This window comes from Ensifer sp. ENS02, from assembly GCF_014851885.1.
GTDB lineage: Bacteria > Pseudomonadota > Alphaproteobacteria > Rhizobiales > Rhizobiaceae > Ensifer > Ensifer adhaerens.
In genome coordinates, this window is the sequence record NZ_JACVAO010000008.1 from 339,755 (window position 1) to 393,293 (window position 53,539).

Consider the following 53,539-nt stretch of genomic DNA (forward strand, 5'->3'; position numbering starts at 1 on the left):
CAAGGCGTGGAAGGGTGGGCAGTCACGCGAGAAGTGGCTGGCCGGCGGCAAGCCACAGGCCCCGGGTCGCCTCAACGACCTGCGACACATCGTCTACAAGTCTGCCGACGCTCCGTGGCGCCGGGCACGACGCAATCTCGGCCTGATGATGCGGGAAGGCCTGCTCAAGGAAAACATCGACGGCGAGGCGCTGATTTGGGCGCATGAGCGGCTGATGGCGCGACGCGAACAGCGGCGCATCCTGATGATGATTTCGGACGGCGCGCCGGTCGACGACTCGACGCTGTCGGTCAATCCCGGAAACTATCTGGAGCGTCACCTGCGCGCGGTCATCGAGCAGATCGAAACGCGCTCGCCGGTGGAACTGCTGGCAATCGGTATCGGCCACGACGTGACGCGCTACTATCGCCGTGCCGTCACGATCGTCGATGCCGATGAGCTTGCCGGCGCGATGACCGAACAGCTGGCCGCACTCTTCGAGGACGAAAGCCAGCGCCGCGGTTCTTCGCGTCTTCGCCGCGCCGGGTGATGCTTCCCCCTTGAGGGCGGTGGAACATCGCCTCCGAGCTGCCAATCGGCACCTGCACGCATCGCTGGCGGCCGAAGTCAATTTACGGACATAGTTTTACAGTCTACCAAGCTACCATGCGTGGCGGGCTCACTTTGAGCGCACGCCGCGTCATTCCCGATGCCCCCTGAAGGTACTTCTCTTGATGCTTGGCCGCGGTCTCCTAGCCCTTTTCCTCCTGGCTTCGGCCTGCCCGGCATGGTCCGCTTCCGATAGCGAAGACCTGCCGATCCGCAGCCGCCAGATCAGTAATTTCGCTGTCGGTTCCAGCGCCACCCGGTTTGGCGCCCTGGAGTTTCTCGGCGGTCTGGAGATGACCTCGTCAAATCCGCTGTTCGGCGCGGTTTCGGCAATCCGCTTTCGTCCTGACGGCAGCTCTTTCGTCGCCGTCATGGATACCGGCCACTGGCTGGAAGGTGCGGTAACCCGCGACGAGCAGGGTCGGCTTTCCGGTATCACCAACCTGACTGCCACGCCGATGGCGGATCGTAACGGTGATGTCGGCCTGGCGAAATGGAAGGTGGATTCCGAAGGGCTTGCCCTTCGAGAAGGCCAGGCGATCGTCAGTTACGAGCAGGCCCATCGCATCGACATCTATCCGGATCCGGGTTTTGCCGGCTCGAAGCCGATCGGAAGCCTGGCATTGCCGTTTCCGATCAGCGAGCTGCGCAGCAATGCCGGCATTGAGACGATCGCGGTCTCGCCGAAGGACAGCCCCCTCGCGGGCGCCATGGTCGCCATTGCCGAACGCAGCGTCGACAAGGCGGACAATCTTTTGGCCGGCATCCTCGACGGGCCACAACGCGGCGCATTCAGCGTCGTGCGCAAGGATCCCTATGCGGCAACCGATGGCGCCTTCCTGCCGAACGGCGACCTCTTGCTGCTGGAGCGACGTTTCTCCTTCGGCTCGGGTCTCGGCATGCAGATCCGTCGGATCCCGGGTGATAAGATCAAGCCCGGCGCGGTCGTCGACGGCGAAGTCCTCTTCGAAGCGGACATGGGCTACCAGATCGACAACATGGAAGGCCTCGACGTCGTCGTGCGTCCCGACGGCGACGTGCGGGTCATCGTCGTCTCCGACGACAACCATTCGATCCTCGAGCGCAACCTGATGCTGGAGTTCCGGCTCACCACCGCGCTGACACAATAAGCCAGCCAACTCCTGAATAGTGCGATCCGCCCGATCGTGTGGAGATCCGGCCAAGCGCCGGTGAAGGATCGAGCCGTCTCGCTGGGCGCGGCTGCGCAGAGGCCCGAACAAGCCCGTCCGATGCTTGACGGTGTCCCGGCAAAGGCCTATTGGCCGATTGTCCGTTGAAGGAGATTTATGCGCAGAGGCTGAAAATTTACCCGCATTCGCGGTTGTTCAAGGCGCCGAACAGGCGTCCCTCTTGACGCATATCTATTGAACGAAAAAACCATGAAAAAAATGGATGTGATGATCCGCGCCTATCGGGCTGCGGATTTGGAAGAACTGTCGGCCATCTGGTTCGAGGCCTCGATAACGGCGCACGCATTTGTCGGCGAGGCGCGGTTGCGTGAACAGCGCCTGTTGATCGAGACCGTCTATCTGCCGAACGCGGAGACTTGGGTCGCCATCCGGGGCGGCGAACCGGCCGGGTTCGTCAGCTTGCTCGACGATTTTATCGGCGGGCTCTTCGTCTCGCCGCGACACCAGGGTGCCGGCATCGGCCGCTTGCTGGTTTCGCATGCCCTGCAGCTGAAGAGGCAGCTCCGCTTGGAGGTCTACACCGCCAATTCGCAGGCCTATGCCTTCTACGAGAACCTCGGCTTTGAAGAACAGTCCCGACGGTCGGAAGACGACGAAGGGCTGCCATTCGAAAACGCTCAGATGCTTTTGAAGCAGCGCTAGAAGGTGAGGCGCGGGGAAGGGCGGCTGCCACCTCTTCCCCGCGCCTTGCAATCGACGCTCGGTCGCCCCTTCGGCGCGGGCCGAGGCGTGCCGGCAGGCGGGCCTTAGGCCGTCTGCTTTTCCGCAGCGGGCATGGGCTTCACGATGCTCATCAGCGCGCCATAGGGGAGCAGCATGACGAGGCCGCAGAGGATCTTCACGCTCAAGTCACCGACCGCCCAGGAGATCCAGCGCGGTGCTTCAGCCGCAAGTACGCCGAGGAGCGGTGCGGTTTCCAGCGCAAAGCTGTCGTTCGGGCCGAAGAACACGAAGAACGGTGCGAACGCAAAGGAGAAGAACATTGCGGTATCGAGCGCCGAGCCAATCAGCGAGCCTGCGAGCGGCGCATGCCACCAGCTCTGACGGCGGAGCCGGTTGAACACCGAGATGTCCAGGAGTTGACCGAACAGGAAGGCCGAGCCCGACGCGATAGCGATGCGCGGCGTGGCGGCGACGATGGAGAGCAGAATGGCGACGATGAAGCCTGCGACTACCACGCGGCGCGCGATGCGCGGCCCGAACTGGCGGTTGGTAAGGTCGGTCACCAGGAAGGCGAAGGGATAGCTGAAGGCGCCCCAGGTGAGGAGATCGCCGAGCTGCATACCGGCAATCGAGCCCGGTAGCGGAAACTGAACGAGGATGTTCGAGGCGACGACCACGAGGGTCATCAGCGCGACATAGATGAAGAATGTGCGGTTGATCAGCATTTTTTTATCCTGGGGTATGCCACCAGCTAGAGGGATGAAAGCAGGGTAGTGCACCCGGCCGATGAAGGTAAAAGCGCGTATCGGTTAAGAAACGTGCGCACGAGAAAAAGGCTTGCCGGATGAACCCGCAAGCCTTTTAAACGCGTGTCAAAGACGGTGCGCTGGCGCCGATTAGGCGGCTTCAGCAACCTTCTTGACGATCTGGCGACGCAGCAGGCGAGCGCGCATGCTCAGCTCGTTCTCGTCCGACTTCAGCAGGAAGGCGTCGAGGCCGCCACGGTGTTCAACCGAGCGGAGAGCAGCTGCGGAAACGCGCAGGCGGTAGCGCTGGCCGAGAGCATCGGAAATCAGCGTGACGTTGCACAGGTTCGGAAGGAACCGGCGCTTGGTCTTGTTGTTGGCGTGGCTTACATTGTTGCCCGACTGGACGCCCTTGCCGGTCAATTCGCAACTACGGGACATGGTACACCTATTCTCTTTATCGCCGCCGGACAATGCGGTAGCGGGCCCAGAGCCCAGGCCGCGTTCCTAGGCCATTATTGGAAAGTCGCGGTTCTATAGTCAGAGACGGCCCGCCCGTCAAGCCAAACCTCTTGCATTCTCGGAAAACCGCGGTTTTTCCCGGCCGATCTGCCCATGCGAAGCGCTGTCCGGGCAACAATAATGGTGCGCGAGACCCATTCCAAGCGGTTTTGCTATGCGCTATTTCTTGACCGAGGACACACGACGGTTTGGTTCCGTGATTGGACCGACCGCGTAGCCGGCGATAGCGAAATGGCGCAGAAAAGCCGTAAACACCCTGCATTTCAGGGTATTGCGGCGATGTTCAAGTGATGGATTCCTAAAGGCATGAAGTTGCGAAATGGCTTTCGCGGGGCAATGCTGCTTTCGGCGGTCTTGTTTTCCACAGCATCATCGGCCGCCGATGCCGAGCATCTGACGGATTACAGCATCTCGCTGTCCGGTCTGCCGGTGGCGCGCGCCTCATTCCACACCGAGGTTCAGAAGAATCGCTACACGATATCGGGGACGCTGAAATCGGCGGGCCTGCTCGATATCCTCAGCCGCACGTCGGGCCAGACACAGGTTTCCGGCGTTGTCGACAAGGATTACCTGCGCGCGTCGCAATATTCGATGTCCTATCGCAGTGGCTCGAAGAGCCGGGCGATCAGCGTTACCTACCGCAACGGCAATGTTGTGCATGCGAGCATGACGCCGAAGCGCACGCCTTTGCCGAAGAACTGGGTGCCGGTCACCTCGCGCGACATGCGCAACGTTCTCGACCCGCTTTCGGGGCTGATCATTCCGGCGCAAGCGCGCGTCTGCCCCAACACCCTGCCGATTTTCGACGGCGAGTCGCGGCTCGACATCAAGCTTTCGCCGAAGGGCACCAGGCCTTTCAAGACGAAAGGCTTCGAAGGCGAGGTGATCGTCTGCGGCATCCGCTTCGTGCCGAAGGCCGGCTACAAGAAGGGCCGCGAGGACGTCGAATATCTGCGGCGACTGCAGACGATGGAAATCTGGTTCGCCAAGGCTGAGACCATGAATGTCTATGCCCCCGTCTATGTCCGCATCCCCACCAAGCTCGGGCCGGTCACGGTCTCGGCGACGCGATTTGGTGGTTGACGCGCGATCGCGTGCAACTAAAAGGTTAAATACCAGCAAGCACCGTGATTTTGACGGCGCAGGTTTCCGTTGAGAGAAATCGCGCCCGGGGACGACTATGAAACTCAAGGCAACTCTGATCGGTTTTTCGGCCATCCTGATGTGGTCGCTGCTCGCGCTGTTCACGGCGGCATCGGGCAAGATGCCGCCGTTCCAGCTTTCGGCAATCTGTTTCCTGATCGGCAGCCTGCCCGGCCTTGCGGTGCTTGTGGCAAAACCGGAGCGCCTGGCGTTGCTCAAGCAGCCGGCGAAGGTCTGGATTACGGGCATTGCCGGCCTCTTCGGCTATCACTTCCTCTACTTCACGGCGCTGCGCAATGCGCCGGCGGTGGAGGCCGGGCTGATCGCCTATCTCTGGCCGCTCTTGATCGTTGTCGGTTCGGCACTGCTGCCGGGGGAGCGGCTGCGCTGGTATCACATCGCCGGCGCGCTTGCGGGCCTCGTCGGCACGATCCTGATCGTCGCGCGCAACGGCGTCGCCTTCGACGATGCCTATCTCATCGGCTATGGCGCGGCCTTCCTCTGCGCCTTTACCTGGTCGGGTTATTCGCTGATCACACGCCGCTTCGAGGCGGTTTCGACCGATGTGGTCACCGGCTTCTGCCTTGCCACCTCGATCCTGTCCTTCGTCTGCCATCTCGCGCTCGAAACGACGGTCTGGCCGGCGACGACCTTCGAGTGGCTGGCGGTCGCGGGCCTCGGCCTCTTGCCGGTGGGGGCGGCCTTCTATGCCTGGGACTTCGGGGTGAAGAACGGCGACATCCAGCTTCTCGGCGTTTCGAGCTATGCAGCACCGGTGCTCTCGACGCTGATCCTGATCCTCTTCGGCTTTGCAGAGCCATCCTGGCGCATAGCGCTTGCCTGCCTGTTCGTCACCGGCGGGGCGGTGCTCGCCGCCCAGGATCTGATTTTGCGCAAGGATGCCGCAGCCACCCAGCCGGCGGAGTAGTCCGAAAGATCGCTATCGGGTCGGCGGCTGCCAGTCGGGGGTTGCCATCTCGAAGGCGGCAAAATCGAAGGCCGGCGCGACCGTGCAGCCGACCAGCGTCCAATCGCCGAGCGAGGCAGCCGACTGCCACCAGTTGGCCGGTACCACGCCCTGCGGCCGCTCACCGTCCCGGATGTCGGGCCCAAGCCGCAACGTCTCGGCGGGCTTCCCGTCCTCGGCAATGCTGAGTTCGAGCGGCGCGCCGGCGTGGTAGTGCCAGATCTCGACGGCGTCGCGGACCCGGTGCCAGTGCGAACGGTCGCCACGCTCAAGCAGATAATAGATCGCCGTCGAATGGCCCCGCGGGCCGCCGGCCGTGTCACGGAAGGTCTCGATGTACCAGCCGCCCTCCGGATGGCGTGTGAGGGCGAGCGCCTCGATGACCTCTTCCGCCGTCTGTGCTTCAGCCATCAGAAGTTATCCTTCCGCTTGCGGATTTCCGCAAAGACCGCGGCATCGTCGGCATCTCGCAGGCCGAGATGGGCGCGAATGCCGGGATCGGCGGCGCGCAGGAACGGGTTCGTACGCTTCTCCAGGCCGATTGTCGTCGGCGCGGTGAAGCCGCCGTCGCAGCGGATTTCCTCGATCTCGGCAGCGCGTGCCTTGAGTTCGGCATTGTCGGGATCGACGGTGACCGCGAAGCGGGCATTGGAGAGCGTGTATTCGTGGCCGAAATAGACGGTCGTGTCGTCCGGCAAGGCCATCAGCCGGCTGAGAGACTGCCACATGGTCGCCGGCGTCCCCTCGAACAGACGGCCGCAGCCGAGCGCAAAAAGCGTGTCGGCGGCAAAGAGCAGCTTGTCCTGTGGAAAATGGAAGCAGATATGGCCGGCGGTATGGCCGGGTGTTTCGATCACCTCGACGTTGCGGCCCGCAAACTCGAAGCGTTCGCCATGACGCACCGTCTTGTCGAGGCCCGGAATTTTCGCGGCCTCGTTGAACGGACCGATGATGATGGCGCCGAAGCGGGCTTTCAACGCGTCATTGGCCGCGACGTGGTCGCCATGATGGTGCGTCGTGAGAATATGGCTGAGCGTCCAGCCGCGGCGTTCCAGCGCCTCTAGGATTGGCGCCTCCTCGGGCGCGTCGATCGAGGCGGTCAGGCCGCTTTCGGGGTCGTGGATCAGCACGCCGAAATTGTCGGTGCGGCAGAGGAAAAGATCGAGTTCGAGCGCGGCCATGGCAGGTCCTCCGGTCAGGAGAGGGGAGATGCTGCCGAATGTAGCGAGCCTTACCTTGAAGTCTACCGCTTCGAAGCTAACATGTTGCGAATGCATACCGATATTGTCGACCTTCGCGAATTCTATCACTCCGAGCTTGGCCGGATGGCGGAGCAATCCGTCACCATGGCGCTTTCGTCCGTCTGGGCGCGGCTGCCGGACGAGCGGCTGGTCGGCCTCGGCTATGCCGTTCCCTATCTCGAGCGGTTCCGCAAGGACACGGAGCGCACCTTCGCCTTCATGCCTGCGGGCCAGGGCGCGGTGAACTGGCCGGTTGCCGAGCTTTCCTCGACGGCGCTGGTGTTCGACGAGGAATTGCCGCTGCCGGACGCATCGATCGACCGGGTGCTGATGGTGCATTCGCTGGAATTTGCCGAAAGTCCGCGCGAGACGATGAAGGAGATCTGGCGGGTGCTGGCGCCGGGCGGCCGGCTCGTGATCGTCGTGCCCAATCGACGCGGCGTCTGGGCACGCATGGAGCATACGCCCTTCGGCTCCGGCCGACCCTATTCGCGCGGGCAGCTGACGGCGCTGTTGCGCGAGACCAACTTCACGCCGGGGGCTACGGCCGACGCGCTGTTCTTCCCGCCGTCGAAGCTCCGGGCGATCCTGCGGCTGCGCCGAGGCTTTGAGCGGCTCGGCCGCTGGCTCTGGCCAGTGTTCTCAGGCGTCATCGTCGTCGAGGCGCAGAAGCGGCTTTACCAGGGGCTACCGGTCGCAGCGCGTGCGTCCCGCCGTGTCTTCGTGCCGGTGTTGGCGCCGCAGGGCGTGCCGAGCACACGCGAACGGCCACGCCTCACCCGATAAGGCGCTGCGTACAGGCGGCGGACCCTCGACAAAAGCCGCTTGCGCCGGTAATGGCTTGACCTCTTTTCCTGCCTATAGCGCCCCGCGCCTCCCAAGGCGCGACAAAGGTCGCTGTGGCACCTTGATGGCCATAGAAAGCTGACCCGATGAGCCTTGCTTCGAAGAGCCCTGAGCCGCGTCCCGGCATCCTTGACATTGCCGCCTATGTGCCGGGCAAGGAGCATGCGCCGGGTGTCGCCAAGGTGCATAAGCTCTCGTCGAACGAAACGCCGCTCGGTGCCAGCCCGAAGGCGATAGAAGCCTTCCAGGCGATGGCCTTCAATCTGGAGCGCTATCCGGACGGCCAGGCGCGGGCGCTGCGGGAGGCAATCGGGGCCGTTCACGGGCTCAATCCGGCAAACATCATGTGCGGCAACGGCTCGGACGAACTGCTCGGGCTGCTGTGCCACACCTATCTCGGCCCCGGCGACGAAGGCATTATCACCGAGCACGGTTTCCTGGTCTACAAGATCCAGATCCTGGCGGCCGGTGCGACGCCCGTAACCGTCGAGGAAAAGGATGCGCGCGTCGATGTGGACGCCATCCTTTCCGCGGTCACCGAGCGGACCAAGATGGTCTTTCTCGCCAATCCCGCCAATCCGACCGGCACCTATATCCCGGTCGACGAAGTCCGCCGGCTGCATGCGGGCCTGCCCGAGGGCGTGCTCCTGGTGCTCGACGCCGCCTATGCCGAATATGTGCGCCGCAACGACTATGCCGCCGGTCTTGAGCTCGTCTCGGCCAGCCGCAACGTGGTAATGACCCGCACCTTCTCGAAGATCTATGGTCTTGCCGGCCTGCGCATCGGCTGGATGTATGCGCCGCCGGAAGTGATCGACGCGGTCGACCGTGTCCGCGGGCCGTTCAATCTCAGTGCGCCTTCCATTGCGGCGGGTGCGGCGGCGATCCGCGATCAGGCTTTCGTCGCAACGGCGGTCGATCACAATCTCACCTGGCTTGCCCGCGTTGCCGAAGCGCTCGAGGCGATCGGGCTCCGCATCACGCCGTCGGTCACGAATTTCGTGCTGATCCATTTCCCCGACGAGGCCGGCAAGCGGGCGGAGGAGGCCGATGAGTTCCTGACCCGCCGCGGCTATATCCTCAGGGCAGTCCGCAGCTACGGCTTCCGGAATGCCTTGCGCATGACCATCGGCTCCGCGGAAGCCAACGAGGGCGTCATCGCGGCGCTGACCGAATTCATGGGACGGAGATAATGGCTCAGCAGTTTGAAACGATCGCCCTCATCGGCATTGGTCTGATCGGCTCGTCGATCGCGCGCGAAATCCGCGAGAAGCAGCTTGCCGGCACGCTCGTCGTCTCCACGCGCAGCGAGGCGACGCTGAAGCGGACGCAGGAACTCGGGCTCGGCGATCGCTATACGCTGTCGGCCGCCGACGCCGTTCGCGACGCGGATCTCGTCATCGTCTCGGTGCCGGTCGGCGCGTCCGGCGCTGTTGCCGCCGAGATCTCAGCGCATCTGAAGCCAGGCGCCATCGTCACCGACGTTGGTTCGACCAAGGGTTCGGTGATCGCACAGATGGCGCCGCACTTGCCCGAGAACGTGCATTTCGTGCCGGGGCATCCGATCGCCGGTACCGAGCATTCCGGCCCGGATGCCGGCTTCGTCGGCCTCTTCCGCGGCCGCTGGTGCATCCTGACGCCGCCCCCTGGCGCGGATGAGGAAGCGGTGGCGCGGCTGCGGCTTTTCTGGGAAACGCTCGGCTCGATGGTCGAGGAGATGGACGCCGAACACCACGACAAGGTGCTGGCAATCGTTTCGCACCTGCCGCACATCATCGCCTACAACATCGTCGGCACGGCTGACGATCTCGAGACCGTTACCGAATCCGAAGTCATCAAATATTCGGCTTCGGGCTTCCGCGACTTCACGCGTCTGGCGGCATCCGACCCGACCATGTGGCGCGACGTCTGCCTGCATAACAAGGATGCGATCCTGGAGATGCTGGCGCGGTTTTCGGAAGATCTCGCCTACCTCCAGCGGGCGATCCGCTGGGGCGACGGCGACAAGCTGTTCGATCTCTTTACCCGCACCCGGGCCATTCGCCGCTCGATCATTCAGGCCGGCCAGGACACGGCGATGCCGGACTTCGGTCGCCATGCCATGGATCAGAAATAGCCTGAGCAGATCAAGGAAGACCGTGGAGCGGTCTTCCTTCCTATGAGGCGTATGACCGTAGCCTAGAGGGTCGGCAGGACGCCGATCGGGATGAAGGCGAGGAACGCCGTGCCGTCGCGCACGTTGAGCTTCACGGTCGCCTCGTTCTTGCCGTTGGCGAGAGCCTTCAGCATGTTGGCGGTGTTGTCGACGAGGTTGGCATCATCCGGGATCAGGGTGACCAGGTTGGCGCGCCAGGCCTCGATATTGGTCATCGTCAGCGAGAACTCGCCAGAAATCAGTCCCTGATCATTGACCGAGAACGGCCCGGAAAGCTTGGCGTTCATGCCCGAGCCGAGGTCGAGGGTGAGCTGTCTCAGCTCGCCCTTGCTGCCGCGAAACATCTCAGGCGTCGGCGGGGTTGTCATCCATCCGGCCCGGTCGGTGAAGGTCAGGTCGGCGGCGACGGTCGCCGGCGGTGCGAGGCTCGGGCCTTCCTCGGGCCGAACGTCCAGTTTGTCGACGCTCAAGGCGGCGTCGAGATCCGCGCCGTTCTGGCGCAGGTGCAATTCGCCGTGGCTGGCGCCAAAGCCAAATCCGTCGCCTTCAAGCGGCAATCGCAACCGGCCCGTCAGGTTGTCGTAGGTCAGCGACGTGCGGTCAACGCCGGACAGGGTCGCGCGCACGCTCGCATGCAGCAACGTCCAGTCGGCGAAGATGTTGAGGCCGGGGGAAGCCCGGATCTCGGCCGGGCCGTCAAGCTCGATCACCGCATGGCCCGGCTGGTAGACCTGGGCAGCGGTCCTCAGCGCTCCGAACGAGGCCGAGGTGCCGTTGCGGGTGTCGTCCAGATGGACCTTGTCGCAGAAGAGGCCGATGCGGAACGGGAAGCCGCGCACGTCCATGTTGGTGCATTCGCCGCCGAGGCCGGCCGCCTGTCCTTCGGCGAGGCGGGTCGCAAGCCGCTTCTCGATCTGGTCGGCGGCGAGAAACCAGCCGGCCGAATAAACGCCGGTGACAAGCACGATGCCTGCCAGGAGCCAGCGGAATTTCCGGCTGACCGGCGATGGGTTGGAGACTGCGGTGGCCGACATGGGCGCGGGTACCTCACTCAAAACAGGATGGAGGCTGCCTTTCGGGTGGCGCCATCGATCCGCAAAACTATTCTTTCCTTCGGCCGCAGGAGGACGACCTTGTCTCTTTCGTGCCGGGATGCTGTGCCGTAGAAACCGAAAATGGCTCACCGCCCCACGCGACCGATCGTGATTCGGCAGTGAGAACAGCAGCGCGGGTTGAATGACAGTGGATATGGACGAATTTTGGGTCTTTGGCTACGGCTCGCTGATGTGGAACCCGGGCTTTGCCTTCGAGGAGAAGCTCACGGCACGCGCCTTCGGTTTTCGCCGCTCACTCTGCGTGCATTCCTGGGTTCATCGCGGCACCGAACAGCGGCCGGGGCTGGTGCTTGGGCTCGACCGCGGCGGCTCCTGCATCGGGACGGCGTTTCGCGTCCAGCGCGGACAGCAGGCGGATGTCGTCGACTATCTGCGCGAGCGTGAACTGGTGACCCACGTCTACAAGGAACGCACCATGCCGGTGCTGCTTGCCGACGGCCGCCGCGTCCCGGCGCTCGCCTACGTCATCGACCGCGCCCACGTCCAGTATGCGGGCTCGCTGACCACCACGGAGGCGGCCGGAATCGTCGCGGTTTCGACGGGAAAATCCGGGCCGAACAGCGAATACGTGTTCAACACGCTCGCCCATCTCAAGGAGATGGGCATCCGCGATCACTGGCTGGAAGAGGTGGTCGGATTGCTGCGGCAGGCGCCGCGTTCAGCCCGGGCCTGAAGGCTCAGGCCCGGCCTTCTGCCTTCAGTTCCTTCAGCCGCTGCTCGGCGGTCGGCGGCAGCGGCAGGTGCGGATTGGCCTTCACGGTTTCGACGAGCAACTCGTCGCTCGCCCTCTCGGTTACCTCGACGAGCTTCGCCAGGAAAGCGTCCGGGTCCATGCCGGCCTCGATGGGCGGCAGGATGCGAACCTTGAAGTGGCCGGGAAAGCGCAGGAACTTGCGGCGCGGCCAGAAGAGGCCGGGATGCATGGCGACCGGCACCACCGGCACGCTGAGGTCGCGGTAGAGGCGGGCGATGCCGTATTTGTATTCCGGCGGAGCGCCCGGCGGGCGACGCGTGCCTTCCGGGTAGATGATGAGCTCGCGGCCGGTTGCCATTTCCTGCTTGGTGCGGTCCATCACGCCGGTCATCGCCTTGCCGCGGGCCGCGCGATTTACCGGAACCATGCGTTGCTTGAGCACATACCAGCCGAAGAGCGGGATCCAGGTGAGCTCGCGCTTCAGGATATAAAAGGGATCGCTGAGCCAGGGGAGCAGCGCATAGGCATCCCAGAAGGACTGGTGTTTGGGAGCGAAGATATAGGGAACCTCGGGGATATTCTCCAAGCCTTCGATCTCGAAGGTCGTGCCGACCATCTTTTCCATGAGCCAGTGGTTGCTGCGCACCCAGTTCTTCGGCACGAACCACGCCTTCTTGCGCGGCAGCAGGAAGTAGATCGGGGTCAGCACGATCATCTGCACGATCAGATTGGCGTAGAACACCATGTTGAAAAGGATCGAACGCAAGACGATCATCAGGCACGCTCTCGTAGGCGAGGTCTCAAGGGGACCGGCGTCTTTGAGCCGGTTGATCGCTGCCTACACGATTAAGTGCTGAAGGAAAACTGCTCTGTTTCACTTTGCAGCGGCGAAGGCTGTTCCTGCCGGCCCTTATTCTTCGGCGGGCGTCGCGCGCGATGCGTCGGTGCGCAGGCCGCTGGTCGGGCGGGCGCCGGCGAAGTCGCGTATCGAAGCCACCGTATACTTGCCGAATTCCAGAAGGATCGACTTCAGCACCATCGGGTTGCGCAGCCAGTTTGTGGTCTTCAGATCGGAGTTGACGACCGGGTAGGGGATGAACTCCGTTTCCGGCCGGGCGCGGCGCAGTTCCAGGAGGCTGCGCGGCATGTGATAGTTGTTGGTGACGACGAGCACGCTCGCATAGCCGCGATCATGGATCCATTGTGCCGCTTCCGTGGCATTTCCGATGGTATCGATCGCCTCATGGCCGATGTCGACGCAGCACTTGAAAAGGTCGGCCGAGCTCTGGGTGTTGCGGCGGATCTGGCTGCCTGTGGTCGTCGGGTGAACCCCGGAGATCAGCAGGCGCTTGCCGGCGCCACCCTTCAGAAGATCGACCGCCTGGTCGATGCGCTGGAAACCGCCGGTCAGGACCACGATCGCGTCGGCCTTCGGATGACCCGGCGGCTGCAGGGAGGCGACCGTGTCGGCAAAGTTCAGGAAGGCGGCGATCAGGATTGCCAGCGGCAGGAGCAGGACGAAGAAGGTTCGGCGGAGGATTTTGCGCAGGAGACTGCGGGACCGCCGGCGATCGTCGGCTTGCCCGTGCCATTTATCTCCTCCGGCCATTCCGTTCCCGCGTAGCTCTCGCGCCATCATGATTCTCTTCACATAGCCGCAGATTGCGGCAAGGAATAGATCGAGTGACGGCGAAACATCAGGCGGCTCAGCTTTGGTAGAGGTCGGTACGGCCGGGGTCCGAACGGATGAGGTCGATTTCGTAGATCGTGCGGGTAACCGTCAGCCGCGCCGTAACGGTCGTCAGGATGGCGATGACGACGATGATCGCGGCAATGCCGAGATAGCCACCATAGCCGATGGTGAAGGTACCGAAGAGGGCGGTGGCCTGATCTGTCTCGGGGGTCGCCAAGGTCCGTGACTGCCAGAAACCCGCGAGCGCAAAGAAAAGTGCTGCGAGCAGACCGCCGGCGCCGGCGCCCTTGAGGCTGATCCTGAGGAAGTGCTTCTGGAATTCCGACGCGACGAAGCCGGCTTCGGCACCGACGAAATGCAGCACCTCGACGATATGGCGATTGCCCGACAGCGCGCCGCGCGTTGCGAAGACCACTGTCAGCACCATGGCGGAAAAGACCAGGGTCAGCACGCCGGTGCCGATCATGGCCGTGGTGTTGGCCATGGCGACCAGCCGGTCGACCCAGGTGCGGTGGTCGTCGAGGAAAGCCTGCGGGATTATTTCTGTCAGCGCCTTGCGCATGGCCGCAAAGTCCGGCGGATTGCTTTCGTCGATGGTGATGATGACGAGGCGCGGCACGGGCAATTCGTCAAGATCGAGGCCTTCGCCGAGCCAGGGTTCGAGCAGGCGGGCGGTGGCGGCCCGGTCGACGATCTTGCCGTCCGTCGTGCCACTGAAGGTCAGCGCCAGGTCGCGGGCATCCGCCAGCGCCTTTTCCATGTCGAGATTGTCGTCGGGCTTGATCTGGATGGTGATCTCGCGGGAGATCTGCGACTGCCAGCTCTGGGCCGTGGCTCGCACCATGCTGACGCCGCCGAGCGTCAGGCAGGCGAGGAACGACATGATGGCGATGACGCACATCAGCGCATGGCCCGACACATTGCTCGACGGCACGATCGGGCCGGTCGGGCGCACGCGCATTTCCGTCCGGCGCTGTTGTGCCTCCGGTGCCTGTTCGGGCACATCCTTTTGGTGTTTGGTGCGGCTGTCACTCATAGATGTCGAGCCGCCCCTGCGAAAGGATCATGCGCCGCGCCTCCACCTGGTCCATCAGCGACAGATCGTGGGTGGCGATCACGACCGCCGTGCCGAGCCGGTTGAGCTCGAGGAAAAGATTGAGCAGGCGCCTTGCCATCGGCGGATCGACGTTGCCGGTCGGCTCGTCGGCAAGCAGGATCTCCGGCCGGTCGATCAGCGCCCGAGCGATGGCGGCGCGCTGTTTTTCACCGCCGGAAAGGACCGGTGGCAGCACGTTGATGCGCTCGCCGAGACCCACCCATTTCAAAAGCTCCAGCACGTCTGCACGGTAGCTCGTCTCCTCCTTGCCGCGCACGCGCAACGGCAATGCGACGTTCTCGTAGGTGGTGAGATGATCGAGCAGGCGAAAGTCCTGGAAGACGATGCCGACGCGCCGGCGCAGCATCGGGAATTCTTCGCGCGGGATCGACGAAATGTTGCGGTCGAACATCCGGATCAGGCCGCGTGTCGGCTGCAGCGAGAGGAAAAGAAGCCGCAGCAACGTGGTCTTGCCGGCGCCCGACGGACCCGTCAGGAACTGGAATGAACGGCGTGGAATGTCGAAGGTCAGGTCCCGGAGGATTTCCGGTCCCATGCCATAGCGCAGTCCGACGTTCTCAAAGTGAATCAAGCGGCAGCCCAGTCTCTCTCACGGCCCTGCAACCGACGGCCGGTTCCGGTCCTCCGCGCATAGGACGACCAGCCAAGAAAGGCAAAACCGCCAGCGGAATCATGGTTAAGTGACGGTTAATTTTTCATGAAAAGGCGCCGCTTTCGCGACGTCTTTCCGAAACATTAACCATTCCGGTTTACGTGTCGGAAAGATTTGATGCAATGCCTAGTTCTTGCACCGCATGAGGCTTGGCATTGCCCGAGGGTTTCGCAGACAAACTGGCCGCCTGCGGCCGTGTTCTCTTGCGGGACAGGAGGAAATGATCATGCAGGCATTCCGGACCAAATCCGCCAGCAACAACGCCGATACAGATTTCCTGCCGCCCGAGCGCGGCGGACGCGACGGGGCTTCAGCGCCGAGGCGCGCCGACTATGTGGATGCGGAATTCGAGGTGATATCCGCTTCGTCGCGCCGCACGCCCTATCCTGTTTTCAACGACAATGCACAAACGGGCAGCCGCAGGCGGCCGACGCTGACGGTCGTGGAGCAGGAGCCGTCGCTCGGCGCTCGATTGTTGCGTCTTGCCGAAACGCGGCTGCGCGACATGCCGGCACGCCGCTTTGCCGGGATGGTCGCGGGCGTTGCGCTTGCTTCCTTCCTGGCGATCGTCGGCTTTGCCGGCGATGGACAGGCCGACGTCCAGCCGCTGACGATATCGGGGATCAAGAGTGGGCTCGATTACTCCGGCGGCATGCGTGTGCTGTCCGTCTATGGTTCGATCGACAATCGCTCCGATATCGAGCAGCGATTGCCGCTCGTCGTGGTGGAGATTGCCGCCAACGGGCGCAAGGTCACGACGACACGGGTGATGCCCGAGGGTGCTGCCGTCGCGCCCGGTGAGAGCCGTCATTTCATGACGAGACTGCCCTATGCGGGTGGAAAAATGCCGGATGTGACGGTTTCCTTCGCCGAAAACGGTGTTTCGGCCCGCTGATTGTGCTAAGCGGCGCCAAAGGGAAGGCTTAAGGTCTTCCGGATGAAACGCTGGAGAAGCCTTGATGCCCGTTGTTCGCGGTAAGAATATCGAACCTCTCTATACGGCCGAAACCATCGCTGCCCGCAACAGCGAGCTCGCCGGAATGATCGTCAACGGCCCGCACAAGGATCTGCTGGTGATCGCGGTGCTCAAGGGATCGTTCATCTTCGCGGCCGATCTGATACGCTCGATGCATACGGCCGGTCTGGCACCGGAAGTCGAGTTCATCACGCTGTCGAGCTACGGCACCGGCACCGTTTCGCAGGGCGTCAAGATCACCAAGGATATCGACAGCGACGTGCATGGGCGCGACGTTCTGCTGATCGACGACATTCTCGAATCCGGCCGCACGCTGCGTTTCGCCAAGGAACTGATGTACGAGCGCGGCGCCCGCAACGTCACGATCGCCGTGCTGCTCGACAAGCGGGTCAAGCGCAAGGTCGAGCTCGAGGCGGATTATGTCGGCTTCGAATGCCCCGATCACTTCGTCGTCGGCTACGGCATGGACGTCGCCTATGCCTTCCGCGAGCTGCCTTTTGTCGGTGTTGTCACCGGCGACGCCGAGTAAACGTCTCGATTTGGGGCATGCGCCCTGAAATCCAGTCGTTCGGCGTTTACCGAACACAAACGAAAAACTGGTTGTTTTGGTGCGTGCCGCAGTGATTCTCGACGGGGATCGGCGGCGCTGCAGCGCCAGTGTGTCTCCCGATGATCCACGCCCGCTGTACTTTTGGATCAGGTGCGGGTGCCGGCGTGAACGCCGGACTCGGAAGCGAACGCGGAGGCCATGATGGCGAAGATCCTGATTACCGAGGACGAGGATGCATTGCGTTCCTTCGTTGCGCGGGCCCTGAGGCTCGACGGCCACGAGACGGTCGAAGCGGGCGATGGGGCCGATGGCCTTGCCTGCCTGGAGGCCGAGGCGTTCGACCTTCTGCTCTCCGATATCCGTATGCCCGTGATGGACGGCATCGAGCTGACGCACCAGGCGTCGGCGGCCTTTCCGGCCATGAAGATCCTGCTGATGACCGGCTATGCCGAGCAGCGCGAGCGGGCTGACGATCTCACCGACAAGATCGTCGACGTCATCTCCAAGCCCTTCTCCCTTCCCGATATCCGCAAGGCAGTCGCGCTGGCGTTGGCCGCCTGACGGCCAGACCTGCCGGCCCACAGCAACAGGACTGCGACCCGGCGCATCGATTGGATGCGACGGGAGCCGTTGTCATGTTCTGCCGCGATGAGGCAAAGGGCTGAGCCGGACGCCCGGCTCAGCGCATGTCGAGCAGGCGTTCGAGGTACTGGCGCTCCTGCTCCGGCGACAGGCTGTCGCCCAGCCTGCGGCGAATCTCGTCAAGGATTTGTCGGGCGCGCTGAGAATCGATCTCGTCTGGAACCTTGACCTGGTCGCCGAAGTTCGGGCCGAGATTCTGTTGCCGCCGTCCCAAAGGATCGCGGCCGTTTTGACCGTATTGCGGAACACCCATGCCAGGGCCGCCCTGACCTTGGCCCTGCATCTGGTTCATCATATCCTGGGCGCCTTGGCGCAGGGCCTGTAGCGCGCGGCCCTGATTGCCGACGGCTTGTTCGCCCTGGCCCTTGCCGAGCGCGCCGGAAGCGCCGTCCATTTCGCGCTTGGCTTCGCCGAAGCCCTTGCCGGGCTTGATGCCCATGCTTTCCAGGCCCTTGTTCAGCTCACCGAGCTGTTTTCCGAGCGCGTCCTGCTGCTCTTTCAGCTGTTTTAGTGCATCCTTGAGCTGTTCGGCGGTCATGTTGTCGAGTGGGTTGGGCTGACCATTCGGATCGCCCTGCTGACCTGGGTCCTGCGGCATTTCCTGACCGAAGAGCTCGTTGTCTTCGCCCTGCAGCGGGTCGCCCCGCTGCATCCGGTCACGCAGGGCCTGGTCGAACTTGAAGGTCTCGTCCATCAACTGCTGCTGTTGCTGCATCAGCTTGCCGAGCTTGTCCATCTGCTGGCGCATGGCGTCGTTCTGCTCGCCCATCTGCTGCTGGCTACGGCCAGCCTGCAGGTTGTTCATCATGCGCTGCAGTTCCGAGAGCATCTGCTGTGCCTGATCGCGCGCGCCCGAGCGCGCCAGATTCTCGATCTGGTTCATCATCTTCTCGAGGTCCTGCTGGCGCAGGATGTTGTTCGGGTCGAGCTTGCCGGTCATGCGTGGATTTTTCATCGCCTGCTCGGCGAGCGCCTGCATGTATTCCTGCATCGCCTGGCGCAGTTCCTGCATCAGCTTGGCGATTTCCTGGTCCGAAGCGTTGCGCTCCAAGGCGTCCGACAGCGCCTGCTGGGCTTCGCGCAGGCGGCGCTCGGCAAGCGACAGGTCGCCGTCCTCGATGCCGAGCGCGATCTCCCAGAGGTATCCGGCGGCATCGCGCAACATGTCGTCGTTATAGGCGAGCGCCATCCGGGTGCGCGCCGATTTCAACAGCAGGAAATGAGTGAGGTTCGGGATCCAGTCCTCGGCAAGCGCGGTGACGGCGTCGTTGAGGTCGATGGCGCGCGGCAGGTCGTTGGCATTGAGCGCGAAAACCTGACGCTGTTCGGCGACGGCGCCGGCGAGCGGCTGCGAGAACTGGCGGGCAGGCAGGATCATGTCGTGCGGCGGGCTGCGACCTTCCTGTCCGGCAGCATCCCGGGCGACGAGCGTCACCGCTACCCGCTTGCCGGCGAGCGGATGCTCGCTGAGGTTTCGGCTGGTCGTGCCCTTTGCCTCGCGCGCGTTACGGCGCGGCAGATCGAGCCGGTATTCCGGTAGCGGATAGAGCGCGCGGGCCCCTTCTGCCGGTTCGTCGAGCGGCTTGATCTCCGCCCAGGCCTGGGCGATGCCGTAATCGTCGTTGGCCGTAAACGTGATTTCGAGCGCCGCGTTGATGGTCGGATGGGGGATTCCGTCAAAGGCGATCTGAGGCACCCCGTCCGGGGTGATCTTGAACGCCCAGCGCTGGCTGCCGACGATAAGTTCGCCATCCTTGACGACCTTGTAGACGTGGTTGCGCACGGCATTCGGATTGCGCGCCGGCTCCGTTGCAACCATTTCGGCGACCTTCGGGCCGGCATCGTCCACTTTCGGCTTGCTCTGTTTCTCCTCGGCCTTTTCGCCGGCCACCGGAATGGCGATCGGTTTGCTCCCGCCGGTTTCCGCGTAGCGCACTGGCGCGTCCGCACCGGCGCCGGTGATCCGGACGGTGATGTCGCTGAACTGCGGGATGGTGATCGCCGCGGCGTCTTCATTCACGGCAGCGGCGGCTTCCGGCTTGCCCGTCAGGAAGATTGGCGCCCGCCCGGTATAGGGCGGCGGCGTCACCCAGGCATCGACGCGGATGTTGGCAGCCTCGATCGACGTCTGCGGCAGCCGGAACGCATCGCTCAGCAATCCGGCGCGGTTGGAATAGGAATAGGCAAAGGCGACGCAAGCGAGCAGCACAGGCACGGCCCTGAGCGCGAAGGGATCGTGCCTGGCGATATCGGGCCGCGGCAGGCCAGTCTCGAGGGTGCCGATCATGCGTGCCATGCGCGCCTGGTGTTCGCGCCAGAGCGCCTCGCCCAGAGGGGTGTCGGTCGCGGGGCGATCGTCCTGGACGCGGATGGCCTGATGCGGCAGCGCATTGCGCTCTTCGAGCATGCGATCGGCATCGGCATTACCGGGAAGCCGCAACCGGCTGAGCGGTAAGAGAGAGGCGAGGAAGGTTAGCGCAAAGGCAAAGAGCGCGACCGCATGTAGCCAGAAAGGTGCAGCGCGAAAGAAGCCGAGCCAGGCGAAGGCAAGAAACAGAAGGGCGATCGCACCGGGCAGAAGGATACGCGGCAGGACCTGCTCGGCGACCAGCACCGCGCGCGCCAGCCATCTCTTCAGCGCCAGAGTTCTCGAAAACGGCTTCGGTTGTGGCGTTTCATCCTGCCGGAATTGCGTCATCCGCCCAAGTTTCCTTTCGGTCGCCCATCAACGCTTGTGGCTGACCCAATGTAGTGAGGCGACGGCCGAGCTCAAAAATGCACGCAACTTCGCCTATCCCGCTTGCGTTCAGGATACCATCGTTTGTGGCGAAGACGAGGGCGCAAACACAATCGTGATCGGCCGGGCGGCCGATCCACAGATTGTCGTTGTCGCGCCCGGACGGGTCAGTCGAGCCAGTCCGGCACCGAATCGAGACCGATCAACGCGTCATAGTCCTGGCGCGGGCGAACGACGTGGAAACGGTCGCCCTTGACCAGAACTTCCGGGATCAGGAGGCGTGAATTGTAGGTGCTGGCCTGCACGGCGCCGTAGGCGCCGGCCGAGCTGATGGCAAAGAGATCGCCAGGCTTCGGCATCGCCATCTCGCGGTCGAGCGCCAGATAGTCGCCGGTTTCGCAGACCGGGCCCACGACGTCGGCGCGGATGCGCGGCGCGTTGGCGGCGGAAATGCGGACCGGGCGGATCTCGTGATAGGCCTCATAGAGGGTCGGGCGGATGAGATCGTTCATCGCACCGTCGACGATGACGAAGGTCTTGTCGCCACCGTCCTTCACGTAGATGACTTCGGTCACAAGAATGCCGGCATTGCCGACGATCAGCCGGCCCGGTTCGGTGACGATCTTGCAGCCGAGCGACTGCAACTGGCTCTTGACGATTTCCGCATAGGCGTCCGGCAGCGGGGGCGGATTGTTGTCGTCCTTGTAGGGAATGCCGAGGCCGCCGCCGATGTCGACGTGATCGATCGAGTGGCCGTCGGAGCGCAGGGTATCGACCAGTTCGCGCAGCAGCTTGAAGGCGTCGTCGAAGGGCTGCAGTTCGGTGATCTGGCTGCCGATATGCATGTCGATGCCGGTCACCTCAATGCCGGGCAGCGTTGCGGCATGGGCGTAGACCGCACGGGCGCGCTCCCAGGAAATGCCGAACTTGTTTTCCTTCTTGCCCGTGGAAATCTTGGAATGGGTCTTCGCGTCAACATCAGGGTTGATGCGGAAGGACACATGGGCGCGCTTGCCGGCACGAACGGCGCGCTGGTTAAGGACCTCAAGTTCCGGCTCGGACTCGACGTTGAAGCAGTAGATGCCGGCTTCCAGTGCGAGATCCATTTCCAGCGGCGTCTTGCCGACGCCGGAGAACATGATGCGGTTGGCCGGGATGCCGGCCGCCAGCGCCCGGCGCAGCTCACCGCCAGAGACCACGTCGACGCCGGCGCCGAGGCGGCCGAGCGTCTTCAGCACCGCCTGGTTCGAATTGGCCTTCATCGCATAGCAGACCATCGCATCCACATCGGCGAAAGCCTTGGAGAACACCGTGTAGTGGCGCTCGAGCGTGGCGGTCGAGTAGCAGTAGAAGGGCGTGCCGACGGCGCGGGCGATATCGGTCACCGGCACATCTTCGGCGTAGAGAATTCCGTCGCGGTATTGAAAATGGTTCACGTCACGCAGCTCGGCTTTGAGCAATTCCAGGAAAGTGCGAAGCGGCTTCCGTTCGGAATTGCGTAATTTCTACTAGAGGAGGGGATCGAGCAGGAACGAACGCTCGTCTGCTTTTTCCTTCTGCTCGACAGTTCCTGCCGGCGCCTTGGTGTTGATCGGCGCGGTCGAGCCGGGGCGATCGAGGTCGCCCTTGCGTCCACAACCGACAAGAACCAGCCCGGGGATCGCCAGCAGAAGTGCAAGCCGGGCCGCCTTCGTGAATGTCATCGTGATTTTCCTTCGCGGGAACTGATGCAGGTGCGATGTCTTACCGATTTTTCAGGCACTTGTGCACCCTGTTTCTGCGGGCGAAGAGCCGCCCGCAGCGGGCTTGGGAGCAGATGTCTTAGTTGCGGGCGCGCCACCAGGCGATCTGCTTGCGAACCTCGTTGGGCGCCGTGCCGCCGAAGGAGGTACGGCTGGCCACGGAGGCTTCGACCGTCAGGACATCGAAGACCTTCTCGGTGATGTCGGCGTGGATCGACTGCAGGTCGGCAAGCGAAAGATCCGCGAGGTCGCAGCCCTTCTGTTCAGCAAGCGCCACGGCGCGGCCGGTCACATGGTGGGCGTCGCGGAAGGGCAGGCCTGCCTCACGCACCAACCAGTCGGCAAGGTCGGTCGCGGTCGAATAGCCGGAGCCGGCGGCGGCCTTCATGCGATCGCTACGGATGGTCATGTCACGAACCATGCCGGTCATGGCGGCGATCGCCAGCTCGAGGCTTTCGGCTGAGTCGAAGACCTGTTCCTTGTCTTCCTGCATGTCCTTGGAATAGGCGAGCGGCAGACCCTTCATGACCGTGAGCAGCGCGATCAACGAACCGTTGATGCGGCCGGTCTTGGCGCGCACCAGTTCAGCGGCGTCGGGATTCTTCTTCTGCGGCATGATCGAGGAGCCGGTCGAAAATGCATCCGACAGGCGGATGAAGCCGAACTGCGGCGTCGACCAGATGACGATCTCTTCGGCCAGCCGCGACAGGTGCGTGGCAGTGATCGAGGCCATCGACAGGAATTCGAGCGCGAAGTCGCGGTCCGATACCGTGTCGATCGAGTTGCGGGTCGGGCCGGCAAAGCCGAGCGCCTTGGCGGTCATGTGACGGTCGATCGGGAATCCGGTGCCGGCAAGGGCGGCGGCGCCGATCGGGCTCTCGTCCATGTGCTCGATGGCGTGACGCACGCGCGAGCGGTCGCGGCCGAACATCTCGACATAGGCCATGCAGTGATGGCCGAAGGTGACGGGCTGCGCGGTCTGCAGATGGGTGAAGCCGGGCATGACGGTATCGGCATGTTCCTCGGCGCGGTCGAGGAAGGCGGCGATCAGCGCCGTCAGCGCTTTCTCGGTGCGCTGCAGCTCTTCCTTGACCCAGAGGCGGAAGTCGAGCGCCACCTGATCGTTGCGCGAGCGGGCGGTGTGGAGGCGGCCGGCAGCCGGACCGATCAGGGTCGCGAGCCGGGCCTCGATGTTCATGTGGATGTCTTCGAGGCGGCGTGAGAACTCGAACGCACCACTTTCGATCTCTGACAGGATCGTGTTCAGGCCGTGAACGATCTTGTCTTTGTCGTCGGCCGAAATGATGCCTTGATGCGCCAGCATCGTCGCATGCGCTATTGAGCCGCGGATGTCCTGGGCATAGAGCTTCTTGTCGAAGCCGATCGAGGCATTTATTTCCTCCATGATCGCGTCCGGACCCGAGGCAAAGCGACCGCCCCACATCTGGTTGGAGGATTTCGTCTCGGAATTGCCGTCAGCCATGAAGAATGCCCGCCTTGGAGAATGAAATGCCCGACCAGAAGAAATCCCCCCCGGCCGTGAAACTGTTCGCGCTCGCCGCCCTGTTCGGCGTGATCGTCGGTGCGGCAGCGGTATACGTGAAGGAGACCGGGTCTGGCAATGGTGAGGCAACCGAAACGGCCTCCGCCAGTTGCCCGCTGACCTCGGCCAAGGTCGCTGCGCTGACACCCTTCATGAAGGGGCAGGTCGCCGCGATGTCGCCGGCGTCGTCGCCGCGGCCGATCGCGCTTGATTTCAACGGTCCGGACGGCAAGCCGACCAATGTCTCGGCCTTTGCCGGCAAGACGCTGCTCGTCAATCTCTGGGCGACGTGGTGCGTTCCCTGCCGCGAGGAAATGCCGGCCTTGAACGCCCTGCAGAAGTCGCTCGGCAGCGACAAGTTCGAAGTGGTGGCGATCAACATCGACGTCGGCGACGACGAGAAGCCGAAGGCTTTCCTCGACGAGACGGCCGTGCACGAGCTTGGCTATTATCGCGACGCCTCGATGGGCGTGTTCAACAACATGAAGAAGGAAGGCCTGGCCTTCGGCCTGCCGGCAACCTTGCTGCTCGACGACAAGGGCTGCCTGATCGGCTCGATGAACGGGCCGGCCGCCTGGGACAGCGACGACGCCAAGGCGCTGATCAGCGCGGCGCTTGCTCCTGCTGCGGGAAGCTGAAGGAGACTAGATCTGGACAAAGAAAAACCCGGCGGATCGCCGGGTTTTTCTTGTCAAATGCTGACGGAATTAGCGGGTGGGAACTGGCACTTCGCCGCGATAGTCGTAGAAGCCACGTCCGGACTTGCGGCCGAGCCAGCCGGCTTCGACATATTTCACCAGCAGCGGGCAGGGGCGATACTTCGAGTCCGCCAGGCCGTCATAGAGCACCTGCATGATCGACAGGCAGGTGTCGAGGCCGATGAAGTCGGCAAGCTGCAGCGGGCCCATGGGATGGTTGGCGCCGAGCTTCATGGCGGTATCGATCGCCTCGACACTGCCGACGCCTTCATAAAGCGTATAGATCGCCTCGTTGATCATCGGCAGCAGAATGCGGTTGACGATGAAGGCCGGAAAATCTTCGGCGACCGTCACGGTCTTGTCGAGCGTCGCGACGAATTCCTTGGCGGTCTTGAAGGTCTGTTCGTCCGTGGCGATGCCGCGCACGAGCTCGACCAGCTTCATCACCGGAACAGGGTTCATGAAGTGGATGCCCATGAAGTGCTCGGGGCGATCGGTGGCGGAGGCCAGGCGCGTGATCGACAAGGACGAAGTATTCGTCGCGAGAATCGCTTCCGGCTTCAGGATCGGACAAACCTGACCGTAGATCTTGCGCTTGATCGTTTCGTCTTCGGTGACGGCTTCAATCACAAGATCGGCCTGGGACAGGTCGTTGATATCGGAAGAGCCCTTGATCAGGGCAAGGGCTGCCTTGCGGGCCTCGTCGGTCATCTTGCCGGAGGAGACCTGACGGGCAAGGTTGCCGTTGACGGTTGCAAGGCCCGCTTCGATCCGTTCGGCGGCCAGATCGTAGATCTGCACCTTGTATCCGGCGATTGCCGAAACATGTGCGATGCCACAGCCCATTTGCCCGGCACCAATAATTCCGACCGTCTTGATCATCGCGGCGAACATCCATCTTCAAAGGTTGGCGGCAAGGCCGCCATCAGACACGCAAACCGGGCCGGTTTGGCCGGCCCGGTAGATTGTTAATGCCAAGTCCCCGCTTTTGCCAGCCCTTTTCATGGGTGCGGAGGGTGGCATCGATTTGGGCTTACAGCGCCTTCTGCAACTCCGGCAGAGCGTCGAAGAGATCGGCAACCAGGCCGTAGTCGGCGACCTGGAAGATCGGCGCCTCTTCGTCCTTGTTGATGGCGACGATGACCTTCGAGTCCTTCATGCCGGCGAGGTGCTGGATGGCACCGGAGATGCCGCAGGCGATGTAGAGATCGGGCGCAACGACCTTGCCGGTCTGGCCGACCTGCCAGTCGTTCGGAGCGTAACCGGCGTCGACCGCAGCGCGCGAAGCACCGACGGCAGCACCGAGCTTGTCGGCAACCGGCAGGATCACTTCCTGGAACTTCTCGGAAGAACCGAGCGCGCGGCCGCCGGAGATGATGATCTTGGCAGACGTCAGCTCCGGACGGTCGGACGACGACAGGGCGTCGGCGACGAAGGAGGAAACGCCGGGGTTGGCGGCAGCCGAGACGCTCTCGATCGCGGCCGAACCGCCTTCAGGGGCGGACGCGAAGGAGGCGGTGCGCACGGTGATGACGCGCTTGGCTTCGGTCGTCTGCACCGTCTGGATGGCGTTGCCGGCATAGATCGGACGCTTGAAGGTATCGGCCGAGACGACCTCGATGATTTCGGACACCTGGGAAACGTCGAGCAGCGCTGCAACGCGCGGCATCACGTTCTTGCCGACCGAGGTGGCGGCGCTCACGATCGTGTCGTAGCTGCCAGCGAGCGAGACGATCAGGGCAGCGAGCGGCTCGGCAAGGTTGTTGGCAAGCGAGGCGTCGTCGGCAACGAGCACCTTGGCAACGCCCGCAAGCTTGGCGGCCTGCTCGGCTGCAACCTTGGCGCCGGCACCGGCGACCAGCACATGCACATCGGCTCCAGTCCCACTGGCGATTTTCGAGGCCGCGCTCAGCGCCTTGGCGGTCTGGTCGGAAAGGTGGTTGCTGTCGTGGTCAGCCAGAAGAAGAATGGCCATGATAAAATCTCCCTTCCTTAAATCAGAGGACGCCGGCTTCGACTTTAAGCTTTTCGACGAGCTCGGCGACCGACTTGACCTTGATGCCGGCCTTGCGGCCCGACGGCTCCTCGGTCTTCAGCACCTTGAGGCGGGCGGCGGTGTCGACGCCGAAGTCGGCCGGCGACTTCTTGTCGAGCGGCTTCTTCTTGGCCTTCATGATGTTCGGCAGCGAGGCGTAGCGCGGCTCGTTCAAACGCAGGTCGGTGGTGACGACGGCCGGCAGCTTGATGTCGATGGTCTGCAGACCGCCGTCGACTTCGCGGGTCACGGTTGCCTTGCCATCGCCGATCTCGACCTTGGAGGCAAAGGTGCCTTGCGCCCAGCCGAGCAGCGCGGACAGCATCTGGCCGGTCTGGTTCGAATCGTCGTCGATTGCCTGCTTGCCGACGATGATCAGGCCCGGCTGTTCAGCCTCGGCCACGCCCTTGACGATCTTGGCGACAGCGAGCGGCTCGACCTGGTCTTCGGTCTCAACCAGGATGGCGCGGTCGGCCCCCATGGCAAGCGCCGTGCGCAGCGTCTCTTCGGCCTTGGCCGGACCAACGGAAACGACGACGACTTCCTCGGCCTTGCCGGCTTCCTTCAGCCTGAGCGCCTCTTCGACCGAGATTTCGTCGAACGGGTTCATCGACATCTTCACGTTCGCAAGTTCGACGCCCGAACCGTCTGCCTTCACCCGGATCTTGACGTTGTAGTCAACGACCCGTTTCACCGTCACAAGTATTTTCATGGATTCTTCCCTCCAAGAGCTTTCGCAGGAAAATGCGCCTTAACGGAGCCGCCTGATTGTCGGTTGGCGACATCGATACGCGTTTTTTCTCCAATTACAATCGCTGTGCATGGCGCTAAATCGATATAATCCCGAGAATTGGAATTACGTTTACGTACACGTAAGAACGATCGATGGCAAGTGGCTTGGGGCCTGATGCAGCACTGTCCCGGCAGGGCCGGGCGCGCTTCAGGCAAGCCATTGAAATAACGGATCATCCTCGCTGAAGGCTGGCGATTGCCGGTGTCAGGATCCGGTCTGGCGTCCCCAGGGAATGGGCGGTCTTGTCGCATCTGACGACGGCTGTTGGCTTGCGGTGACCGGTTCGGCCTTGTGCCGGACGGCGCGCGGCGTGACGATCGTGCGGTCGAAAAGCGGCACATCGCGGCGTCGCAAAATGACAACCAGAACCAGGCCCGCGACGATGCCGCCGACATGGGCGCTCCAGGACACGCCGCTGCCGGGATCGACGACCAGCATGAAGAACTGCTGGCCTATCCAGAAGGCAAGCGGGATGGCCGCGGGCAAGGGCAGCGGGATGCGGAAGAAGACAAGCACCCAGACGCGCACCTTCGGGTGCAGCAGGAAATAGGCGGCAACGACGCCGGAGATTGCGCCCGATGCGCCGATCAACGGCGCCTCGGAGGCCGGGTCGAGAAGCCCATGCGCAAGTGCGCCTGCAGCCGCGCAGAGAAGATAGAAGGCGAGATAGCGGAAGTGCCCGAGCGCATCCTCGACATTGTCGCCGAACACCCAGAGGAACAGCATGTTCATGGCGAGGTGCATGAAGTCGCCGTGCAGGAAGGAATAGGTGACGAAGGTGAAGCCGTCGGGGACGACGACGAGCGAGGGATCAAGCTGCGCGTAGTCGAAAATGAGCGCCGGGATATAGCCGAAGCCCAGCAGCGCGGCGTTGGCGAATTGCTCGGAGGCAATCGGTCCGGTGATCAGCCAGACGGCAATGTTGATGACGATCAGACTGATCGTGACGTACTGGACCTTGATGTGCTTCAGGGTGTTCGTATCGTGAAGCGGTATGAACATGCGGTCTCCCGAAGCACAGGTTATTGCCCGTTTCTCCCGCCGAATCTCGATCGGGCGCGACGATGCGCGAGCCGACGTTATCTGTTTTTTCCGGGAATCCAAAGGACGTCGGCTTGACCTTTGTCATTTGCAAAGCGCGCCGCGACGAACAGGAAATCCGACAGGCGATTGATATAGGCGATGGCTTCCGTGCTGACGACTTCACCCTCGATCTGGGCAAGGGCCACCACCTGGCGTTCCGCACGGCGTGCGACCGTGCGGGCGACGTGGAGGGCTGCGGAGGCGGGGCTTCCGGCCGGAAGTACGAAGGAGCGCAAGGGATCAAGTTCGGTATTCAGCCGGTCGATTTCGGTTTCGAGCCAGGTCACCTGCGCTGCGACGATGCGCAGCGGTTCGTATTGCGGCGGCTCGCCGGTGTCGGGTGTTGCGAGATCCGCGCCGAGATCGAAGAGATCGTTCTGGATCCGCATCAGTGCGGCGTCGAGATCGACGTTGCCGGCCGTATGCTGCCGAGCCAGGCCGACGAAGGCATTGGTTTCGTCCACTGCGCCATAAGCATCGACGCGCAGATCGCTCTTCAGCCGGCGCGGGCCGGAGACGAGCCCGGTGGTGCCGTTGTCACCCGTCCGGGTATAGATCTTGTTGAGCTTCACCATGGGCGGACGCAGTCCTCTAGCGCAATTTCAGGAACGGTGTGGAACGGTTGTCCGTTCGGAATTTGCGTCAGGTCGGACGGCCGCCGCCGGTGATCCAAAGGGTCACCATGATGAGCACGATCGCGATTGCCTGCAACAGCACACGCGCCTGCATCAACTTGTTGGACGTGTTGCCGTTGCCACCCTTTGCCATGTTCACGAGGCCGCGGATCAAAACGATCACGACCAGGCCCATGACGAACAGGGTCAAGCCGGTAAAGAAGCTGGACATCGAACTCTTCCTTGCAATTCTGCTTCAGCCAAGTCGGCCGATGATGCGATAAAACAGTGCCGCCGGCAGGAGCTTCTTCAGAAGCGCGCCCTGTCTGGCTGGCCTTGTTACAATATAGTGCGGTTTCGGTTTCTTTGCTGTCAGTGCGTGCTTCAAAACCGCATAAACCGCCTCCGGGCCGAGCTTTCCGGCCGCGGGTTTGCTTTCGCCTTTCAGGCGTCGCATCTGCCGCTCGTATTCGACGCGGTGCACCGAATTCTTGAGGTCGATGAAGCGCTCGATATAGGTGACGGCATTGGCGGTGAATTTCGATGTGATCGGCCCTGGCTCGATCAGGCTCACCTCGATACCGCTGCCGGCCAGCTCCATCTTGAGGGTGAGGGACAGGCCCTCGATCGCAAACTTGGAGGCGTTGTAGGCGCCGCGCCAGCGATAGGGCACGATGCCGAGGATGGAGGAGCACTGCACGATGCGGCCGCTGCCGCGCGCCCGCATCGCGGGGATCACCCGCCGCGTCAGGTCGTGCCAGCCAATCACGTTGGTCTCGAGCTGGAGCCTCAGCGCCTCGGTCGGCAGATCCTCGACCGCACCCGCCTGGCCATAGGCGCCGTTGTTGAACAGCGCGTCGATGCGCCCGCCGGAAAGCGCCAGCACCGTATCGGCCAGGGCAGCGATGCTCTCCGGCTTGGTGTAGTCCATCAGAAAGGTCTCGATGCCCTCGCTTTCAAGCGATTGCCGGTCCTCTTCCCGGCGCACGGTCGCAAAGACCCGCCAGCCGTCGGCATGAAGCGCGCGTGCGCAATGGGCGCCGATTCCGGAGGAGCATCCGGTGACAATGATTGTGGGGCGATCCGTCATCCGGTCGAATCCTGTAGAAATCCTGCCTCGGTTTCCCATATTCATCGGCGGGATACAATTGAATTGCGCAAGCCGGAACCCGCCAGCGTTGTCGCCGTTGGGGTCATGCGAAGCCAAGGAAACGGCGCCGAGACGGACGTACTGATCGGGTAGTCCCGGCGCCTCGTAGGATTGGAATGGAATGCCAGCGTTTATACGCATCACCTGGAAAGTCGTGTTCGATGCGCTCTGGCACTTCAGCCTCGACGACGGTTGGGCGATGGCGAGCCATGTGGCGCTGTCGTCGCTGCTCGCCGTCTTTCCCTTCCTGATTTTCGGCACGGCGCTCGGCAGCTTTCTCGGGGCCGACCAGTTTGCCGAAACGGCGGTGCATCTGATTTTCGATGCCTGGCCGGAATCGATCGCCAAGCCCATCGCCGACGAAATCGTGCGGGTGCTGACGATCCCGCGCGGTGGGCTCTTGACCGTTTCGGTGCTGGCCGCCGCCTATTTCGCCTCCAACGGCGTCGAGGCGCTGCGCGTCTCGCTCAATCGCGCCTATCGAGTGACCGAGAGCCGCTACTGGTACGTCACTCGGCTTGCGAGCCTCGGCTTCGTGCTTGCCGGCGTCCTGATCCTGGCCGCACTCAGCATTCTGCTCGTCGCCGTGCCCCTGGCGGTGCGTTATGCCGGACAGTGGCTCCCCTGGCTTGGTGGCGTGCTTGCGACCGTCGACAACTGGAGCCTGCCGCTCGCTCTCGTCGTGCTGACCAGCGGATTGCTCGTGTCCCATCTCTGGCTGCCGGATGGGCACCGTAAAGTGATCGACGTTTTGCCGGGCATCGCGCTGACGCTCGTTTGCTGGACGATCGGCGCTTATGCCTTTGCTTCGTACCTCGCGACCTTCGCCACCTATGTGTCTACCTATGCTGGCCTGGCGTCGATCATGATCGTGCTGGTGTTTCTATACATGATCGCTGCAATCTTCATCATCGGCGCCGAGATCAATGCGGCGATCCTCAAATACAGGGTCAAGAGCATGGTGCGGCGCAGCTTCCAGCTGCGCAATGGCAACGACGCGGCCCGCGAGGAGCAGGACCTAGCCGATTAGCGCGCGGATTTCCTCCGCCGTGCGACCGGCGGCGCGGAAAGCGGCGATGCCGGTATCCTGGTTGCTCTTCGACAGCTTGCGCCCATCCGGCCCGAGGATCAGCCGGTGATGGTGATAGAGCGGTTCCGGCAGATCGAGAAGCCGCTGCAGCAGCCGATGCACGGATGTCGCATGATAGAGGTCGCGGCCGCGCACCACATGGGTGATGCCCTGCAACGCGTCGTCGACGACGACGGATAGATGGTAGCTTGACGGCGCATCGGAGCGCGACAGGATTACGTCGCCCCAGGCGGCGGGGTCGGCGATGATGGTGCCGGTTTCGTCCTCAGGACCATGGCCGCTCTCGGCCCAGCTCAGGTGGTCTTTTCCCAAAAGCGCGATGGCCTTCTCCATGTCGAGCCGCCAGGCATAGGCCTTGCCGCTCGCGGTGAGAGCCGCGCGCTCGGTTTGGGGCAATTCGCGCTCGCGGCCGGGATAGAGCGGGCTGCCGTCCGGATCGCGCGGCCAGGTCTGGCCGCCGGCTTCCGCATCGGCAACGGCGGCCTTGATTTCGCCGCGGGTCATGACCGAGGGGTAGATGACACCCAGCATGTCCAGCCGTTGAAGCGCCGACGCGTAGGCGTCGAGATGTTCCGATTGCCGGCGCACCGGGCGCTCCCAGTCGAGGCCGAGCCAGGCAAGGTCTTCGAAGATCGCCGCCTCGAATTCCGGGCGGCAGCGGGTCTGGTCGATATCCTCGATGCGCAGCAGGAAACGCCCGTTCGCGGCCTTCGCCATGTCATGGTTCAGCACCGCGGAAAGCGCGTGGCCGAGATGGAGCAGCCCGTTGGGGCTCGGGGCAAAACGGAAAACGGGTGGCGTGTCAGGCATGCTTTCCCTTTGCCATGGAAGGGGTATAAAAATCATCCGCTTTGTGGAGGCGTCATGCGGATCATCCGGACACATGAGGATATCGAGGCCGGGCTGTCAGGCCTGGTGATGCTCGATGCGCGCCTCGGGCACGTCGTTGCGAGAGCCGGCCCGGTGCCGCTCCGGCGCACCGATCCCGGCTATCGCGGCCTTGCCAGCATCATCGTCTCGCAAATGGTCTCGAAGGCAAGTGCGGCTGCGATCTGGCGGCGCATGGAAGAAAAGCTCGGCGAGGTCACGGCGGCAGGCGTCAATTCGCTGAGCGACGAGGATTGCCGAGCGATCGGGCTGTCGCGGGCGAAAGCCGAGGCGCTGAGGCGCGTGGCCGAGGTGGTCGTCCGCGGCCAGATCGATCTCGACGCGATCTGCAACATCGAAGGATCGGAGGCGATCCGGGAGCTGACGGCGATCAAGGGGGTGGGGCGCTGGACGGCGGAAGTCTATCTGCTCTTCTGCGCCGGTCATCCGGATGTCTTTCCCTCCGGCGACGTCGCGCTGCAAAACGCGATCGGTCACGGACTGGGCCTCGAACTGCGCCCGAGCGCACGTGAAATTGATTCGCTCGCCGCTTCGTGGTCGCCCTGGCGCAGCGTCGCCGCACGCCTCTTCTGGGCCTATTATTCACAGGAAATGCGTCGTGATGCTGTTCCTGTGACACCTTGAAGGAAAAAGCGAATCCAGCGCACGCATTTTTGTTTCCGGCTTCACAATCCTGTTGCAACGGGCCTAATATAGAAGGTGCAGATGCCGAATCGATCAGGAGAATACGCTTGACGATTGCAGTCTCACCACAGGCCTTGCCGGCGCTCGTCTTGAACGCTGACTATAGGCCGCTGAGTTACTACCCCTTGTCGCTTTGGTCCTGGCAGGACGCGATCAAGGCCGTTTTCCTTGACCGTGTAAATATCCTTGCCGAGTACGAACATTCGGTGTCGTCTCCGAGCTTCTCGATGCGACTGCCGAGCGTTGTTTGCCTCAAGAGCTACGTGCAGCCCTCACGCCACCCGGCCTTCACCCGGTTCAACGTGTTCCTGCGCGATAAATTCGAATGCCAGTATTGCGGTTCGCCCGACGATCTCACCTTCGATCACGTGGTGCCCCGCGCTCACGGCGGCCAGACGACCTGGGACAATGTCGTCGCAGCCTGCTCGCCCTGCAATCTACGCAAGGGCAGCAAGCTGCCGAAGCAAGCCGGCATGTTCCCGCACCAGAGGCCTTTCCAGCCGACGGTGCAGGACCTGCACAACAACGGCCGGCTCTTCCCGCCGAACCATCTGCATGAAAGCTGGATGGACTATCTCTACTGGGACGTCGAACTGCAGCCCTGACGCTGTTCGTGCCTTCTTGCCGGATCTAAGCCCAAAGCGGGGTCAGGAGAGGTGCGTGCGCTCGCGAACCCCCTTGTCGGGGCGTTGCCTGTTTCCCGAGAGCGATCTGGGATCAGCGCGCCTTTGCCGCACCGCGCAAGGCGATTGCTGCGAGGATGAGGCTGGCGATCACATTCCATCCGGCAAAGGAGAGCCCGAGCACCCGCAAGGAGGCTTCGGTGCAGGACGGGCCATGCTTGGAATCGAGATCGCCCAGCAGATCACCGACATTCGACGAAATCCCTTGCGCGGTCGTGGCGCAGGTGGACGGTCCTTCCCAGAAGCCCCATTCGGCGCCCGAGTGATAGACGCCCATGCCGGCGCCGACCAGCATCAGGATGCCGACGATGAGAAGCAGCGTGCGTGTCGTCCACGCCGGCAGTTTGAACGCGCTCGTGGCGATTGCCAAAACACCGACCGGGATGCCCCAGTAGTAGGGATCGCGCTGCAACAGGCAGAGCGCGCAGGGAATATAGCCACCGACATGCTCGAAGCCGAGCGCGCCGCCCACGGTCGTCGCCATGCCGAGTGTTACGATAACGGCGATCAGCAAATTCTGGCGGGATTGGGTGGCGGCGTCGATCATCTATACCTCGCGGGCGGCAGCTCGAAACCGAGGGATGCCGCAGTGCAAACTGGATGGCGCCTTCTTAGGCAGGATCGTGCGCGCTGTAAATCGCAGCGGCTGTGAGCGGCCCGCACGCTTTCGTGATTGTTGGTCGTGCATCCTGAAAATGATGGTTGACCACGGCGAAATCCTTCGTGTAAATCCGAGCCGCTGATATCGCACTTCCCTGAGCCCCATTGGCGGAATTGGTAGACGCGCTCGACTCAAAATCGAGTTCCGAAAGGAGTGCTGGTTCGACCCCGGCATGGGGCACCACCACATACACTTTCTTCACATCCATCGTCCGACATGCCTGAACGCCGCCGCAGTCATTGAACTGTCGCTTGCGAAGGTGTTAGGTGCGCTGCAGCAAGAAAACTGTCATGGCAGCGTCATGTTACCGAGAATAGAGACCTACGACGAACTCTACCGCGCCTTCCGCTGGCCGATTCCGGAAAAGTTCAATATCGGCGTTGCCGTCAGCGACGCCTGGGCTGAGCGGGCGCCGGAGCGTGTCTGTCTCCAGCATTTCGATCCTGGCGGTGCGCATCAATCGCTGACCTATCGTCAATTCGCCCGGCAATCCTCGGCCTTTGCCAAGGGGCTGACGGGGGAGGGTATCATGCCCGGCGAACGGGTGGCGATCCTGTTGCCGCAGGGGTTCGAGACGGCGATTGCCCATGCAGCGATCTACAAGCACGGTGCCATCGCGCTGCCGCTGGCGCTGCTCTTCGGCGTCGAGGCGCTCGAATACCGGCTGCGCGACGCCGGCGTGGCGGCTGTCATCACCAACGGCTTTGGCTATGAACGCATCGCGGCGATCCGTGAGCGGCTGCCTGACTTGCGGCTGGTGGTGCTGGCGGATGATCAGCCGCGTCCGGGCACGATTGTCTTCTCTGACTTGGCGTCGGGTGATCCCTCTGGCTTTGTTGCGGCCGATACCGGCCCCGACGATCCGGCCTTGATGATCTACACGTCAGGCACGACAGGGCCGCCGAAGGGGGCACTGCACGGGCACCGGGTGCTGCTCGGGCATCTGCCGGGCTTCGAGTTTCACCATCACTTTCTGCCGAAGCCGGGTGACCGCATGTGGACGCCGGCCGACTGGGCCTGGGCGGGCGGGCTGCTCAACGCGCTGTTACCGTCGCTGCTGCACGGCGTACCCGTCGTGTCGTCGCCGGCGCAGAAGTTCGACCCGCATACTGCCTTTCGCATCCTGGAAGAAATGGACGTGCGCAACGCCTTCATTCCGCCGACGGCGCTCAGGCTGATGAAGGCGGTCGAGAATCCGCGCGAGCGCTATCGGCTTAATCTCCGAACCATCGGCTCGGCTGGCGAGTCCCTCGGCCGCGAGACCTATGAATGGGCAAAGGCGGCGCTCGGTCTCGAGGTCAGCGAGTTCTACGGCCAGACCGAGTGCAACATCGTCATCTCGTCAGCCGCCGATCTCGGCGTCGTCAAGCCGGGGTCGATGGGGAAGGCCGCACCCGGCCACCGGGTGGCGATCATCGACGGCGAAGGCCGCGAACTGCCGGCCGGCAGCGTCGGGCAGGTGGCGGTGAAGCGGCCGGACCCGGTGATGTTCCTCGGCTACTGGGGCAACGCGGCGGCGACGGAGAAGAAGTTCATCGGCGACTGGATGACGACAGGCGATCAGGGCGTGATGGACGAGGAGGGCTATTTCACCTTCTTCGGGCGTGACGACGACGTCATCACCTCGTCGGGCTATCGCATCGGCCCGGGCGAGATCGAGGATTGCCTCGCCGGCCATCCGGACGTGCAATTGGCCGCCGCTGTCGGCAAGCCCGATCCGGTGCGCACCGAGATCGTCAAGGCCTATGTCGTGCTACGGCCGGGCGTTGTTGGCGACGCGCGTGTGGCAACCTCCATCCGCGAGTGGGTGAAGACCCGGCTCTCGATGCACGAGTATCCGCGCGAGATCGCCTTCGTCGACAGCCTGCCGCTGACGACCTCGGGCAAGGTGATCAGACGGTTCCTGCGCGAGCAGGCGGCGGCGGAAGCGCGCGGGGCGATTCAGGTTTCCGAAGCGTCGTAGTCCCTTGACCGCCGCGCGATTGATTTGAATTGGCTGGAGCGGGATGCGGGCGGAAAACCGCGCCCGCTTTTTCCTCATCCCGATCTAGCGTCCGGCAAGCGCCTTGATCTTGTCGCGCAGGATCCGCGCCATGTTGCGGGTGTTGCGATAGAGGTGGAGCTGGGCTGCCACCTGGCGCACTTCGCGGTCTCGGGTCTGCTGCAGGCCGATCACCATCGTGCCCATGTCTTCGCGCTCCTGCCAGAAACGGCTCATGATCGGGTGGTCCGGCACAGCGCAGGAGTCGGAGCGGGCGATGTTGGCGTCGTCGAGATGCCATTCCGTCAGTTCGGCGAGAAGCAGTTTGCCCGGCGAGAACCTGGCATAGCGCTCGTCATAGGCCGTCTTCCAGGTATAGGCCTCGCCCGACATCAGGAAGACGACCATCGAGGCGATCGCCTTGCCGTCGAGATCGAGCGTGTGGATGCGCACGCTGTCGCCGTCGGCCAGATTGGTGATCGCCTCGCGGGCAAAGGCGGCCCGGAAGCGGTCGAGCACCATGGCGCTGCGCGCCTTGCCCTTCCAGCCGGATGCTTCCAGCGCTAGGAATTCCTCCATGCGCAGGCGGACGTCGGCGGGCTGACGGGCGACCGAATAGACGAGCTCGCCCTCTTTTTCGAGATTGTTCCACTGCCGCCGCAGTTCGCGGAAATGCGCTGGGCTGATTGCCTTGCGCAGGTAGGTCGGGCCGTCGAGCAGGCTTTCGAGCATCGGCCGGCTGAAGGTGTCGGTCACCGTCAGAGGCAGGTTGCGGCCGATGGCGACGGCGCGGGTGAGGCGGGCGACCTTGCCGTTGAGCCGCATGTCGGGCAGCACCAGGATCGAGGGCAGCCCGGTTGCCGGCGCGGCAAAGGCTTCGAACAGGTTGTCGATGGTCTCGGCCGCATCCTCGGCGTCGAGCAGTGGCACGCCCAGCGGTCCGAACGGGTTCGACCAGGCGCGAATGATCGGCGCGCCGATCGAGAAGCCGGGCTTTTCGATCGAGAACGGCATCAGGAAGCGCAGCCGGCTGCGGCGCTCGTCGTTGTCGCGCATGATCGCGAGCCGGATGACGCGCTCTTCCAGGCGCGGCATGGCCGGCGCGAGGAAGCGTCCGGTGAAGAAGACGTTTGGCTCCAGCGCCCGGTTCGACAGAAAGTCGAGTTCGCGTTGCAACTCGTAGCCGGCCCTTGCCGGATAGATGGCAAGATGCCGTCCGGGACGTCCGACCTCGATCAGATGCTCTGCGGTCGGTCCGCTTTCGCCGTCCTGCGCCAGTCCGCCGAGAACCCGTGCGGCCCGGCTGTTTGCATCGCTCGGAAGATTGGTATTGCCGATCATGGATGGACAGCCCCGTTGTTTTCATTGCCGGCTCGCGCTCTTGCGAAGGCAAAGAGCGCAAAGCCGAAGGTACGCCGGACGGCGATGTGCAGCAGCATCGCCTCTACGAACATAGCACCAGCGGTTGCAAAAGCAGCACCGTTCAGTCCGAAAAGAGGGATGAGGCTGAGGTTGAGTGCGATGTTGACGACCAGCGCGCCGGCGTAGAGGGCCACGCACAGCGTCTGCTGGCCGGCCATCGTCAGCAGCGTTTCGGCCGGGCCGACGAAAGCCTTGGCGAGGATGCCCGCGAAAAGCACCATCATCAGCGGCAGCCCGGTGACGAAGGCCGGGCCGAAGAGCGAAAGCAGGAACGGCCCTGCCAGTAGCACCAGCGCGCCGACCAGAAGCGACGGCCAGAAGGCCCAGCGGGCGCTTTCGACCGCGATGCCGGGGATCTGGCCGGGATCGCGGGCCATCGCGTTGGAGACGCGCGGGCCCGCGGCTGCCTTGACCGCGAACATGACGAAATGCACAAGCGCCATGGTCTTGGCGGCAGCGAAATAGATCGCGACGTCGTCCGGCTCCAGGTAGAGGCCGACGATCACCACATCGGAATTGGTCAGCAGGAAGCCGAAGCCATCGACCAGGAAGACGGGGATCGAGACCTTGAGCCAACGGCGAAGCTCGATGCGTCGCGGTCCCGGAACATAGCGCGAGCGAAGACGGTAGGTGAGCGCGAGAAACTGCGAGACACTGGTGACATAGGCCGCGGCCATGGCTGCCATCATGGCGGTTTGCGCGGTGTGGGGCGCGCCGGCGGTGACGGCGAGCACCATGAAAACGAGCACGAGCAGCGGCCGGATGATGAAGGTGGGGCTCATCGCGGCAATCGGCCAGCCATGGGCACGCGCCGTTCCGTCCATGACGTCGCCCAGCGAGATCATCGGCAGGGTGAAGAGGCCGAGATAGAGGGGCACAAGGTAATAGGCCTCGATGTGCCCGGAAAAGAACCAGAGGCCGGCAAGGCCGAGGACGGCGACCGTGGTGGCGGAGGAAAGCGCGAAGATGCGCACCGTCGTCGTCACGCCGCGGATTTCGTCCATGGCGGCCGAGGCCTGGTATTCCGGCAGGAAGCGGATGACGACCGAGTGGAACCCGACGCAGGAGAGGCTGCCGAACAGGATGACCAGCACCCAGACGAAGACGAAGATGCCATATTCGAACTCGCCCATCAGCCGCGCGAGGATGATCTGCGACAGAAAGGCGATGGCGGCGCTGACGATGCGAACCGAAAAGGCGACGAGCGCCATGCGGCGCGCGGCGTTCTTGGCGTCCGAACTGGTCAGGATGGGGAGAAGCCGGGCGATTATTGCGGACAGGCGGTGTCTCAGTGCCGACGGCAGCATTCGTCCGGCCGTTTGACATACCGCCATGAACACGAGAACACCCTGAGATTACGCAATACAGGGTTTCAGTACTGCCAGAACAGCGTTAACAAAGGGTGCAGCGCGGTTGTAAGGAATGGGGGCAACCATGCCGATTGAGGACAGCGAGCGGCAGCGGATTATGCAGGCGAAATCGATTGGCCGCGCATGGTCGGCGATCTCCAGGAGATCGGCATCGAGCGGCTGGACGACCTGAAAGCTTCCGACGCGCAAGATCTCGCACTTCGTATCAACGCCACGCTCGGTCGCCGCCATATCAACAGCACCGGCATTCGCGCGCTCGAAAACCTGATTGCCAACGCCAGGGCATGCGATCGCTAGCAAACAGGCTCCAGGAAACGAAAATGCCGCCCGGAGGCGGCATTTCTGAAGGGCAGGGGGCGCAGACAGTACCTGCATTCCGCGGCTGGCTTATGCCTCGTAGATGCCGTGGCAGTGCTTGTACTTCTTGCCCGAACCGCAGGGGCAGAGCTCGTTGCGCGAGACCTTGCCCCAGGACAATGGGTTGGTTGCGTCTCGCTGCACTGGCGGGGCGGCCAGCAGCGTGCCGTCGCCGAAATCGTCCTCGCCGGTGAGCGGATCGATATGGTGGCCATGCATGACAGGCGGAGCCGGCTGCGGCGCTTCGGCTGCTTCGCGCACCAGCTCGACGCGCATGAGCTGTGCGGTCACGGCCTGGCGCAGGTTGCCGAGCAGGGCCTGGAACAGCTCGAAGGCTTCGGATTTGTATTCCTGCAGCGGATCGCGCTGGGCGTAGCCGCGGAAGCCGATGACCGAGCGCAGGTGATCGAGGTTGACGATGTGCTCGCGCCACAGATGGTCGAGTGTCTGCAGCACGACCGAGCGTTCGACATACTGCATGATCTCCGGACCGAAGCGTTCGGCACGGTCGGCGGCTTCCTTTTCGGCAGCGGTCATGACGCGCTCGAGAATATCGGCTTCGTCGATGCCTTCCTCGGCAGCCCATTCGGTGATCGGCAGGTCGAGATTGAGGTATTGCTGCACGTCGGCCCTGAGGCCCGCGACGTCCCACTGCTCGGCATAGGCCTTCTCGGGAATGCGCTTGCTGACCATGTCTTCGACGACTTCGGTGCGCATGTCGGTCACGGTTTCGGTGACGCTTTCGGCATCCATCAGCTCGATGCGCTGTTCGAAGATCACCTTGCGCTGATCGTTGAGAACGTCGTCGTACTTCAGAAGGTTCTTGCGGATGTCGAAGTTGCGGGCTTCAACCTTCTTCTGGGCGCGTTCGAGAGCCTTGTTGATCCACGGATGGATAATCGACTCACCTTCCTTGAGGCCCAGCTTCTGCAGCATACCGTCCATGCGGTCGGAGCCGAAGATGCGCATCAGGTCGTCCTGGAGCGACAGGTAGAACTTCGATCGACCCGGGTCGCCCTGACGGCCGGAACGGCCGCGAAGCTGGTTGTCGATGCGGCGGCTTTCGTGGCGCTCGGTAGCGAGAACGTAAAGCCCGCCGGCGGCCAGCGCTTTTTCCTTCAGCTGCTGCACTTCGGCTCGGATCGCCTGTTCGCGCTGTTCGCGCTCGGGGCCGGGCTCGACTTCCGAGAGCTCCTGCTGGATGCGCATGTCGACGTTGCCGCCGAGCTGGATGTCGGTGCCGCGACCGGCCATGTTGGTGGCGATCGTGACGGCGCCGGGCACGCCGGCCTGGGCGACGATGAAGGCTTCCTGTTCGTGGTAGCGGGCGTTGAGAACCTGGAAGTTGGCAAAGCCGGACTTCTTCAGAAGGTCGGCCAACTGCTCCGATTTTTCGATCGAGGTCGTGCCGACCAGCATCGGCTGGCCGCGCTCGTGCGCCGACTTGATCTCCTCGATGATGGCGGTCAGCTTCTCGCCCTGCGTCCGATAGACCTCGTCGTCCTCGTCGATACGCTTGATCGGCAGATTGGTCGGAACCTCGATGACTTCGAGGCCATAGATGTTGCCGAATTCTTCCGCTTCGGTCGACGCCGTGCCGGTCATGCCGCCGAGCTTCGAATACATGCGGAAGTAGTTCTGGAAGGTGATCGAGGCGAGCGTCTGGTTCTCGGGCTGGATCTGCACCTTTTCCTTGGCTTCGAGCGCCTGGTGCTGGCCTTCGGAATAACGGCGGCCTGGCATCATGCGGCCGGTGAATTCGTCGATGATGACGATCTCGCCGTTCCTGACGATGTAGTCCTTGTCGCGCTGGAACAGCTTGTGAGCCTTCAGCGCGTTGTTGACGTGGTGGACGATCGCGACGTTTTCGATGTCATAGAGCGATTCACCCTTGAGAAGACCCGCCTCGCGCAACAGGTTCTCGAGCTTCTCCGTGCCGTCTTCCGAGAAGTTGGCCGAGCGCTGCTTCTCGTCGATCTCGTAGTCTTCGGGCGAAAGCAGCGGGATGAATTCGTTGATCGTGTTGTAGAGATCGGAGCGATCGTCGAGCGGGCCGGAGATGATCAGCGGCGTGCGCGCTTCGTCGACCAGGATCGAGTCCACTTCGTCGACGATGGCGAAGAAGTGGCCGCGCTGAACCATCTGGCCGCGCTCGTACTTCATGTTGTCGCGCAGATAGTCGAAGCCGAGCTCGTTGTTGGTGGCGTAAGTAATGTCGCAGGCATAGGCGTCGCGGCGCTGCTCGTCGGAGAGGCCGTGGACGATGACGCCCGTGGTCATGCCGAGGAAAGAGTAGACGCGGCCCATGGTGCCGGCGTCGCGCTGGGCGAGGTAGTCGTTGACGGTGACGACGTGCACGCCTTTGCTCGCGAGCGCGTTCAGGTACACCGGAAGGGTCGCGACGAGCGTCTTGCCTTCGCCGGTCTTCATTTCGGCGATCGCGCGCTCATGCAGGATCATGCCGCCGATGAGCTGGACGTCGAACGGCCGCAGGCCAAGCACACGGCGGGCGGCCTCGCGGGCAACGGCAAAGGCCGGTACCAAAAGGTCGTCCAGCGTCTTGCCGTCGGCGAACTGCTGGCGGAATTCCACGGTCTTGGCGGCGAGTGCCTCATCCGACAAGGCCTTCATATCGGCTTCAAGTGCGTTGATGGCATCCACCCTGGCCTTGTAGCCACGCACACGGCGATCATTGGAGGAGCCAAACAACTTGCGGGCTAGGCCGCCGAGACTGACCATACGAATGGTCCTTTCTTTTCTGTTGCCTGAGGTCTCATGGCTGCACCGTGAAAAACCGCGCAATGCCGTGAAACGCCCGGAAACTGTTCTGGACGCGAGGTTGCGTGACAGATAAGAGGGGGGTCGAATTATGTCAACGCAATTGCACTGCCGGACGGCTACAGAACCGCCACATTCTGGTGTTGTGCAGCCGCTACAAGCTGCAGGCAATTGCGCCGAAGGCCAATGTGAAAGGTTAGTGAGCATGACCAAGTTGAAAACCCTGGCCGCCGTGGCACTGGTTGCGGCGATGGCCGTACATGGTGGCGCGCGGGCGGAAGACGCCGATCCGGTGGTCGCCAAGGTTGGCGGCGAGGACGTGCGTCAGTCCGAACTCAATCTTGCTCTGGGTGGCCTCGACCCGCAGCTGCAGCAGATGCCGGAAGAACAGAAGCGCGCCGCAGCACTGTCGGCGATCATCGACGTTAAGCTTCTTTCCGCCACGGCCGAGAAGGAAGGCCTGCAGGACGACGCCACTTTCAAGCAGCGCGTCGCGTACCTCACCGAGCGCGAACTTCACAACGCCTACTTCAAGAAGCATGTCGTCGACGCCATCACCAAGGAAGAGGTGAAGGCACGCTACGACAAGGAAGTCGCGGCCATTCCGGTTCAGGACGAAGTGAAGGCCCGCCATATCCTGGTCAAGACGGAAGACGAAGCCAAGGAAATCATCAAGGAACTCGACGCTGGCAAGAGCTTCGTCGAGCTTGCCAAGGCGAAGTCCACCGATCCGAACAAGAACGACGGCGGCGACCTCGGCTACTTCACCAAGGGCCGCATGGTGCCGGAATTCGAAACGGCTGCCTTCGCTCTCGAGAAGGGCGCCTACACCAAGATCCCGGTCAAGACGCAGTTCGGCTTCCACGTAATCCTGGTCGAAGACAAGCGCCCGCAGGCCCCGCCGCCGCTCGAGCAGGTCGAGCAGCAGGTTCGTCAGCTTGTCATGCGTGACAAGTATGTCGAGCTGCTTGCCGCAGCCAAGAAGGATGCAGGCGTCGAAATTTCCGACCCGGCGCTGAAGCAGGCCTATGACGAGGCCAACAAGGCGCAGGAAGCGCAACAAGCCAAGTAATTCGATCGGCGGGCCCTGCCACTGGCAGGGCCTGTTGTCACCGCTTTTTGTCGATGCCCGGCGGTGAAAACCGTTCGGGCATTTGTCGCAAGATGGATCTGGAGCCGTTTCGGTTGTAGACCGCTCCGGATCCTTGTTCTTAGGCATTTCCTGAAGGCCGCCAGGCTCTTTTGGAAATGCTTTGGCTCCAACACGTCACAGCAGGTTTCCCATGTCCGGCTCCGTTTCTCCGCTCGCTCCGAAAACCTTTGCCGAAATGCCCTCCGTGCGCGGCGTCCGCATGGCGACCGCAGCCGCCGGCATCAAGTACAAGAACCGCACCGACGTGCTGATGATGGTGTTCGACCGGCCGGCCGTCGTGGCCGGTGTCTTCACCCGTTCCAAGTGCCCTTCGGCCCCTGTCGATTTCTGCCGCAAGAACCTTGCCGGCGGTGTCGCGCGCGCTGTCGTCGTCAACTCCGGCAACGCCAATGCCTTCACCGGCAAGAAGGGCCGCGAGGCGACGGAACTGACGGCAAAGTCGGCGGCAAAGGCTGTCGGCTGCGCGGAGAGCGAAGTCTTCCTGGCGTCGACCGGCGTCATCGGCGAGCCCTTGGACGCGACCAAGTTTGCCGGCGTGCTCGACGATCTGGCTGTTGCCGGCAAGGAGGACTTCTGGTTCGAAGCCGCCAAGGCGATCATGACGACGGATACCTATCCGAAGGTAGCGACACGCAGCGCCGAAATCGACGGCGTCAAGGTGACGATCAACGGCATCTCCAAGGGCGCCGGCATGATCGCGCCCGACATGGCGACGATGCTCTCCTTCGTGGTCACGGATGCCGACATTGCGCCTTCGGCGCTGCAGGCCCTGCTTTCGGCCGGCGTCGGCCCGACCTTCAACTCGGTCACGGTCGACAGCGACACTTCGACGTCCGATACGCTGATGCTGTTCGCTACGGGCGCGGCATCGGCCGACGGCCAGCCGGCAATCTCCGATGCGGCCGACCCGCGTCTTAATGCCTTCCGCGCCGCACTGAACGACCTTTTGCGCGATCTCGCGCTCCAGGTCGTGCGCGACGGCGAAGGCGCTCGCAAGATGGTCGAGGTGACTGTCGAAGGCGCCGAGAATGATGCGGCCGCCAAGCGCATAGCGCTTTCGATCGCCAATTCGCCGCTCGTCAAGACGGCGGTCGCCGGTGAAGACGCCAACTGGGGCCGCGTGGTCATGGCCGTCGGCAAGTCCGGAGAAATGGCCGAGCGCGACCGGCTGGCGATCTGGTTCGGCGACGTGCGCGTCGCCGTCGAGGGGGAGCGCGATCCCACCTATTCTGAAGCTGCGGCCACGGCCGTGATGAAGGAAGAGGACATCACGATCCGCGTCGAAATCGGCCTCGGTTCCGGTCGGGCCACTGTCTATACCTGCGACCTGACGAAGGAATATGTCGAGATCAACGGCGATTACCGGAGCTGAGGCGCCGGTTATGTGATGGTGAGCGGCCTGGCGCGCCAGACCGTGCAGAGGTAGCAAGATGACATCGAATGATATTCGGCACGTGGCGGGCAAGGCACAGGCCGAAGCTGGGGAAGTGGCAATGGTGGATCTTCCAAACGTGCGCCGTCTCGAGGCCGTGGGTTTCCGCGCCTGGCCGGCAGCGTCCGTGCAATATGATGGCAGCTGGCTGATCCGGCTCAATGCAGGCCATGATTCCAAGCGGCTGAATTCCGTCAATCCGCTTGATCCGTCCGACTATCGCGACATCCCGGTCCGTCTCGAAAAGGCTGCCCGGCGCTTTGCCGACTACGGCCGGCCGCTGACTGTGCGCCAGACGCCGCTGACGGCGCCGCAGCTTGTCGCCCATATGGATGCCGAGGGCTGGAATGCGTTCAGCCGCAGCCTGGTCATGAGCGTCGACCTGGTCGAGCGCGAGTTCGGCGACGGCATCGATCACCTGCCGATCAAGGACGTCGGCCGGTTCGTCGATGCGTGCATCGGGATTGCGAAGAGCGATCCGAAGCGCAAGGCGGCGCTGGCCGAAATCATCAACGCGATCAAGCCGGAGAGTGGCCTCTTCCTGTTCGAGGATGCCGAGATGGGGCCGACGGCCGTGGCGCTCGTCGTCCAGGACAACGATCTTGCCGGCATCATGCAGTTTGCCGTGGACGAGCGGGTCCGTGGCCGGGGCGTCGGCAAGGCGATGCTCGACGTCTGCCTGCGCTGGGCGCGTCTGCGCGGAGCCAAGAAGGCCTGGCTGCAGGTGGAAGCGGATAACAGCTCGGCTATGGCGCTTTATCGCGGCGCCGGTTTCTCCGAGGTTTACAGCTACATCTATCGAACGCCGGGAGCTTGAGGCCATGGATGCCAACGGAAAGAAGATCGTGCTTGTCGCGGCCTGCGCGCTTGTCGATTCCGATGGTCGCATCCTGCTCGCGCAGCGGCCGGAGGGGAAATCGCTTGCCGGCCTATGGGAGTTTCCGGGCGGCAAGGTTGAAGCCGGCGAGACGCCGGAGGAAACCCTGATCCGCGAGCTTGAGGAAGAACTCGGCATCCGCACCAAGGTCGCATGCCTGGCGCCGCTGACCTTCGCCAGCCACACCTATGACGACTTCCATCTGCTGATGCCGCTCTATGTCTGCCGCCGCTATGAAGGGGTTGCGATCGGGCGGGAAGGCCAGGCGATCAAGTGGGTCCGGCCAAAGGCCCTGCGCGATTTTCCGATGCCGCCGGCAGACGAACCGCTTATCCCGTTTCTTATGGATTTGCTCTGAACCTACCCGAAATCTGATTGATTATTAATCGATCGTTTATCTCCCTGGCGCAAAGATAGCTCCAATTCAGTTTTGGTACGTATCGTTGGCAACGGCGTATCGATTTCAGGCAGTGCGGTGGAACCAAGCTTGGGAAGGGCGCTTGCGTTCGCCGTATTTTGCGCGTTTGTGAGGCTGGGATGGTGGACGACGATTTCTGGAACACGGTTCAGGAAAAGGATCTGATGAATAATCAATCCCGCCGGACAGGTGTGCTCAATCTGTCGCTGTTGTTCGGAACGGCGGTGATCGCGCTGACGCTGATCCTGACGCCCATGCTGTCATCCAAGACCGACAAGCGCATCATGGCGAATACGCCAGTCGATTACGACAACATTTCCACCGGCTCCATCCCTTCGAAGGGGACCACCAAGCGCTACACGGTTCGGCGCAGCGTCCTTCAGGAAATGCCCGGAGCGGTTTGCATTATCGATGCCGACGGCCGCAAGAGCGGCTGCTGAGGCGAACGCCATCGGCCCGTTTGGCGCTGGCGTCCGATTCGGATTGAACACAAATCTGGCTGGGGACGCATGGAAACGCTTAAACGCTTGTTTGGTGGCACGGACGGCGGCATCGCCATCGAGTATGCGCTGATCGCCGCCCTCGTCTCCCTCAGCTTAATCTTCGGGGCCAACCAGATCGGCAACGCCCTGACCTACGTCTACGACTCGCTCGCCGCAGCGTTCCCGAGCGCATAAGCACTAAAACCGGATCTGGGGTGGATGCCGCCCTACAGCGGCTGCTCCTTCGTGCCAAGCGCTGCCGAAAGCCGTTGCTTTGCTGAACCCGGCTTCAGCGGCTTCTGCTGGCTTTCGTGCGGCGCCCAGCCGGACAGATAGATGATGGAGAAGGTAGCGCGAACGCGGCCGTCCGGATCGGAGAAGCGCTCCGCGTAAATCTCCGCAGCCCTGAGGAAGAACCGCCTGGAAACGGGCGTGCGGCTGCGCGCCGAAAGCGGGCTGGTCATGCCCATGGCGCGCAGGTCGCGGATCAGCGCGAACAGCGAATCGTAGCGCACCGTGTAGGTTTCCGTGTCGGTGACCGGCAGGGCGAAGCCGGCGCGTTGGAGCAGAGCGCCGACGTCACGGACATCGGCGAAGGGAATGACGCGCGGGCTGGCGCCGCCGGTCAGCTCGGCCTCTGCAGCCAGCAGCGCTTCGCGCAGCTCCTGCAGCGTGCCGCTGCCCGGGATGGCGGCGAGGAACAACCCATCGGGCTTTAGCGCCCGCCGCACCTGGATGAAGGCGCCCGGTGTATCGTTGGTCAGATGCAGGGACAGCGGCGAGACGATCAGATTGACGCTTTCCGGTTCGGCCGGAACTTCCTCGAGCGAGGCGATCGTCACCGGCGCCTCGGTCGAGCTGAAGCGGGCGTCGGTCTCGACGCGCTCGATGGCGTCGATCTTGCCGGTCGCCATCAGTTGGCGGGCCGTTTCACCGGTATAGCCGTGAAGTTCGAGTGCGCGATCAAAATGACGCTCGACCACGCCGACACGCTCGGCGAGCTCTTCGGCAACGATGTCGAGAAGGAAAGCGGCCTTCGGATCGGCGTTTCTGAGCGCCCTTGCCCGGTGCGCCTCGACGAGGCTCTGGTCAAAGATTTTTTCCACGATAGTCTCTCCGCGATGGGCAGCAAAGAGACCTTCGGAGGCACAAAGTCAACCGCATGGCATGGGAGAGGTTGCGTATTCCGCAGGCGTGGCGCGCGGGCATGCTGAAACGATTCGGACTGGGGCTCGTCGATCTCGTCTTTCCACCTGTCTGTTGCGGTTGCGGCCGGCTGGTCGGCGATCATCGCGCGGTCTGCGCCTCTTGCTGGGCGACGCTGCCGCTGATCGAACGGCCCTATTGCGATATTCTCGGCATGCCGTTTTCGGTCGATCACGGCGCCGGAGCGGTGTCACCGGAGGCGATCGCCAACCCGCCTGCATTCGATCGGTTAAGGTCGGTGGCGATCCATGAAGGTGTTGCCCGCGATCTGGTCCACGGGCTGAAATATCGCGACCGCACGGATCTCGCGCCGATGATGGCGACATGGATGATCCGGGCGAGCGACGGTGCCGTCGCTTCCGCCGACGCGATCATCCCCGTGCCGCTGCACGCCTTCCGGCTGTGGAAGCGGCGGTTCAACCAGTCGGCGGAGTTGGCACGAGCCATTGCGCAGCTCTCCGGTCGTCCGTATCAGCCCGACATCTTGAGGCGCATCCGGCGCACGAGCCCGCAGGTTCGCCTGGGGTTGCGCGCCCGCGAGGAGAACGTCCGCGGCGCCTTCGCCGTCTCGGAAAGCGGCAGGGCGGGTCTCAGTGGGAAAAGCGTGGTTCTCGTCGACGATGTATATACGACCGGCGCAACCGTTGCCGCAGCGACCCGTGCGCTGAAGCGGGCGGGAGCCGGGTCGGTCACGGTTTTGACCTTTGCAAGAGCCGTATCCGGTCTTATATGACAATCAGATGTCCGGCACGGTCGCCGGCAAAGGAGCGGTTCAGGATCATGGCTTCGGTGGTCATTTATACGCGTCAGTTCTGCGGCTATTGCTCGGCCGCAAAGAAACTCCTGGAAACCAAGGGCGTTTCCTTCCTCGAGCACGATGCCACCTATGATCCGAACGTTCGGCAGGTGATGATCGACAAGTCGCACGGCGGGACGACGTTCCCGCAGATCTTCATCAACGACATTCATGTCGGTGGCTGCGACGACCTGCACGCGCTGGAACGCGCCGGCAAACTCGACGCGATGCTGGCTGCCTGAGGCACCGTACCCTTGCATGAGGCGACGTCCCGTTTATCTGCGGTGAGCGCTTAGGAGTTGGACGTGATGACTTTCAAGGCCGCAGCCATTCAGATGTGTTCCGGCGTCGATCCGCGCAAGAATGCGGAGACGATGGTGCGGCTCGCGCGCAAAGCGGCAGCCCAGGGCGCGACCTATATCCAGACTCCGGAAATGACCGGGGCGCTGCAGCGGGACCGGGCGGCGCTGCGCGCGATCCTGAAGGACGAGGCCAACGATCTTATTGCCGCGGCGGCAGCTCAGCTTGCCGGCGAACTTGGCGTCTACCTCCATGTCGGCTCGACGCCGATCGCGCTTGCTGGCGGCAAGATCGCCAATCGCGGCCTGCTGTTTGGCCCGAATGGCCAAAAGATCTGTGACTATGACAAGATCCATATGTTCGACGTCGATCTCGACAACGGCGAGAGCTGGCGGGAAAGTGCCGCCTATCAGCCGGGCAGCATTGCGCGCCTGGCCGAACTCGACTTCGGCAAGCTTGGCTTTTCCATTTGCTACGACGTGCGCTTCCCGGAGCTTTTCCGGCAACAGGCCGTTGCCGGCGCCGAGATCATGTCGGTGCCCGCCGCCTTCACGCGGCAGACGGGCGAGGCGCACTGGGAAATCCTGCTTCGCGCCCGCGCGATCGAGAACGGCCTCTTCGTCATTGCCGCCGCACAAGGGGGCACGCATGAGGATGGGCGTGAGACGTTCGGCCATTCTATGATCGTCGATCCCTGGGGGCGCGTGCTCGCTTCGGCTGGCCCTACGGGCGAGGCGGTTGTGCTTGCCGACATCGATGTCGCCGCCGTGCATGCGGCGCGCGCCAAGATACCGAACTTGAAGAATGCCCGTAACTTCGTGCTCGATGAAGTGGCGCCGACCGGGAAGGGAGGCGTTGCCGCTTGATCCGCTACACCCTTTCCTGCGACAACGGCCACGATTTCGAGGGCTGGTTCTCGTCGAGTGACGATTTCGACCGCCAGGTCGAACGCAAGCTGGTCTCCTGTCCGAGCTGCAACTCGACATCCGTTGCCAAGCAACTGATGGCGCCCTCGGTCGCGACCGCGCGCAAGAAGGAGGCGACGCGGGCGGTGATCATGGACCAGGCGCAGAAGGAAACGGTCGCCAAGATCCGCGAGCTGGTGAAGTCCGTACGCGAGAACGCCGAGGATGTCGGCGAGCGCTTTCCCGAGGAAGCCCGCAAGATCCACTACGGCGAGGCGGAAGAGCGCGGGCTGATCGGCAAGGCGACGGCGGAAGAGGCCGTGGCGTTGCTCGAAGAAGGCATCGCGGTCGCGCCGCTGCCGATCTTGCCCGACGAGGTCAACTGACGCGGGGCACTTTCGCATCTGCGCGTCTAAACTTTGGTTCCCGCCCTTTAAATACAATGCCTTGGCTCCCATCTCGCAGCTTTGCAATGGGAGTTTTCCAGCCAATGGCATTGTCCGATGTTCACATTTCCACTGATCGCCTCGTTATCCGGCCCTTCGCGCCTGGCGATTTTCCGGCATTCTTTGCCTATCACCGCCTGCCGGAGGTCTACCATTATCTCTATCAGCACCCGCTCGACGAAACGGCAGCGCGGACAAAATTCGCCAAGGCTTCGGCGCCAAAGCTCGTTGACGATGGGGACGTCGCGGTGTTTGCCGTCGAGCGCCGCGAGGATGGTGTACTGATCGGCGAAGTCCTGCTGAAGCTCGCAAGCAGTGCGGCGGAACAGGCGGAGACCGGCTACATCTTCAATCCCGACTTTGCCGGCAAGGGCTACGCTACGGAAGCGATGCGGGCGTTGCTTGATCTCGGCTTTTCGACGCTGAAGTTTCACCGGATCTTTGCCCGGCTCGATGCCCTCAACAAGGGGTCCGTCGGCGTCGTCGAGCGTCTCGGCATGCGCCGCGAAGCGCATCTGATCGAGAACGACCGGTTCAACGATGTCTGGGGCGACGAATACGTCTATGCGCTGCTGAAGCGCGAGTGGCAGGAGCGTCGGCAGGCTGGCTGAGGCCGCCGACAGCTGCTCATAGCGGCCGCTTGGCGACGATCATGTAGTTGACGTCCATGTCCTTGGACAGGTTCCATTGATTGGAAAGCGGATTGAAGAAGACGCCGGTCCGCTCGGTCACTTCGAGGCCGTTGGCCACGAGCGGCTTTTCCAGTTCCTCCGGGCGCACCAGTTTTTCATACTGGTGCGTACCGCGCGGCAGCCAGCGCAACACGTTCTCGGCTGCGAAGATGGCAAGCGCCGCTGCCTTCATGGTGCGGTTGATGGTGGCGACGAACATCAGACCGCCGGGGCGAACCATATGGGCGCAGGTGGTCATGAAGAAATCGACATCGGCGACATGCTCGACCACTTCCATGTTGAGCACGATGTCGAAGCTCTCGCCGGCTTCGGCAAGGGCTTCGGCGGTCACGGCGCGATAGTCGACAGCCACACCGCTTCCGGCCGCGTGCGTCTTGGCGATGCCGATGTTCTTTTCGGAGGCGTCGGCGCCGAGGACATCGGCGCCCATGCGTGCCATCGGCTCCGACAGGAGGCCGCCGCCGCAACCGATATCGAGCAGGCGCAGACCTTTGAGCGGCTGAGGGCTCCTGGGATCACGGCCGAAATGCCCGGCCACCTTGTCGCGGATATAGGCGAGGCGAACGGGATTGAACTTGTGCAGCGGCCGGAACTTGCCGGTCGGATCCCACCACTCCGCGGCCATGGCGGAAAAGCGGTCAACCTCGCTCTGGTCGATCGTCGTGCGTGCGGTCTCGCTCATGTCGCCGTCTCCTTGCATCGTCCCGACAGCGCCGCGCGTCTTTCAAGGCGCGCTAAGGACGCTGTAGCACTTTAAAGTGCTGCATAATTCTATCCTTAAATCGATCCCGATTTAGGGACTTGTGCAGCAGTGAAGTCGGACGATCGGACAAGGAAGTCAAGAGGCGGCGCTGGGCCAGATCGGCGCACACGCGTGCGTGGCGCCCGTCCTGCTACGCGTCCGCTTCTGGCTGGTAGTGCAGGATAACCACACCGGATGTCAGAGGGCGTGTGTGGGTCAGTTTGAGTTTCGTCCGCTTCAGCCCTGGCTTGAACAGCGGCACACCCTCGCCGAGAAGCACCGGATTGATGCCGAGGCGGTATTCGTCGACGAGGCCCTTCTCGATCAGTTCGCTCGCGAAGTCGGCGCTGCCGAAAACGAAGATCGTGCCGCCATCCAGCGCCTTCAGTCGTTCGACTTCGCTTGCGGCGTCGCCGGTCACGAGCGTCGTGCCCGCCCAATTGGCGGAGGTCAGCGTGCGCGAGAAAACGAATTTCTCGACGCCGTTCATGAAGGTCGCGATGTCGCCTTCGGCGGATGGCCAGTAGCCCGCCATCATTTCATAGGTCACGCGGCCGAAAAGCAGGGTGTCGGCCTCGAGCTGCGTTTCGCCGATATAGGCGGCGAGCTCGTCCTCGAAGACGAACCACTCGATGTCGTGCCCCGGTGCTTCGAAGAAGCCGTCGACGCTAACCATGTCCCACATGATGACCTTGCGCATTGTATCTCTCCCGTTGCGGCATGCCTGTCACGGAAAGGGTGACAAATCTGATATTGTTTTGCAAGTGGTTTTATTTTTGCATCGGACTGGTTGGCGCTGCGGCTCTTCCGCGTGCTAGTTTCTGCGCTGGCGAGGGGAGGAATCCACATGGGCTTAACAGGATCGACTGGGCGGTCGGCGTCATCGCGCCGCAGCCGTCCGTTCATCTGCTCGAAGTCGGTTGCGGCCATGGCATTGCCGTGACGAAGGTTTGCGATCGGCTCGACGAAGGGGAGATTGTCGCTATCGACCGCTCGGCTGTGATGATCGCGGCGGCAGCACGCAGAAATGCTGAACATGTTGCTGCAGGCCGGGCGACCTTGCGGGTTGCGGAGCTTCGCTCGTTCGATCTCGGTGGCCGTCGCTTCGACAAGGCGTTCGCCATGCGCGTCGGCGTGTTCACGCGGGGCGATCCCGCTCGAGAGTTTGCGGCGCTGGCGCAGCTGTTGAAGCCTGAGGGGCGTCTTTTTCTTTTCCATGACGAGCCGTCCACGGGGGCGGACGACGTTGGCGCGCGGCTCGCGGCGGCGGCCCTTCGCCAGAGCTGGCAGGTCGAGGCACTGTCGGCGCAGATTTTTGACAGCAGCGAGGTCGCATGCCTGATTGCGCGGCCGCCCGCCTGATGATGTTGGCATTTGTGACGCCCGCTTGTTGCGGGCGTCACACTTGCGATGATTGCGCTTTATGTCAGCCGACGTTGCCTGCCGCCGCCGAGGCGAAGAAGTCCTCCGGGTCCTCGACCTCGACGAGGCGGCGCTTCTCGATCAGCCAGAAGCGGTCGCCGACATTGCGCACGAAGCTGCGGTCGTGGGAGACGAGCAGGCAGCTCGTCTCGTTTCTCAACAGCTCCGTTTCGAGCGCTTCCTGGCCCTCGATGTCCAGGTGGTTGGTCGGTTCGTCGAGCAGGTAGAAATTGGGCTCCTTCAAGCGCAGCACCAGCATGGCAAGACGCGCCTTCTGGCCGCCCGACAGCCGGCCGATCGCCTTTTCCTGCATGTCGATGCCGACGCCGACACCGACGAGCAGGCTACGGGCGCGCTGGTCGCCGAGCGAGAAGCGGCGGGCCAGCGCGGCAAGCGGCGTCTCCTCGTCCGACAGGCCGGCAAGCGCCTGGTCGCTGTAGCCGAGCACCAGCGAGGGTGTTGCCTTCAGCGTCTCCGGCGCGCGGGAGGGCTCCTCGATCGCCGTGCGGATCAGGTTGACGAGCCGGGTCTTGCCGGCGCCGTTTTCGCCAAGCAGCACGATGCGGTCGCCCTGGCAGATCCAGCGCTTGCCGGTGCGGAAAAGCGGGGTGCCGTCGGGCGTTTCGACATGGACGTCGTCGAGCGTCACCAGGATCTTGGCATGGGTGCCTCGATTGGCGAGCCGGATCGCGCCGGCGGAACGTTCCTGATGCGCGGGCTTTGCCGCATCCTCCAGCCGTTCTGCGCGCTGCTTCAGTTGCTTCGTCTTTATCGTGAGCAGGTCGCTGCCGGAGTTGATGCCGATATTGTTGAGCTTGGCGGCCTGGCGACGCAGTTG

General features: G+C 63.1%; 59 protein-coding genes and 1 tRNA gene (2 of these 60 cut by a window edge). 31 read left to right on the forward strand and 29 right to left on the reverse strand.

The window, feature by feature from the left end; genetic code table 11:
- The 3 genes from cobT to IB262_RS19160 form a co-directional block, all read left to right on the forward strand.
- Positions 1-529, forward strand: partial view of a cobaltochelatase subunit CobT gene (gene cobT, locus IB262_RS19150; RefSeq protein WP_034806554.1) — the 3' portion only. Its footprint begins 1,367 nt before the window's first position; only the last 529 of its 1,896 coding nucleotides appear in the window; its start codon lies beyond the left edge, outside the window; it ends in the stop codon at positions 527-529.
- A gap of 184 nt (positions 530-713) precedes the next feature.
- Entirely contained in the window at positions 714-1,718 is a 1,005-nt protein-coding gene (locus IB262_RS19155) for an esterase-like activity of phytase family protein (protein WP_112977370.1), read from the forward strand.
- Positions 1,719-1,988: 270 nt separating this feature from the next.
- Positions 1,989-2,441, forward strand: coding sequence for a GNAT family N-acetyltransferase (locus IB262_RS19160; protein ID WP_162728934.1), 453 nt, complete (start codon positions 1,989-1,991; stop codon positions 2,439-2,441).
- Positions 2,442-2,545: 104 nt separating this feature from the next.
- On the opposite strand, the gene IB262_RS19165 is transcribed toward IB262_RS19160, so the two are convergent.
- Both IB262_RS19165 and rpmB read right to left on the reverse strand, forming a co-directional pair.
- Entirely contained in the window at positions 2,546-3,187 is a 642-nt protein-coding gene (locus IB262_RS19165) for a VUT family protein (protein WP_112977368.1), read from the reverse strand.
- A gap of 171 nt (positions 3,188-3,358) precedes the next feature.
- Positions 3,359-3,649 carry a 50S ribosomal protein L28 gene (rpmB, locus tag IB262_RS19170; RefSeq protein WP_034806568.1) on the reverse strand — a complete coding sequence of 97 codons (291 nt, stop codon included), beginning with the start codon at positions 3,647-3,649 and terminating at the stop codon, positions 3,359-3,361.
- Positions 3,650-4,036: 387 nt separating this feature from the next.
- Here rpmB and IB262_RS19175 point away from each other — a divergent pair, with 387 nt between their 5' ends.
- Both IB262_RS19175 and IB262_RS19180 read left to right on the forward strand, forming a co-directional pair.
- Positions 4,037-4,813, forward strand: coding sequence for a DUF3108 domain-containing protein (locus IB262_RS19175; RefSeq protein WP_034806574.1), 777 nt, complete (start codon positions 4,037-4,039; stop codon positions 4,811-4,813).
- A gap of 97 nt (positions 4,814-4,910) precedes the next feature.
- On the forward strand, positions 4,911-5,801 hold the full coding sequence (locus IB262_RS19180) for an EamA family transporter (protein ID WP_089044491.1): 891 nt from the start codon (positions 4,911-4,913) through the stop codon (positions 5,799-5,801).
- Between the two features lie 12 nt (positions 5,802-5,813).
- Here IB262_RS19180 and IB262_RS19185 read toward each other — a convergent pair whose 3' ends face one another.
- Positions 5,814-6,251 carry a cupin domain-containing protein gene (locus IB262_RS19185; protein WP_112977367.1) on the reverse strand — a complete coding sequence of 146 codons (438 nt, stop codon included), beginning with the start codon at positions 6,249-6,251 and terminating at the stop codon, positions 5,814-5,816.
- Entirely contained in the window at positions 6,251-7,021 is a 771-nt protein-coding gene (gene gloB, locus IB262_RS19190; RefSeq protein ID WP_112771830.1) for a hydroxyacylglutathione hydrolase, read from the reverse strand. Before gloB ends, IB262_RS19185 begins: the two co-directional genes overlap by 1 nt.
- Positions 7,022-7,102: 81 nt before the next feature.
- Here gloB and IB262_RS19195 point away from each other — a divergent pair, with 81 nt between their 5' ends.
- The 3 genes from IB262_RS19195 (at position 7,103) to IB262_RS19205 (ending at position 10,043) form a co-directional block, all read left to right on the forward strand.
- Positions 7,103-7,867, forward strand: coding sequence for a class I SAM-dependent methyltransferase (locus IB262_RS19195; RefSeq protein WP_089044490.1), 765 nt, complete (start codon positions 7,103-7,105; stop codon positions 7,865-7,867).
- A gap of 146 nt (positions 7,868-8,013) precedes the next feature.
- A complete protein-coding gene (hisC, locus tag IB262_RS19200) occupies positions 8,014-9,120 on the forward strand; it encodes a histidinol-phosphate transaminase (protein WP_112977366.1) in 1,107 nt (368 codons plus the stop codon).
- Entirely contained in the window at positions 9,120-10,043 is a 924-nt protein-coding gene (locus IB262_RS19205) for a prephenate/arogenate dehydrogenase family protein (protein WP_034806590.1), read from the forward strand. The genes hisC and IB262_RS19205 overlap by 1 nt, the downstream gene beginning before the upstream one ends.
- Before the next feature lie 62 nt (positions 10,044-10,105).
- Here IB262_RS19205 and IB262_RS19210 read toward each other — a convergent pair whose 3' ends face one another.
- Positions 10,106-11,116 (reverse strand): DUF2125 domain-containing protein, encoded by a 1,011-nt coding sequence (locus IB262_RS19210; RefSeq protein WP_034806594.1) that lies wholly within the window; start codon positions 11,114-11,116, stop codon positions 10,106-10,108.
- A 202-nt stretch (positions 11,117-11,318) separates the two neighbouring features.
- On the opposite strand from IB262_RS19210, the gene IB262_RS19215 reads away from it, so the two are divergent.
- Positions 11,319-11,870: a gamma-glutamylcyclotransferase gene (locus IB262_RS19215; RefSeq protein WP_060518502.1), complete on the forward strand. Its 552-nt coding sequence runs from the start codon at positions 11,319-11,321 to the stop codon at positions 11,868-11,870.
- A gap of 4 nt (positions 11,871-11,874) precedes the next feature.
- On the opposite strand, the gene IB262_RS19220 is transcribed toward IB262_RS19215, so the two are convergent.
- The 4 genes from IB262_RS19220 to ftsE all read right to left on the reverse strand — a co-directional run bounded on the left by IB262_RS19220 (position 11,875) and on the right by ftsE (position 15,272).
- Positions 11,875-12,666 carry a 1-acyl-sn-glycerol-3-phosphate acyltransferase gene (locus IB262_RS19220; RefSeq protein ID WP_060605800.1) on the reverse strand — a complete coding sequence of 264 codons (792 nt, stop codon included), beginning with the start codon at positions 12,664-12,666 and terminating at the stop codon, positions 11,875-11,877.
- 135 nt (positions 12,667-12,801) lie between these two features.
- On the reverse strand, positions 12,802-13,500 hold the full coding sequence (locus IB262_RS19225; protein ID WP_060581207.1) for a YdcF family protein: 699 nt from the start codon (positions 13,498-13,500) through the stop codon (positions 12,802-12,804).
- Positions 13,501-13,597: 97 nt separating this feature from the next.
- Positions 13,598-14,620, reverse strand: a complete 1,023-nt coding sequence (locus IB262_RS19230; RefSeq protein WP_034806606.1) for an ABC transporter permease — start codon at positions 14,618-14,620, stop codon at positions 13,598-13,600.
- Positions 14,613-15,272 (reverse strand): cell division ATP-binding protein FtsE, encoded by a 660-nt coding sequence (gene ftsE, locus IB262_RS19235; protein ID WP_034806610.1) that lies wholly within the window; start codon positions 15,270-15,272, stop codon positions 14,613-14,615. Before ftsE ends, IB262_RS19230 begins: the two co-directional genes overlap by 8 nt.
- 307 nt (positions 15,273-15,579) lie before the next feature.
- Here ftsE and IB262_RS19240 point away from each other — a divergent pair, with 307 nt between their 5' ends.
- The 3 genes from IB262_RS19240 to IB262_RS19250 all read left to right on the forward strand — a co-directional run bounded on the left by IB262_RS19240 (position 15,580) and on the right by IB262_RS19250 (position 17,440).
- Positions 15,580-16,248, forward strand: coding sequence for a hypothetical protein (locus IB262_RS19240; protein WP_060518649.1), 669 nt, complete (start codon positions 15,580-15,582; stop codon positions 16,246-16,248).
- A gap of 64 nt (positions 16,249-16,312) precedes the next feature.
- A complete protein-coding gene (gene hpt, locus IB262_RS19245) occupies positions 16,313-16,858 on the forward strand; it encodes a hypoxanthine phosphoribosyltransferase (protein WP_034806612.1) in 546 nt (181 codons plus the stop codon).
- 222 nt (positions 16,859-17,080) lie between these two features.
- Positions 17,081-17,440, forward strand: a complete 360-nt coding sequence (locus tag IB262_RS19250) for a response regulator (RefSeq protein WP_034806737.1) — start codon at positions 17,081-17,083, stop codon at positions 17,438-17,440.
- Between the two features lie 118 nt (positions 17,441-17,558).
- On the opposite strand, the gene IB262_RS19255 is transcribed toward IB262_RS19250, so the two are convergent.
- The 4 genes from IB262_RS19255 to argH all read right to left on the reverse strand — a co-directional run bounded on the left by IB262_RS19255 (position 17,559) and on the right by argH (position 23,483).
- Positions 17,559-20,219: a TIGR02302 family protein gene (locus IB262_RS19255; RefSeq protein ID WP_112977365.1), complete on the reverse strand. Its 2,661-nt coding sequence runs from the start codon at positions 20,217-20,219 to the stop codon at positions 17,559-17,561.
- Between the two features lie 206 nt (positions 20,220-20,425).
- Entirely contained in the window at positions 20,426-21,694 is a 1,269-nt protein-coding gene (lysA, locus tag IB262_RS19260; protein ID WP_034806740.1) for a diaminopimelate decarboxylase, read from the reverse strand.
- A gap of 72 nt (positions 21,695-21,766) precedes the next feature.
- Positions 21,767-21,961 carry a lipoprotein gene (locus IB262_RS19265; protein ID WP_034806616.1) on the reverse strand — a complete coding sequence of 65 codons (195 nt, stop codon included), beginning with the start codon at positions 21,959-21,961 and terminating at the stop codon, positions 21,767-21,769.
- A gap of 118 nt (positions 21,962-22,079) precedes the next feature.
- A complete protein-coding gene (argH, locus tag IB262_RS19270) occupies positions 22,080-23,483 on the reverse strand; it encodes an argininosuccinate lyase (protein WP_034806619.1) in 1,404 nt (467 codons plus the stop codon).
- 26 nt (positions 23,484-23,509) lie between these two features.
- Between argH and IB262_RS19275 the strand changes: the two genes are divergently transcribed.
- Positions 23,510-24,181 carry a TlpA disulfide reductase family protein gene (locus tag IB262_RS19275; RefSeq protein WP_034806622.1) on the forward strand — a complete coding sequence of 224 codons (672 nt, stop codon included), beginning with the start codon at positions 23,510-23,512 and terminating at the stop codon, positions 24,179-24,181.
- A 69-nt stretch (positions 24,182-24,250) separates the two neighbouring features.
- On the opposite strand, the gene IB262_RS19280 is transcribed toward IB262_RS19275, so the two are convergent.
- The 7 genes from IB262_RS19280 to IB262_RS19310 form a co-directional block, all read right to left on the reverse strand.
- On the reverse strand, positions 24,251-25,123 hold the full coding sequence (locus tag IB262_RS19280) for a 3-hydroxybutyryl-CoA dehydrogenase (RefSeq protein ID WP_034806743.1): 873 nt from the start codon (positions 25,121-25,123) through the stop codon (positions 24,251-24,253).
- Positions 25,124-25,274: 151 nt separating this feature from the next.
- A complete protein-coding gene (locus tag IB262_RS19285; RefSeq protein WP_192493738.1) occupies positions 25,275-26,216 on the reverse strand; it encodes an electron transfer flavoprotein subunit alpha/FixB family protein in 942 nt (313 codons plus the stop codon).
- A 22-nt stretch (positions 26,217-26,238) separates the two neighbouring features.
- On the reverse strand, positions 26,239-26,988 hold the full coding sequence (locus IB262_RS19290; protein ID WP_064817059.1) for an electron transfer flavoprotein subunit beta/FixA family protein: 750 nt from the start codon (positions 26,986-26,988) through the stop codon (positions 26,239-26,241).
- 285 nt (positions 26,989-27,273) lie between these two features.
- The gene (locus IB262_RS19295; RefSeq protein ID WP_060518493.1) at positions 27,274-28,071 is read right to left on the reverse strand and encodes a rhomboid family intramembrane serine protease; all 798 of its coding nucleotides are present in this window, start codon (positions 28,069-28,071) and stop codon (positions 27,274-27,276) included.
- A gap of 77 nt (positions 28,072-28,148) precedes the next feature.
- Positions 28,149-28,727 (reverse strand): cob(I)yrinic acid a,c-diamide adenosyltransferase, encoded by a 579-nt coding sequence (locus IB262_RS19300; RefSeq protein WP_034797864.1) that lies wholly within the window; start codon positions 28,725-28,727, stop codon positions 28,149-28,151.
- A gap of 67 nt (positions 28,728-28,794) precedes the next feature.
- A complete protein-coding gene (locus tag IB262_RS19305) occupies positions 28,795-28,998 on the reverse strand; it encodes a twin transmembrane helix small protein (RefSeq protein WP_112977422.1) in 204 nt (67 codons plus the stop codon).
- A 24-nt stretch (positions 28,999-29,022) separates the two neighbouring features.
- Positions 29,023-29,856 (reverse strand): SDR family oxidoreductase, encoded by an 834-nt coding sequence (locus IB262_RS19310; protein ID WP_060584426.1) that lies wholly within the window; start codon positions 29,854-29,856, stop codon positions 29,023-29,025.
- Between the two features lie 181 nt (positions 29,857-30,037).
- On the opposite strand from IB262_RS19310, the gene IB262_RS19315 reads away from it, so the two are divergent.
- The gene (locus IB262_RS19315) at positions 30,038-30,946 is read left to right on the forward strand and encodes a YihY/virulence factor BrkB family protein (protein WP_034797861.1); all 909 of its coding nucleotides are present in this window, start codon (positions 30,038-30,040) and stop codon (positions 30,944-30,946) included.
- Here IB262_RS19315 and gluQRS read toward each other — a convergent pair.
- The gene (gene gluQRS / locus IB262_RS19320; RefSeq protein ID WP_246802665.1) at positions 30,935-31,816 is read right to left on the reverse strand and encodes a tRNA glutamyl-Q(34) synthetase GluQRS; all 882 of its coding nucleotides are present in this window, start codon (positions 31,814-31,816) and stop codon (positions 30,935-30,937) included. The two genes, IB262_RS19315 and gluQRS, sit on opposite strands and share 12 nt — an antisense overlap.
- 54 nt (positions 31,817-31,870) lie before the next feature.
- Between gluQRS and IB262_RS19325 the strand changes: the two genes are divergently transcribed.
- Together IB262_RS19325 and IB262_RS19330 are read left to right on the forward strand one after the other, a co-directional pair.
- Positions 31,871-32,518 carry a DNA-3-methyladenine glycosylase gene (locus IB262_RS19325; RefSeq protein ID WP_112977421.1) on the forward strand — a complete coding sequence of 216 codons (648 nt, stop codon included), beginning with the start codon at positions 31,871-31,873 and terminating at the stop codon, positions 32,516-32,518.
- 107 nt (positions 32,519-32,625) lie between these two features.
- The gene (locus IB262_RS19330; protein ID WP_034797858.1) at positions 32,626-33,183 is read left to right on the forward strand and encodes an HNH endonuclease; all 558 of its coding nucleotides are present in this window, start codon (positions 32,626-32,628) and stop codon (positions 33,181-33,183) included.
- Between the two features lie 112 nt (positions 33,184-33,295).
- On the opposite strand, the gene IB262_RS19335 is transcribed toward IB262_RS19330, so the two are convergent.
- Positions 33,296-33,808, reverse strand: a complete 513-nt coding sequence (locus tag IB262_RS19335) for a disulfide bond formation protein B (protein ID WP_112977420.1) — start codon at positions 33,806-33,808, stop codon at positions 33,296-33,298.
- Positions 33,809-34,020: 212 nt separating this feature from the next.
- Here IB262_RS19335 and IB262_RS19340 point away from each other — a divergent pair.
- Both IB262_RS19340 and IB262_RS19345 read left to right on the forward strand, forming a co-directional pair.
- Positions 34,021-34,105, forward strand: a tRNA-Leu gene (locus IB262_RS19340).
- Positions 34,106-34,223: 118 nt separating this feature from the next.
- Positions 34,224-35,885, forward strand: coding sequence for an AMP-binding protein (locus IB262_RS19345; RefSeq protein WP_192493739.1), 1,662 nt, complete (start codon positions 34,224-34,226; stop codon positions 35,883-35,885).
- Positions 35,886-35,969: 84 nt separating this feature from the next.
- On the opposite strand, the gene IB262_RS19350 is transcribed toward IB262_RS19345, so the two are convergent.
- The gene (locus IB262_RS19350) at positions 35,970-37,244 is read right to left on the reverse strand and encodes a GNAT family N-acetyltransferase (protein ID WP_034797746.1); all 1,275 of its coding nucleotides are present in this window, start codon (positions 37,242-37,244) and stop codon (positions 35,970-35,972) included.
- On the reverse strand, positions 37,241-38,632 hold the full coding sequence (locus tag IB262_RS19355) for a lipopolysaccharide biosynthesis protein (RefSeq protein ID WP_162728829.1): 1,392 nt from the start codon (positions 38,630-38,632) through the stop codon (positions 37,241-37,243). The genes IB262_RS19350 and IB262_RS19355 overlap by 4 nt, the downstream gene beginning before the upstream one ends.
- Before the next feature lie 186 nt (positions 38,633-38,818).
- On the opposite strand from IB262_RS19355, the gene IB262_RS19360 reads away from it, so the two are divergent.
- Complete coding sequence (locus tag IB262_RS19360; RefSeq protein WP_162728827.1) at positions 38,819-38,992, forward strand: hypothetical protein; 174 nt, start codon at positions 38,819-38,821, stop codon at positions 38,990-38,992.
- A gap of 90 nt (positions 38,993-39,082) precedes the next feature.
- Here IB262_RS19360 and secA read toward each other — a convergent pair whose 3' ends face one another.
- Positions 39,083-41,791: a preprotein translocase subunit SecA gene (gene secA / locus IB262_RS19365; protein WP_112976501.1), complete on the reverse strand. Its 2,709-nt coding sequence runs from the start codon at positions 41,789-41,791 to the stop codon at positions 39,083-39,085.
- A 244-nt stretch (positions 41,792-42,035) separates the two neighbouring features.
- Here secA and IB262_RS19370 point away from each other — a divergent pair, with 244 nt between their 5' ends.
- The 6 genes from IB262_RS19370 (at position 42,036) to IB262_RS19395 (ending at position 46,387) form a co-directional block, all read left to right on the forward strand.
- Positions 42,036-42,902 carry a peptidylprolyl isomerase gene (locus IB262_RS19370; protein ID WP_112976500.1) on the forward strand — a complete coding sequence of 289 codons (867 nt, stop codon included), beginning with the start codon at positions 42,036-42,038 and terminating at the stop codon, positions 42,900-42,902.
- Between the two features lie 211 nt (positions 42,903-43,113).
- Positions 43,114-44,355 carry a bifunctional glutamate N-acetyltransferase/amino-acid acetyltransferase ArgJ gene (gene argJ, locus IB262_RS19375; protein WP_034797731.1) on the forward strand — a complete coding sequence of 414 codons (1,242 nt, stop codon included), beginning with the start codon at positions 43,114-43,116 and terminating at the stop codon, positions 44,353-44,355.
- 121 nt (positions 44,356-44,476) lie between these two features.
- Entirely contained in the window at positions 44,477-45,232 is a 756-nt protein-coding gene (locus tag IB262_RS19380) for a GNAT family N-acetyltransferase (RefSeq protein WP_246802666.1), read from the forward strand.
- A 4-nt stretch (positions 45,233-45,236) separates the two neighbouring features.
- Positions 45,237-45,650 carry an 8-oxo-dGTP diphosphatase MutT gene (gene mutT, locus IB262_RS19385; protein WP_060518377.1) on the forward strand — a complete coding sequence of 138 codons (414 nt, stop codon included), beginning with the start codon at positions 45,237-45,239 and terminating at the stop codon, positions 45,648-45,650.
- A gap of 179 nt (positions 45,651-45,829) precedes the next feature.
- Positions 45,830-46,150 (forward strand): hypothetical protein, encoded by a 321-nt coding sequence (locus IB262_RS19390; RefSeq protein WP_034797725.1) that lies wholly within the window; start codon positions 45,830-45,832, stop codon positions 46,148-46,150.
- Positions 46,151-46,219: 69 nt separating this feature from the next.
- Positions 46,220-46,387 (forward strand): Flp family type IVb pilin, encoded by a 168-nt coding sequence (locus IB262_RS19395; protein WP_112976498.1) that lies wholly within the window; start codon positions 46,220-46,222, stop codon positions 46,385-46,387.
- 32 nt (positions 46,388-46,419) lie between these two features.
- Here the strand turns inward: IB262_RS19395 and IB262_RS19400 are convergent, their stop codons facing one another.
- Entirely contained in the window at positions 46,420-47,298 is an 879-nt protein-coding gene (locus IB262_RS19400; protein WP_112976497.1) for a methyltransferase domain-containing protein, read from the reverse strand.
- 101 nt (positions 47,299-47,399) lie between these two features.
- Between IB262_RS19400 and IB262_RS19405 the strand changes: the two genes are divergently transcribed.
- From IB262_RS19405 to IB262_RS19425, 5 genes are all read left to right on the forward strand, one after another.
- Positions 47,400-48,131 carry a ComF family protein gene (locus IB262_RS19405; RefSeq protein WP_226020618.1) on the forward strand — a complete coding sequence of 244 codons (732 nt, stop codon included), beginning with the start codon at positions 47,400-47,402 and terminating at the stop codon, positions 48,129-48,131.
- Positions 48,132-48,178: 47 nt separating this feature from the next.
- The gene (gene grxC / locus IB262_RS19410) at positions 48,179-48,436 is read left to right on the forward strand and encodes a glutaredoxin 3 (RefSeq protein ID WP_034797718.1); all 258 of its coding nucleotides are present in this window, start codon (positions 48,179-48,181) and stop codon (positions 48,434-48,436) included.
- Positions 48,437-48,502: 66 nt separating this feature from the next.
- Positions 48,503-49,360: a carbon-nitrogen hydrolase family protein gene (locus IB262_RS19415; protein ID WP_112976495.1), complete on the forward strand. Its 858-nt coding sequence runs from the start codon at positions 48,503-48,505 to the stop codon at positions 49,358-49,360.
- Positions 49,357-49,785, forward strand: coding sequence for a DUF1178 family protein (locus IB262_RS19420; protein ID WP_034797716.1), 429 nt, complete (start codon positions 49,357-49,359; stop codon positions 49,783-49,785). The genes IB262_RS19415 and IB262_RS19420 overlap by 4 nt, the downstream gene beginning before the upstream one ends.
- A 104-nt stretch (positions 49,786-49,889) precedes the next feature.
- Complete coding sequence (locus IB262_RS19425) at positions 49,890-50,456, forward strand: GNAT family N-acetyltransferase (protein ID WP_060518373.1); 567 nt, start codon at positions 49,890-49,892, stop codon at positions 50,454-50,456.
- A gap of 16 nt (positions 50,457-50,472) precedes the next feature.
- Here the strand turns inward: IB262_RS19425 and ubiG are convergent, their stop codons facing one another.
- On the reverse strand, positions 50,473-51,219 hold the full coding sequence (gene ubiG, locus IB262_RS19430) for a bifunctional 2-polyprenyl-6-hydroxyphenol methylase/3-demethylubiquinol 3-O-methyltransferase UbiG (RefSeq protein WP_034797712.1): 747 nt from the start codon (positions 51,217-51,219) through the stop codon (positions 50,473-50,475).
- A 211-nt stretch (positions 51,220-51,430) separates the two neighbouring features.
- On the reverse strand, positions 51,431-51,979 hold the full coding sequence (locus IB262_RS19435) for a dihydrofolate reductase family protein (protein WP_112976494.1): 549 nt from the start codon (positions 51,977-51,979) through the stop codon (positions 51,431-51,433).
- Between the two features lie 20 nt (positions 51,980-51,999).
- On the opposite strand from IB262_RS19435, the gene IB262_RS19440 reads away from it, so the two are divergent.
- Positions 52,000-52,641 carry a class I SAM-dependent methyltransferase gene (locus IB262_RS19440; RefSeq protein WP_112976493.1) on the forward strand — a complete coding sequence of 214 codons (642 nt, stop codon included), beginning with the start codon at positions 52,000-52,002 and terminating at the stop codon, positions 52,639-52,641.
- A gap of 64 nt (positions 52,642-52,705) precedes the next feature.
- Here the strand turns inward: IB262_RS19440 and IB262_RS19445 are convergent, their stop codons facing one another.
- A protein-coding gene (locus tag IB262_RS19445) for an ABC-F family ATP-binding cassette domain-containing protein (protein ID WP_112976492.1) crosses the window boundary here: on the reverse strand, positions 52,706-53,539 show its 3' portion. 699 nt of this gene lie beyond the right edge of the window; 834 of the gene's 1,533 nt are visible here — the last part of the coding sequence; the start codon falls outside the window, past its right edge; its stop codon occupies positions 52,706-52,708.

What these genes read in the sequence shown, in the direction of transcription:
- IB262_RS19155 (WP_112977370.1), top strand. Translation starts at nt 714, where the DNA reads ATGCTTGGCCGCGGTCTCCTAGCCCTTTTCCTCCTGGCTTCGGCCTGC.
- IB262_RS19160 (WP_162728934.1), top strand. Translation starts at nt 1,989, where the DNA reads ATGAAAAAAATGGATGTGATGATCCGCGCCTATCGGGCTGCGGATTTG.
- IB262_RS19165 (WP_112977368.1), bottom strand. Translation starts at nt 3,187, where the DNA reads ATGCTGATCAACCGCACATTCTTCATCTATGTCGCGCTGATGACCCTC.
- rpmB (WP_034806568.1), bottom strand. Translation starts at nt 3,649, where the DNA reads ATGTCCCGTAGTTGCGAATTGACCGGCAAGGGCGTCCAGTCGGGCAAC.
- IB262_RS19175 (WP_034806574.1), top strand. Translation starts at nt 4,037, where the DNA reads ATGAAGTTGCGAAATGGCTTTCGCGGGGCAATGCTGCTTTCGGCGGTC.
- IB262_RS19180 (WP_089044491.1), top strand. Translation starts at nt 4,911, where the DNA reads ATGAAACTCAAGGCAACTCTGATCGGTTTTTCGGCCATCCTGATGTGG.
- IB262_RS19185 (WP_112977367.1), bottom strand. Translation starts at nt 6,251, where the DNA reads ATGGCTGAAGCACAGACGGCGGAAGAGGTCATCGAGGCGCTCGCCCTC.
- gloB (WP_112771830.1), bottom strand. Translation starts at nt 7,021, where the DNA reads ATGGCCGCGCTCGAACTCGATCTTTTCCTCTGCCGCACCGACAATTTC.
- IB262_RS19195 (WP_089044490.1), top strand. Translation starts at nt 7,103, where the DNA reads ATGTTGCGAATGCATACCGATATTGTCGACCTTCGCGAATTCTATCAC.
- hisC (WP_112977366.1), top strand. Translation starts at nt 8,014, where the DNA reads ATGAGCCTTGCTTCGAAGAGCCCTGAGCCGCGTCCCGGCATCCTTGAC.
- IB262_RS19205 (WP_034806590.1), top strand. Translation starts at nt 9,120, where the DNA reads ATGGCTCAGCAGTTTGAAACGATCGCCCTCATCGGCATTGGTCTGATC.
- IB262_RS19210 (WP_034806594.1), bottom strand. Translation starts at nt 11,116, where the DNA reads ATGTCGGCCACCGCAGTCTCCAACCCATCGCCGGTCAGCCGGAAATTC.
- IB262_RS19215 (WP_060518502.1), top strand. Translation starts at nt 11,319, where the DNA reads ATGACAGTGGATATGGACGAATTTTGGGTCTTTGGCTACGGCTCGCTG.
- IB262_RS19220 (WP_060605800.1), bottom strand. Translation starts at nt 12,666, where the DNA reads ATGATCGTCTTGCGTTCGATCCTTTTCAACATGGTGTTCTACGCCAAT.
- IB262_RS19225 (WP_060581207.1), bottom strand. Translation starts at nt 13,500, where the DNA reads ATGGCCGGAGGAGATAAATGGCACGGGCAAGCCGACGATCGCCGGCGG.
- IB262_RS19230 (WP_034806606.1), bottom strand. Translation starts at nt 14,620, where the DNA reads ATGAGTGACAGCCGCACCAAACACCAAAAGGATGTGCCCGAACAGGCA.
- IB262_RS19240 (WP_060518649.1), top strand. Translation starts at nt 15,580, where the DNA reads ATGCAGGCATTCCGGACCAAATCCGCCAGCAACAACGCCGATACAGAT.
- hpt (WP_034806612.1), top strand. Translation starts at nt 16,313, where the DNA reads ATGCCCGTTGTTCGCGGTAAGAATATCGAACCTCTCTATACGGCCGAA.
- IB262_RS19250 (WP_034806737.1), top strand. Translation starts at nt 17,081, where the DNA reads ATGGCGAAGATCCTGATTACCGAGGACGAGGATGCATTGCGTTCCTTC.
- IB262_RS19255 (WP_112977365.1), bottom strand. Translation starts at nt 20,219, where the DNA reads ATGACGCAATTCCGGCAGGATGAAACGCCACAACCGAAGCCGTTTTCG.
- IB262_RS19265 (WP_034806616.1), bottom strand. Translation starts at nt 21,961, where the DNA reads ATGACATTCACGAAGGCGGCCCGGCTTGCACTTCTGCTGGCGATCCCC.
- argH (WP_034806619.1), bottom strand. Translation starts at nt 23,483, where the DNA reads ATGGCTGACGGCAATTCCGAGACGAAATCCTCCAACCAGATGTGGGGC.
- IB262_RS19275 (WP_034806622.1), top strand. Translation starts at nt 23,510, where the DNA reads ATGCCCGACCAGAAGAAATCCCCCCCGGCCGTGAAACTGTTCGCGCTC.
- IB262_RS19280 (WP_034806743.1), bottom strand. Translation starts at nt 25,123, where the DNA reads ATGATCAAGACGGTCGGAATTATTGGTGCCGGGCAAATGGGCTGTGGC.
- IB262_RS19285 (WP_192493738.1), bottom strand. Translation starts at nt 26,216, where the DNA reads ATGGCCATTCTTCTTCTGGCTGACCACGACAGCAACCACCTTTCCGAC.
- IB262_RS19290 (WP_064817059.1), bottom strand. Translation starts at nt 26,988, where the DNA reads ATGAAAATACTTGTGACGGTGAAACGGGTCGTTGACTACAACGTCAAG.
- IB262_RS19295 (WP_060518493.1), bottom strand. Translation starts at nt 28,071, where the DNA reads ATGTTCATACCGCTTCACGATACGAACACCCTGAAGCACATCAAGGTC.
- IB262_RS19300 (WP_034797864.1), bottom strand. Translation starts at nt 28,727, where the DNA reads ATGGTGAAGCTCAACAAGATCTATACCCGGACGGGTGACAACGGCACC.
- IB262_RS19305 (WP_112977422.1), bottom strand. Translation starts at nt 28,998, where the DNA reads ATGTCCAGCTTCTTTACCGGCTTGACCCTGTTCGTCATGGGCCTGGTC.
- IB262_RS19310 (WP_060584426.1), bottom strand. Translation starts at nt 29,856, where the DNA reads ATGACGGATCGCCCCACAATCATTGTCACCGGATGCTCCTCCGGAATC.
- IB262_RS19315 (WP_034797861.1), top strand. Translation starts at nt 30,038, where the DNA reads ATGCCAGCGTTTATACGCATCACCTGGAAAGTCGTGTTCGATGCGCTC.
- gluQRS (WP_246802665.1), bottom strand. Translation starts at nt 31,816, where the DNA reads ATGCCTGACACGCCACCCGTTTTCCGTTTTGCCCCGAGCCCCAACGGG.
- IB262_RS19325 (WP_112977421.1), top strand. Translation starts at nt 31,871, where the DNA reads ATGCGGATCATCCGGACACATGAGGATATCGAGGCCGGGCTGTCAGGC.
- IB262_RS19335 (WP_112977420.1), bottom strand. Translation starts at nt 33,808, where the DNA reads ATGATCGACGCCGCCACCCAATCCCGCCAGAATTTGCTGATCGCCGTT.
- IB262_RS19345 (WP_192493739.1), top strand. Translation starts at nt 34,224, where the DNA reads ATGTTACCGAGAATAGAGACCTACGACGAACTCTACCGCGCCTTCCGC.
- IB262_RS19350 (WP_034797746.1), bottom strand. Translation starts at nt 37,244, where the DNA reads ATGATCGGCAATACCAATCTTCCGAGCGATGCAAACAGCCGGGCCGCA.
- IB262_RS19355 (WP_162728829.1), bottom strand. Translation starts at nt 38,632, where the DNA reads ATGCTGCCGTCGGCACTGAGACACCGCCTGTCCGCAATAATCGCCCGG.
- IB262_RS19360 (WP_162728827.1), top strand. Translation starts at nt 38,819, where the DNA reads ATGGTCGGCGATCTCCAGGAGATCGGCATCGAGCGGCTGGACGACCTG.
- secA (WP_112976501.1), bottom strand. Translation starts at nt 41,791, where the DNA reads ATGGTCAGTCTCGGCGGCCTAGCCCGCAAGTTGTTTGGCTCCTCCAAT.
- IB262_RS19370 (WP_112976500.1), top strand. Translation starts at nt 42,036, where the DNA reads ATGACCAAGTTGAAAACCCTGGCCGCCGTGGCACTGGTTGCGGCGATG.
- argJ (WP_034797731.1), top strand. Translation starts at nt 43,114, where the DNA reads ATGTCCGGCTCCGTTTCTCCGCTCGCTCCGAAAACCTTTGCCGAAATG.
- IB262_RS19380 (WP_246802666.1), top strand. Translation starts at nt 44,477, where the DNA reads ATGGTGGATCTTCCAAACGTGCGCCGTCTCGAGGCCGTGGGTTTCCGC.
- mutT (WP_060518377.1), top strand. Translation starts at nt 45,237, where the DNA reads ATGGATGCCAACGGAAAGAAGATCGTGCTTGTCGCGGCCTGCGCGCTT.
- IB262_RS19390 (WP_034797725.1), top strand. Translation starts at nt 45,830, where the DNA reads ATGGTGGACGACGATTTCTGGAACACGGTTCAGGAAAAGGATCTGATG.
- IB262_RS19395 (WP_112976498.1), top strand. Translation starts at nt 46,220, where the DNA reads ATGGAAACGCTTAAACGCTTGTTTGGTGGCACGGACGGCGGCATCGCC.
- IB262_RS19405 (WP_226020618.1), top strand. Translation starts at nt 47,400, where the DNA reads ATGCTGAAACGATTCGGACTGGGGCTCGTCGATCTCGTCTTTCCACCT.
- grxC (WP_034797718.1), top strand. Translation starts at nt 48,179, where the DNA reads ATGGCTTCGGTGGTCATTTATACGCGTCAGTTCTGCGGCTATTGCTCG.
- IB262_RS19415 (WP_112976495.1), top strand. Translation starts at nt 48,503, where the DNA reads ATGACTTTCAAGGCCGCAGCCATTCAGATGTGTTCCGGCGTCGATCCG.
- IB262_RS19425 (WP_060518373.1), top strand. Translation starts at nt 49,890, where the DNA reads ATGGCATTGTCCGATGTTCACATTTCCACTGATCGCCTCGTTATCCGG.
- ubiG (WP_034797712.1), bottom strand. Translation starts at nt 51,219, where the DNA reads ATGAGCGAGACCGCACGCACGACGATCGACCAGAGCGAGGTTGACCGC.
- IB262_RS19435 (WP_112976494.1), bottom strand. Translation starts at nt 51,979, where the DNA reads ATGCGCAAGGTCATCATGTGGGACATGGTTAGCGTCGACGGCTTCTTC.
- IB262_RS19440 (WP_112976493.1), top strand. Translation starts at nt 52,000, where the DNA reads ATGCCTGTCACGGAAAGGGTGACAAATCTGATATTGTTTTGCAAGTGG.